46 protein-coding genes and 1 pseudogene (2 of these 47 only partly in view) are annotated in these 57,152 nt (G+C 75.1%); 27 read left to right on the top strand and 20 right to left on the bottom strand.

Features of this window, described 5'->3' with window-relative positions:
* On the bottom strand, nt 1-519 hold the 5' portion of the coding sequence (locus HH311_RS12895) for a pyrimidine reductase family protein (protein ID WP_169184054.1). The gene continues 264 nt to the left of window position 1, outside the view; the window shows 519 of its 783 coding nt (coding positions 1-519); the start codon lies at nt 517-519; its stop codon lies beyond the left edge, outside the window.
* Entirely contained in the window at nt 516-1,016 is a 501-nt protein-coding gene (locus tag HH311_RS33705; protein WP_169184053.1) for a DUF3072 domain-containing protein, read from the bottom strand. The genes HH311_RS12895 and HH311_RS33705 overlap by 4 nt, the downstream gene beginning before the upstream one ends.
* Nucleotides 1,017-1,715: 699 nt before the next feature.
* On the opposite strand from HH311_RS33705, the gene gltB reads away from it, so the two are divergent.
* Both gltB and HH311_RS12880 read left to right on the top strand, forming a co-directional pair.
* Nucleotides 1,716-6,377: a glutamate synthase large subunit gene (gene gltB / locus HH311_RS12885; RefSeq protein ID WP_169184052.1), complete on the top strand. Its 4,662-nt coding sequence runs from the start codon at nt 1,716-1,718 to the stop codon at nt 6,375-6,377.
* Nucleotides 6,370-7,833, top strand: a complete 1,464-nt coding sequence (locus HH311_RS12880) for a glutamate synthase subunit beta (RefSeq protein WP_169184051.1) — start codon at nt 6,370-6,372, stop codon at nt 7,831-7,833. Before gltB ends, HH311_RS12880 begins: the two co-directional genes overlap by 8 nt.
* 130 nt (nt 7,834-7,963) lie before the next feature.
* Here HH311_RS12880 and HH311_RS12875 read toward each other — a convergent pair whose 3' ends face one another.
* A complete protein-coding gene (locus HH311_RS12875) occupies nt 7,964-8,305 on the bottom strand; it encodes a hypothetical protein (protein ID WP_169184050.1) in 342 nt (113 codons plus the stop codon).
* Nucleotides 8,306-8,638: 333 nt separating this feature from the next.
* Here HH311_RS12875 and HH311_RS12870 point away from each other — a divergent pair, with 333 nt between their 5' ends.
* The 4 genes and pseudogenes from HH311_RS12870 to HH311_RS12855 form a co-directional block, all read left to right on the top strand.
* Nucleotides 8,639-10,534: a glycosyltransferase gene (locus HH311_RS12870; RefSeq protein WP_169184049.1), complete on the top strand. Its 1,896-nt coding sequence runs from the start codon at nt 8,639-8,641 to the stop codon at nt 10,532-10,534.
* 3 nt (nt 10,535-10,537) lie between these two features.
* Nucleotides 10,538-12,049 (top strand): oligosaccharide flippase family protein, encoded by a 1,512-nt coding sequence (locus HH311_RS12865; RefSeq protein WP_169184048.1) that lies wholly within the window; start codon nt 10,538-10,540, stop codon nt 12,047-12,049.
* On the top strand, nt 12,046-13,137 hold the full coding sequence (locus HH311_RS12860) for a GNAT family N-acetyltransferase (protein ID WP_169184047.1): 1,092 nt from the start codon (nt 12,046-12,048) through the stop codon (nt 13,135-13,137). Before HH311_RS12865 ends, HH311_RS12860 begins: the two co-directional genes overlap by 4 nt.
* A pseudogene (locus tag HH311_RS12855) lies at nt 13,134-14,117 on the top strand (glycosyltransferase family 4 protein); the annotation flags it as partial. The gene HH311_RS12860 and the pseudogene HH311_RS12855, both read left to right, overlap by 4 nt.
* Before the next feature lie 50 nt (nt 14,118-14,167).
* On the opposite strand, the gene HH311_RS33290 reads toward HH311_RS12855, so the two are convergent.
* Nucleotides 14,168-15,301 carry a GNAT family N-acetyltransferase gene (locus HH311_RS33290; RefSeq protein ID WP_312030114.1) on the bottom strand — a complete coding sequence of 378 codons (1,134 nt, stop codon included), beginning with the start codon at nt 15,299-15,301 and terminating at the stop codon, nt 14,168-14,170.
* 203 nt (nt 15,302-15,504) lie between these two features.
* On the opposite strand from HH311_RS33290, the gene HH311_RS12850 reads away from it, so the two are divergent.
* From HH311_RS12850 to HH311_RS12835, 4 genes are all read left to right on the top strand, one after another.
* Nucleotides 15,505-15,870, top strand: coding sequence for a hypothetical protein (locus HH311_RS12850; protein WP_169184045.1), 366 nt, complete (start codon nt 15,505-15,507; stop codon nt 15,868-15,870).
* Nucleotides 15,867-17,687 carry a glycosyltransferase family 39 protein gene (locus tag HH311_RS12845; RefSeq protein WP_169184044.1) on the top strand — a complete coding sequence of 607 codons (1,821 nt, stop codon included), beginning with the start codon at nt 15,867-15,869 and terminating at the stop codon, nt 17,685-17,687. The genes HH311_RS12850 and HH311_RS12845 overlap by 4 nt, the downstream gene beginning before the upstream one ends.
* A gap of 5 nt (nt 17,688-17,692) precedes the next feature.
* The gene (locus HH311_RS12840; RefSeq protein ID WP_169184043.1) at nt 17,693-19,015 is read left to right on the top strand and encodes a hypothetical protein; all 1,323 of its coding nucleotides are present in this window, start codon (nt 17,693-17,695) and stop codon (nt 19,013-19,015) included.
* A gap of 170 nt (nt 19,016-19,185) precedes the next feature.
* Nucleotides 19,186-19,938: an alpha/beta hydrolase gene (locus HH311_RS12835; protein WP_169184042.1), complete on the top strand. Its 753-nt coding sequence runs from the start codon at nt 19,186-19,188 to the stop codon at nt 19,936-19,938.
* A gap of 17 nt (nt 19,939-19,955) precedes the next feature.
* On the opposite strand, the gene HH311_RS12830 is transcribed toward HH311_RS12835, so the two are convergent.
* The 4 genes from HH311_RS12830 to HH311_RS32635 all read right to left on the bottom strand — a co-directional run bounded on the left by HH311_RS12830 (nt 19,956) and on the right by HH311_RS32635 (nt 24,326).
* A complete protein-coding gene (locus HH311_RS12830; RefSeq protein ID WP_169184041.1) occupies nt 19,956-20,969 on the bottom strand; it encodes a helix-turn-helix domain-containing protein in 1,014 nt (337 codons plus the stop codon).
* Nucleotides 20,970-21,107: 138 nt separating this feature from the next.
* Entirely contained in the window at nt 21,108-21,899 is a 792-nt protein-coding gene (locus tag HH311_RS12825) for a PIG-L deacetylase family protein (protein ID WP_211190157.1), read from the bottom strand.
* A 26-nt stretch (nt 21,900-21,925) separates the two neighbouring features.
* Nucleotides 21,926-22,156, bottom strand: a complete 231-nt coding sequence (locus HH311_RS12820) for a hypothetical protein (protein ID WP_169184040.1) — start codon at nt 22,154-22,156, stop codon at nt 21,926-21,928.
* Between the two features lie 145 nt (nt 22,157-22,301).
* Nucleotides 22,302-24,326, bottom strand: coding sequence for an Hsp70 family protein (locus tag HH311_RS32635; protein ID WP_169184039.1), 2,025 nt, complete (start codon nt 24,324-24,326; stop codon nt 22,302-22,304).
* Nucleotides 24,327-24,515: 189 nt separating this feature from the next.
* On the opposite strand from HH311_RS32635, the gene HH311_RS12810 reads away from it, so the two are divergent.
* The 4 genes from HH311_RS12810 (at nt 24,516) to HH311_RS33285 (ending at nt 30,372) form a co-directional block, all read left to right on the top strand.
* Nucleotides 24,516-25,085 (top strand): histidine kinase, encoded by a 570-nt coding sequence (locus tag HH311_RS12810; RefSeq protein WP_169184038.1) that lies wholly within the window; start codon nt 24,516-24,518, stop codon nt 25,083-25,085.
* Nucleotides 25,076-25,741: a response regulator transcription factor gene (locus HH311_RS12805; RefSeq protein WP_169184037.1), complete on the top strand. Its 666-nt coding sequence runs from the start codon at nt 25,076-25,078 to the stop codon at nt 25,739-25,741. The genes HH311_RS12810 and HH311_RS12805 overlap by 10 nt, the downstream gene beginning before the upstream one ends.
* A gap of 72 nt (nt 25,742-25,813) precedes the next feature.
* Nucleotides 25,814-27,091: a hypothetical protein gene (locus HH311_RS12800; RefSeq protein ID WP_169184036.1), complete on the top strand. Its 1,278-nt coding sequence runs from the start codon at nt 25,814-25,816 to the stop codon at nt 27,089-27,091.
* On the top strand, nt 27,088-30,372 hold the full coding sequence (locus tag HH311_RS33285) for an ATP-binding protein (RefSeq protein WP_169184035.1): 3,285 nt from the start codon (nt 27,088-27,090) through the stop codon (nt 30,370-30,372). Before HH311_RS12800 ends, HH311_RS33285 begins: the two co-directional genes overlap by 4 nt.
* On the opposite strand, the gene HH311_RS12790 is transcribed toward HH311_RS33285, so the two are convergent.
* Nucleotides 30,341-31,168: a class I SAM-dependent methyltransferase gene (locus HH311_RS12790; protein ID WP_211190156.1), complete on the bottom strand. Its 828-nt coding sequence runs from the start codon at nt 31,166-31,168 to the stop codon at nt 30,341-30,343. The genes HH311_RS33285 and HH311_RS12790 overlap by 32 nt on opposite strands.
* Before the next feature lie 35 nt (nt 31,169-31,203).
* A complete protein-coding gene (locus HH311_RS12785; RefSeq protein ID WP_169184034.1) occupies nt 31,204-32,253 on the bottom strand; it encodes a methylenetetrahydrofolate reductase C-terminal domain-containing protein in 1,050 nt (349 codons plus the stop codon).
* 195 nt (nt 32,254-32,448) lie between these two features.
* Here HH311_RS12785 and pqqB point away from each other — a divergent pair, with 195 nt between their 5' ends.
* Genes pqqB through pqqE form a run of 4 tightly spaced genes read left to right on the top strand, consistent with a single transcriptional unit; the run spans nt 32,449 to nt 35,390 of the window.
* On the top strand, nt 32,449-33,339 hold the full coding sequence (gene pqqB / locus HH311_RS12780) for a pyrroloquinoline quinone biosynthesis protein PqqB (RefSeq protein WP_169184033.1): 891 nt from the start codon (nt 32,449-32,451) through the stop codon (nt 33,337-33,339).
* A gap of 14 nt (nt 33,340-33,353) precedes the next feature.
* Nucleotides 33,354-34,025 (top strand): pyrroloquinoline-quinone synthase PqqC, encoded by a 672-nt coding sequence (gene pqqC / locus HH311_RS12775; RefSeq protein WP_169184032.1) that lies wholly within the window; start codon nt 33,354-33,356, stop codon nt 34,023-34,025.
* Complete coding sequence (gene pqqD, locus HH311_RS12770) at nt 34,022-34,306, top strand: pyrroloquinoline quinone biosynthesis peptide chaperone PqqD (protein ID WP_169184031.1); 285 nt, start codon at nt 34,022-34,024, stop codon at nt 34,304-34,306. The genes pqqC and pqqD overlap by 4 nt, the downstream gene beginning before the upstream one ends.
* Nucleotides 34,296-35,390: a pyrroloquinoline quinone biosynthesis protein PqqE gene (gene pqqE, locus HH311_RS12765; RefSeq protein WP_169184030.1), complete on the top strand. Its 1,095-nt coding sequence runs from the start codon at nt 34,296-34,298 to the stop codon at nt 35,388-35,390. Before pqqD ends, pqqE begins: the two co-directional genes overlap by 11 nt.
* A 70-nt stretch (nt 35,391-35,460) precedes the next feature.
* On the opposite strand, the gene HH311_RS12760 is transcribed toward pqqE, so the two are convergent.
* From HH311_RS12760 to HH311_RS12745, 4 genes are all read right to left on the bottom strand, one after another.
* Nucleotides 35,461-36,591: a sodium:calcium antiporter gene (locus HH311_RS12760; protein WP_169184029.1), complete on the bottom strand. Its 1,131-nt coding sequence runs from the start codon at nt 36,589-36,591 to the stop codon at nt 35,461-35,463.
* A 99-nt stretch (nt 36,592-36,690) separates the two neighbouring features.
* Nucleotides 36,691-39,489: a phosphoenolpyruvate carboxylase gene (gene ppc, locus HH311_RS12755; RefSeq protein WP_169184028.1), complete on the bottom strand. Its 2,799-nt coding sequence runs from the start codon at nt 39,487-39,489 to the stop codon at nt 36,691-36,693.
* Between the two features lie 123 nt (nt 39,490-39,612).
* Nucleotides 39,613-40,839 carry an RNA polymerase sigma factor gene (locus HH311_RS12750; RefSeq protein WP_169184027.1) on the bottom strand — a complete coding sequence of 409 codons (1,227 nt, stop codon included), beginning with the start codon at nt 40,837-40,839 and terminating at the stop codon, nt 39,613-39,615.
* Between the two features lies 1 nt (nt 40,840).
* Entirely contained in the window at nt 40,841-41,209 is a 369-nt protein-coding gene (locus HH311_RS12745; protein WP_169184026.1) for a YciI family protein, read from the bottom strand.
* A 106-nt stretch (nt 41,210-41,315) separates the two neighbouring features.
* Between HH311_RS12745 and HH311_RS12740 the strand changes: the two genes are divergently transcribed.
* The 3 genes from HH311_RS12740 to HH311_RS12730 are packed head-to-tail and all read left to right on the top strand — an operon-like array spanning nt 41,316 to nt 44,623.
* Nucleotides 41,316-42,356, top strand: a complete 1,041-nt coding sequence (locus tag HH311_RS12740; RefSeq protein ID WP_396027437.1) for a glutathione S-transferase family protein — start codon at nt 41,316-41,318, stop codon at nt 42,354-42,356.
* Nucleotides 42,357-42,386: 30 nt separating this feature from the next.
* Complete coding sequence (locus HH311_RS12735; RefSeq protein ID WP_169184025.1) at nt 42,387-44,201, top strand: thiamine pyrophosphate-requiring protein; 1,815 nt, start codon at nt 42,387-42,389, stop codon at nt 44,199-44,201.
* 23 nt (nt 44,202-44,224) lie between these two features.
* Entirely contained in the window at nt 44,225-44,623 is a 399-nt protein-coding gene (locus tag HH311_RS12730) for an FKBP-type peptidyl-prolyl cis-trans isomerase (RefSeq protein ID WP_169184024.1), read from the top strand.
* A gap of 84 nt (nt 44,624-44,707) precedes the next feature.
* Here the strand turns inward: HH311_RS12730 and HH311_RS12725 are convergent, their stop codons facing one another.
* The gene (locus HH311_RS12725) at nt 44,708-46,033 is read right to left on the bottom strand and encodes an ATP-dependent 6-phosphofructokinase (RefSeq protein ID WP_169184023.1); all 1,326 of its coding nucleotides are present in this window, start codon (nt 46,031-46,033) and stop codon (nt 44,708-44,710) included.
* A gap of 188 nt (nt 46,034-46,221) precedes the next feature.
* Here HH311_RS12725 and HH311_RS12720 point away from each other — a divergent pair, with 188 nt between their 5' ends.
* The 3 genes from HH311_RS12720 to HH311_RS12710 all read left to right on the top strand — a co-directional run bounded on the left by HH311_RS12720 (nt 46,222) and on the right by HH311_RS12710 (nt 49,302).
* On the top strand, nt 46,222-46,683 hold the full coding sequence (locus HH311_RS12720) for an SRPBCC family protein (RefSeq protein WP_169184022.1): 462 nt from the start codon (nt 46,222-46,224) through the stop codon (nt 46,681-46,683).
* A 283-nt stretch (nt 46,684-46,966) separates the two neighbouring features.
* Nucleotides 46,967-48,385 carry a heme peroxidase family protein gene (locus HH311_RS12715; protein WP_211190155.1) on the top strand — a complete coding sequence of 473 codons (1,419 nt, stop codon included), beginning with the start codon at nt 46,967-46,969 and terminating at the stop codon, nt 48,383-48,385.
* A gap of 29 nt (nt 48,386-48,414) precedes the next feature.
* Complete coding sequence (locus HH311_RS12710) at nt 48,415-49,302, top strand: exodeoxyribonuclease III (protein ID WP_169184020.1); 888 nt, start codon at nt 48,415-48,417, stop codon at nt 49,300-49,302.
* Here HH311_RS12710 and HH311_RS12705 read toward each other — a convergent pair.
* From HH311_RS12705 to HH311_RS12690, 4 genes are all read right to left on the bottom strand, one after another.
* Nucleotides 49,285-50,085, bottom strand: a complete 801-nt coding sequence (locus HH311_RS12705) for a LuxR C-terminal-related transcriptional regulator (protein ID WP_211190154.1) — start codon at nt 50,083-50,085, stop codon at nt 49,285-49,287. The genes HH311_RS12710 and HH311_RS12705 overlap by 18 nt on opposite strands.
* 277 nt (nt 50,086-50,362) lie before the next feature.
* Nucleotides 50,363-52,888, bottom strand: coding sequence for an RNA helicase (locus HH311_RS12700; protein WP_169184019.1), 2,526 nt, complete (start codon nt 52,886-52,888; stop codon nt 50,363-50,365).
* 47 nt (nt 52,889-52,935) lie between these two features.
* Entirely contained in the window at nt 52,936-54,327 is a 1,392-nt protein-coding gene (locus HH311_RS12695; RefSeq protein WP_169184018.1) for an MFS transporter, read from the bottom strand.
* Nucleotides 54,324-55,247: an amidohydrolase family protein gene (locus HH311_RS12690; RefSeq protein WP_169184017.1), complete on the bottom strand. Its 924-nt coding sequence runs from the start codon at nt 55,245-55,247 to the stop codon at nt 54,324-54,326. The genes HH311_RS12695 and HH311_RS12690 overlap by 4 nt, the downstream gene beginning before the upstream one ends.
* Before the next feature lie 155 nt (nt 55,248-55,402).
* On the opposite strand from HH311_RS12690, the gene HH311_RS12685 reads away from it, so the two are divergent.
* Nucleotides 55,403-56,065, top strand: a complete 663-nt coding sequence (locus HH311_RS12685) for a GntR family transcriptional regulator (RefSeq protein ID WP_169184016.1) — start codon at nt 55,403-55,405, stop codon at nt 56,063-56,065.
* A gap of 63 nt (nt 56,066-56,128) precedes the next feature.
* A complete protein-coding gene (locus HH311_RS12680; RefSeq protein ID WP_169184015.1) occupies nt 56,129-56,506 on the top strand; it encodes a hypothetical protein in 378 nt (125 codons plus the stop codon).
* A gap of 5 nt (nt 56,507-56,511) precedes the next feature.
* Here the strand turns inward: HH311_RS12680 and HH311_RS12675 are convergent, their stop codons facing one another.
* On the bottom strand, nt 56,512-56,760 hold the full coding sequence (locus tag HH311_RS12675) for a hypothetical protein (protein ID WP_169184014.1): 249 nt from the start codon (nt 56,758-56,760) through the stop codon (nt 56,512-56,514).
* Between the two features lie 83 nt (nt 56,761-56,843).
* Between HH311_RS12675 and HH311_RS12670 the strand changes: the two genes are divergently transcribed.
* Nucleotides 56,844-57,152: the 5' end (the start) of a 50S ribosomal protein L11 methyltransferase gene (locus HH311_RS12670; RefSeq protein WP_312030112.1), read on the top strand. Its footprint extends 363 nt past the window's final position; the window shows 309 of its 672 coding nt (coding positions 1-309); it begins with the start codon at nt 56,844-56,846; its stop codon lies beyond the right edge, outside the window.

Here is a 57,152-nt window from a genome sequence, read left to right as displayed (position 1 = left end):
GCCCAGCGCCGCCGCCGGCGCCACGTCGTCCTCCCCGAGCGCCACCACCTCGGCGGCCCCGCCCAGCCGGCGACGCGCCTGCTCCGCCGCGGACGCGGTGGTGAGCAGCAGCGGGGGGACCGCGGTGTCGGTGAGCAGGGCGTCGTCGGGACCGATCGCCGACGCCGTCGTCGTCACCACGGCCACCGGCGGGACCTCCGCCTGCCCCCGCGCCCGGCGGCGGGCCCGGCGCCCGGGGGTGGTCCGGACGCCGCGGTAGCCCTCGGTCCGCACGGTGCCCGCGCCGGCGAGGACGACGTCGGCCAGCTCGCGCAGCAGCCCGAACACCTGGCGGTCCCCGGGGGCCGCCAGCCCGCCGGAGAGGCCGCTCGCCGCGTCCGCCACGGCGCCGTCGGCGCTCGCGACGAAGTTGACGCGGACGAACGGCCGCGCCGGATGGGCCGGGTACGCGTAGACCTCCGCGAGCGCGGCCCGGTCCAGCTCGCCGGGCGGGCCGCCCGGCGGCCAGACGTGTCTCACCCGCGGGCCTTGCCCTGCAGCTCGTCGATCGCCCGCGACGCCTGCGACTTCGTGAGGTCCTTCGGTGGCTCCTCGCCGGCCTGCTGGGCCAGGGTCTCCAGGTAGCTCGCCTGCGGCCCGGTCATCGGCTCCTCCCCGGTGACCCACTGGTCGGTGGGCCGCTCCTGCCGGTCGGGGTTCCCCGCCGGGTCCGATCCCGAGGCCTGCAGGCGCTCGATCTCGTCCGAGGCCTGCGCCTTGGTGAGCCCCTCGGGGACCTCCTCGCCCGCCTGGTGGGCGAGGGTCTCGAGGTAGCTGGCCTGCGGCCCGGTCATCGGTTCGTCCCCCGTGACCCAGTGCGCCGGGTCCTTCTCGGCGGCGGATCCGCCGTCCTGCGTCTTCACCGCGTGCGGATCCGGCGCGTCGTTCGACGGGCGCGTGTCGGCCGTGTGACCACGAGGGTCTTGGCCCGACGGCGTGTCGGACGGCAGACTGTCGCGCGTGTCGGTCTCGCTCATGATGGCTCCCGAGGTCGTGGCCGTCGTGGGTGGTACTGCTCGCACGGGTGAACGCCTCGCGTCGAGGCGCCACAGACGTCCCGCGGCGCCCAGGCGTCGGGAACGTCCCGTGCGGTCGAACAGGCGTTCGACACCATAAGGGCATACCCCGACACCAGGACCCCGATACCCGTCGGTCCCCGCAGATCGGGCTGCGGTGCGGACCGGCGGTGCGCGGGGAGCGGTCGCCGGGCGCGGAGAGCGCGCACCCGCGGCCGGAGACAGCGCCGGCGGGGTCCGCGGGCGCCGCACCACCCAGGGTGACGACGAGGTCACCCGTGGGTGTCGCGCGGGAGCCACGGGCGACGTCCGCGTTGCCGCGACGTGGCGATCAGCACGTTCCCGATCACGGCGGGGGTCGTGCGCAGGGGCTCCGGCACCGTTAACGTCAGGTTGCTTCGGACCACACCACGGAGAGTCCGCCCCGGGCCGGCGGACGAGCCTCCGGCCCGACCCCCGGGACGCCGTCCCCCGACTCCCGCTCCGGCCCACCCCCTCTTCCCAGCCCACACCGGGCGGCGGCCCGGGCCGCTGCCCGCCGAGCACCGGTCGCCCGCCGGAACCACACCGACCCACCGCCCTCCGCACACGCCGCTCGGCCACCCGGGTGCACGTCGCCGCGGAACGGCACACCACCTTCGTCGACGACGGGAGGGGCACGTGGCCACCACCGCCACCGGCACCAGCACGCACGGCCCGCGCGGTTCGCAGCGCCCGGGCCCGCAGGGGCTCTACGACCCCGCGTACGAGCACGACGCCTGCGGCGTCTCGTTCGTCGCCGACATCGCGGGCCGGCGCGAGCACGACATCGTCGCCAAGGGCCTGACCGCCCTGATCAACCTCGAGCACCGCGGCGCCCGCGGTGCCGAGCACGCGACCGGCGACGGCGCGGGGATCCTCATCCAGCTCCCGGACGGCCTCTTCCGCCCCGTGCTCGCCGAGCAGGGCGTCGAGCTGCCCCCGGTGGGGCGCTACGCGGCCGGCACCACCTTCCTCCCGACGGAGGAGTCCGCGGCCGCCGAGGCCCGCGGCATCGTCGAGCGCCTCGCCGGCGAGGAGGGCCTCCACGTCCTCGCGTGGCGCGAGCTGCCGACCGACCCCGACGCGGCGGGCATCGGCCCGGCCGCCCGCGCGGCGATGCCCCGCTTCGCCCAGCTGTTCGTGGGCCTGCCCGACGAGGTCACGACCGTCGTCGACACCCCCAACGCCGGCGACGACGAGGCGGGCATCGTCCTGACCCTCGAGCGCCGCGCCTTCGCGCTGCGCAAGCGCGTCGAGCACGAGACCCGCGCGGCCGGCTGCGACACGTACTTCCCGAGCCTGTCCGGCCGGACGATCGTCTACAAGGGCATGCTCGCCGAGGAGCAGCTCGCGCCGTTCTACTCCGATCTGCGCGACGAGCGCGCCACGAGCTCGATCGCCCTGGTCCACAGCCGGTTCTCGACGAACACGTTCCCGGCCTGGAGCCTCGCGCACCCGTACCGCTACCTGGCGCACAACGGCGAGATCAACACCCTGCGCGGCAACCGCAACTGGATGACCGCGCGCGAGTCGATGCTCGCCACCCGGGCCTTCACCCCGGCCGGCTTCACCGAGCAGGACCTCGACCGGATCTTCCCGGTCGTCACCCCGGACGCGAGCGACTCCGCGAGCTTCGACGAGGTGCTCGAGCTGCTGCACCTCGCGGGCCGCTCGCTGCCGCACGCGGTGCTGATGATGATCCCGGAGGCGTGGGAGAACCACACCGAGATGGACCCGGCGCGGCGGGCGTTCTACCGCTACCACTCGACGATCATGGAGGCCTGGGACGGCCCGGCGCTCGCCGCGTTCACCGACGGCTCCGTGATCGGCGCGGTCCTCGACCGCAACGGGCTGCGCCCGGCGCGGTACTGGGTCACCGAGGACGGCCTCGTCGTCCTCGGGTCGGAGGTCGGCGTCCTCGACCTCGACCCGGCCACGATCGTCCGCAAGGGCCGCCTCGAGCCGGGCCGCATGTTCCTCGTCGACACCGTCGGGCGCCGCATCGTCGACGACGACGAGATCAAGGGCGAGCTCGCCGCCGAGCACCCCTACGACGAGTGGCTGCACGCCGGGATGCTCGACCTGGCCGACCTCCCCGCGCGGGAGCGCGTGCCGTTCGACCACGACGTGCTCGTCCGCCGCCAGCAGACCTTCGGCTACACCGGCGAGGAGCTGACGCTGCTGCTGCGCCCGATGGCCGTCGGCCAGGGCGAGGCCACCGGGTCGATGGGCAACGACGCGCCGCTCGCGGCGTTCTCGTCCCGCAGCCGGTCGCTGTTCGACTACTTCACCCAGCTCTTCGCGCAGGTCACCAACCCACCGCTGGACGCCTATCGCGAGGAGCTCGTCACCTCGCTGCAGGTCTCGCTGGGCTCGGAGACCAACCTGCTCGAGGTCTCCCCGGCCTCCTGCCGCCGCGTGGTGCTGCCGCTGCCGGTCATCGACGACGACGAGCTGGCCCAGCTCGTCGGCATCAACGACGACGGCAACCTGCCCGGGTTCGCCCCGCACGTGGTGTCCGGGCTCTACCGCGTCGCCGGCGGGGGCGAGGCACTCGCCGGGCGCCTCGCCGAGATCCGCGAGGAGGTCTCGGCGGCGGTCGCCGACGGGGCCCGCGTCATCGTGCTCTCGGACCGCAACTCCGACGCCGAGCGCGCCCCGATCCCGTCGCTGCTGCTGACCGGCGCGGTGCACCAGCACCTGGTGCGGGAGAAGACGCGCACCCAGGTCGACCTCGTCGTCGAGGCCGGCGACGTGCGCGAGACCCACCACGTGTCGCTGCTGCTGGGCTACGGCGCCTCCGCCGTGAACCCCTACCTGGCGCTCGACTCCGTCGCCGACCTCATCGACCGCGGCGTCATCACCGGCGTCGGCGTGCCCACCGCCACCCGCAACGTCGTCGAGGCGCTGGCCAAGGGCGTGCGCAAGGTGATGAGCAAGATGGGCGTCTCGACGGTCGCGTCCTACATCGGCGCGCAGATCTTCGAGGCCGTCGGGCTCGGGGAGCAGGTCATCGCCGACTGCTTCGCCGGCACCACCTCGCGGCTGGGCGGCATCGGCTACGACGTCCTCGCCGAGGAGGTCGCGGTCCGCCACCGGCTGGCGTGGCCGGCCGACGGGGTGCGCGCCGCCCACCGCGAGCTCGCGGTGGGCGGGGAGTACCAGTGGCGCCGCGAGGGCGAGCTGCACGTCTTCAACCCGCACACCGTGTTCAAGCTGCAGCACTCCACCCGGACGCAGAGCTACGACGTCTTCAAGGAGTACACGGCGGCGGTCGACGAGCAGAGCTCGTCGCTGCTGACGCTGCGCGGGCTGTTCGGCTTCAAGGAGCGGACCCCGGTGCCGATCGAGGAGGTCGAGCCGGTCTCCGAGATCGTGAAGCGGTTCGGCACCGGCGCCATCTCCTACGGGTCGATCTCCCAGGAGATGCACGAGGTCCTCGCGATCGCGATGAACCGGCTCGGCGGGCGCTCCAACACCGGCGAGGGCGGCGAGGACCCCGACCGCTTCACCCGCGACGCGAACGGCGACTCGCGGCGCTCCGCGGTCAAGCAGGTCGCGTCCGGACGGTTCGGCGTCACCAGCGAGTACCTGGTCAACGCCGACGACATCCAGATCAAGATCGCGCAGGGCGCGAAGCCCGGCGAGGGCGGGCAGCTGCCCGGCCACAAGGTCTACCCGTGGATCGCGAAGACCCGGTTCTCGACGCCGGGCGTGGGCCTGATCAGCCCGCCGCCGCACCACGACATCTACTCGATCGAGGACATCGCCCAGCTCATCCACGACCTCAAGAACGCCAACCCGGCGGCGCGGGTCCACGTCAAGCTGGTGTCCCAGGTCGGGGTCGGCACCGTCGCCGCCGGCGTCTCGAAGGCCAAGGCCGACGTCGTGCTCATCTCCGGCCACGACGGCGGGACCGGCGCGTCGCCGCTCTCGTCGATCAAGCACGCGGGCGGGCCCTGGGAGCTGGGCCTGGCCGAGACCCAGCAGACGCTGCTGCTCAACGGGCTGCGCGACCGCATCGTCGTGCAGACCGACGGGCAGCTGAAGACCGGCCGCGACGTCATGATCGCCGCGCTGCTCGGCGCCGAGGAGTTCGGCTTCGCCACCGCCCCCCTGGTGGTGAGCGGCTGCATCATGATGCGGGTCTGCCACCTCGACACCTGCCCGGTCGGCGTCGCGACCCAGAACCCGGCGCTGCGCGCCAAGTTCACCGGCAAGGCCGACTACGTCGTGGCGTTCATGGAGTTCATCGCCCAGGAGGTGCGCGAGCACCTGGCGGCGCTGGGCTTCCGGACGCTGGCGGAGGCGATCGGGCACACCGAGGTGCTCGACACCCGGGCCGCCGAGTCGCACTGGAAGGCCGAGGGCCTCGACCTGGGGCCGATCCTGCACCGCCCCGAGATCCCGGAGAACTTCGCCGGGCAGACGCTGCACCAGTCGAAGACCCAGGACCACGGGCTGGAGAAGGCGCTGGACCACACGCTGATCCAGCTGGCCGAGGGCGCGCTCGCCGACGGCTCGCCGGTGCGCCTCGAGCTGCCGGTGCGCAACGTGAACCGCACCGTCGGGACGATGCTCGGCTCCGAGGTGACCAAGCGGTGGGGCGGCAAGGGCCTCCCCGACGACACCATCGACGTCACCTTCACCGGCTCCGGCGGGCAGTCGTTCGGCGCGTTCCTGCCGCGGGGCGTGACCCTGCGCCTGGTCGGCGACACCAACGACTACTGCGGCAAGGGCCTCTCCGGAGGGCGGATCACCGTGCGCCCGCACCCGGAGGCGCAGCTGACCGCGGAGGACAACATCGTCGCGGGCAACGTCATCGCCTACGGCGCCACCGCCGGCGAGCTCTTCCTGCGCGGGAAGGTCGGCGAGCGGTTCTGCGTGCGCAACTCCGGGGCGCACGCGGTGGTCGAGGGCGTCGGCGACCACGGCTGCGAGTACATGACCGGCGGCCGCGCGGTGATCCTCGGCCCGACCGGCCGGAACTTCGCCGCCGGCATGTCGGGCGGCGTGGCCTACGTGCTCGATCTCTGCGAGGCCCGCGTGAACCACCAGATGGTGGAGCTCGAGGTGCCCGACGCCGCCTCCCTGGACGAGCTGCGGGTGCTCGTCGAGAAGCACTACGACGCCACCGGGTCCGCCGTGGCCCACCAGCTCCTCACCGACTGGGAGGCCGCCGCGCTGCGGTTCACCAAGGTGATGCCGGTGGACTTCAAGCGGGTCCTCGAAGCCACCGCCGACGCCGAGCGCGACGGGCGGGACGTGAACGACGCGATCATGGAGGCCGCTCGTGGCTGACCCCCGCGGATTCCTCACCACCGGCCGCGAGCTGCCGCGTCGCCGGCCCGTCGACCTGCGCCTGCGCGACTGGCACGAGGTCTACGAGGAGTTCAACGAGACCACGCTCCGCAAGCAGGCCGGGCGCTGCATGGACTGCGGCATCCCGTTCTGCCACCAGGGCTGCCCGCTCGGGAACATGATCCCGGAGTGGAACGACCTGGTGTGGCGCGACGACTGGTCCGAGGCGATCGAGCGCCTGCACGCCACCAACAACTTCCCGGAGTTCACCGGGACGCTGTGCCCGGCGCCCTGCGAGGCGGCGTGCGTGCTCGGGATCAACTCCGACCCGGTGACGATCAAGCAGGTCGAGATCGAGATCATCGACCGCGCCTGGGAGGAGGGCTGGGTCCGCCCCGAGCCGCCGGAGACGAGGACCGGGTTCTCGGTCGCCGTCATCGGGTCCGGCCCGAGCGGGCTCGCCGCCGCCCAGCAGCTCACCCGCGCCGGCCACGACGTCACGGTGTACGAGCGGGCCGACCGCATCGGCGGGCTGCTGCGCTACGGCATCCCCGAGTTCAAGATGGAGAAGCGCCGGCTCGACCGCCGCCTCGAGCAGATGGCGGCCGAGGGCACGCACTTCGTCGCCGGTGTGGAGGTCGGCGGCTCGGGCGAGCACGACCTCTCGGTGGAGGAGCTGCGGGCGCGCTTCGACGCCGTCGTCCTCGCCGTCGGGGCCACCGCGTGGCGCGACCTGCCCATCCCCGGGCGGGAGCTCGCCGGCATCCACCAGGCGATGGAGTACCTGCCACCGTCGAACCGGGTGCAGCAGGGCGACTACGCGCGCTCGGACATCGACGCCGAGGGCAAGCACGTCGTCGTCATCGGCGGCGGCGACACCGGCGCGGACTGCGTCGGCACCGCCCACCGCCAGGGGGCCGCGTCGGTCACCCAGCTCGAGATCATGCCGATCCCGCCGTCGGAGCGGCCCGCGTCGAACCCGTGGCCGACCTACCCGGCGATCTTCCGGGTGTCCTCGGCCCACGAGGAGGGCGGCGAGCGGCTGTTCTCGGTGAACACCGAGGAGTTCCGGGGCGACGAGCACGGCAACCTGCGGGCGCTGCAGCTGGTGGACGTGCAGCGGGTCGGCGGGAAGTTCGAGCCGGTGGAGGACTCCGCCCGGGAGCTCCCGGCCGACCTGGTGTTCCTCGCGATGGGCTTCCTCGGGCCGCAGAAGGAGGGCCTGCTCGACGCGCTGGGCGTGGAGTACGACGACCGCGGCAACGTGCACCGGGACGCCTCGTACCAGACCACGGTGCCGGGCGTGTTCGTCGCCGGCGACGCGGGCCGCGGGCAGTCGCTCATCGTGTGGGCGATCGCCGAGGGCCGCTCGGCCGCGGCGGGCGTGGACACCACGCTGACCGGCCGCGACGTCCTCCCGCGGCCGATCAACCCGGGGGACCGGGCCTTCGCCTGACTCGGCCCCAGGCGCTTGATCAGGAGCACGTGGGGCAGGTCCGCCGGCCGTCGGGGCTGCGTGGTGTGCCCCTCGGGTCGACCCGCCCGGCGGGCACCCTCGCCCGGGAACCGGCAGGGCGAGCCGCCCGTCAGGCGGAGCGGCTCACGATCGGGCCGGTGTTGATCGCGGGCACCGTCACCTGCAGCCGGTGCGCGGTGACCTGCCAGAACCGCCGACCCGGATCCACCTGGCGCCACGACTCGGCCGCCTCGTGCACCTCGTCCTGGGACAGCCCGTCCCGCGGCACGACCGCGACGGGGGCGCCGCCGCGCGGGCCGGGCAGCCAGCGCCGCCGGGGGGCCGGCTGGGGTGCGAGCGCGGCGCCGAGCGCGGCCCAGGCGTCGACGGCGCTGCCGTGCACGCTGACCGTCGTCGGGCCGACACCGTCCCCGAGCAGCACGGTGTAGGCGCTGACCGCGTCGTACGTCACGGACCCTCCTCACGCCCCGACGATCGGGGCTCGTTGCGTCCTGACCCAGACAACGGGGCCCGGCGCGGTGCAGCCAGCGGGCACGCGGGGTGTCGCGCCGAGCTGAACCGATTCCGCGCCGGGTGGTGCGCCTGATCGAGGCCTCACTCGACAGGACGTACCGCCGGGCGCCCCGTTCCCGAGAGCCCGGTCACCGGGGGAGCACCCCACCCCGGGACGAGGGTCCTCCCCGGCCGGTCAGAGGGTCCGCTCCATCGTCCGCACAGGCCCCTGACCAGCAGCCTTTCCGGTGTCACCGACGAGCACGACGACACCGGGGGAGGCCCGACGACCATGCTCACCGCTACCGCCACCACGACGCCGACGCCCGTTCCCGCCGTGTCCGTGGTCATCCCGACGTTCGACGAGGCCGGCAACGTCGGCGAGCTCCTCCGGCGGCTCGCCGAGGCCCTCCCGGCGGGCGCCGAGGTCGTCGTCGTCGACGACTCGTCCGACGACACCGCCGCCCTCGCCCGCGCCGCCGCGCCCTTCCTGCCGTTCGCGCTCACCGTGATCCACCGCGACGAGCCCACCGGCGGGCTGGGCGGCGCGGTCGTCGAGGGGCTGCGGGTCGCGCGGGCCGAGTGGGCCGTCGTCATGGACGGCGACCTCCAGCACCCGCCCGCCGTCGTCGCCGACCTGCTCGCCGCGGCACCCGGGCACGACGTCGTCGTCGCCACCCGCTACGCCGCCGGCGGCGACGGGTCCGGTCTCGGGTCCCCGTACCGGCACGCGGTCTCCCGCGGGTCCAAGGTCCTGGCCGCGCGGCTGCTGGGCGGGGCGGTGGCACGGATGAGCGACCCGCTGTCCGGCTTCTTCGCGGTCCGGCGCGCCGCGCTCGACCTCGACGCCGTCGACCCCATCGGCTACAAGATCCTCCTCGAGCTCGTCGTCCGCTCGCGCCTCGAGCGCATCGCCGAGGTGCCGTTCACCTTCGGGACGCGCCACGCCGAGGAGTCGAAGTCGACCGCCCGCGAGGGGCTGCGCTTCCTGCGCCACCTGCGGGTCCTGCGCCGGGCCCAGCGGGTCGTGACGCCGGCCGCCGCACCGATCCGCCTCGACGACCACCGCCGCGACCGTCGGAACCCCCGCCTCGACGTGCTCATCGTGACCAGCGAGGCCCCGCCGATCGTCTCGGGCATCTCGCGGTGCGTCGACCGGCTGACGGTCGGGCTGCGCGAGCGCGGGCACCGCGTCGACGTCCTCTCCTCGGTGCAGATTCCGCGCCTGGTGCTCGGCGAGTACCGGTTCTCGACGCTGGCCGCCCACTGGCGCCGCGTCACCGCGCTGCTCGACGACTACGACGTGGTCAACCTCCACGGGCCGGTGCCCACGATGAGCGACGTCGTGCTCCTGCTCGCCGGTGCCCGCCGCGGCACCCCGATCCTCTACACCCACCACAGCGCGCTCGCGGTCCGCGGCGCCGAGACGGCGTCCCGGGTCTACAACCGCCTCCACCGCGTGCTGTCCGGCCGCGCCGACCGCATCCTCACCACGTCGGAGCACTACGCCGGCCTGGAGCGCCGGGCCGGGGGCCCGCCGGTGGAGGTCGTGCCGTGGGGCGTCGACGTCCGGCCACGCCCGCTGCGGCCCCACCGCGACGGCGCGCCGCTGAAGGTCCTCTTCGTCGGCCAGATGCGCCCCTACAAGGGCCTCGAGTGGCTGATCCCGGCGGTCGCCGGCCGTCCCGGGCTGGCGCTCACGCTCGTCGGCGACGGACCGCACCGCCGCGAGTACGAGCTCCTGGCCGGTTCGGCCCCGAACGTCCTGTTCACCGGCCGCATCTCCGACGACGATCTGCACCGTGCCTACGACACGCACGACGTGGTCGTCCTCCCGTCGGTCACCCAGGCGGAGGCCTTCGGCCTCGTCGTGCTCGAGGGGATGGCGGCCGGGTGCGTCCCGGTGGTCTCCGACCTGCCCGGGGTGCGCGACCTCGTCGCGGACACCGGCCTCGTCGTCCCGGCCCGCGACACCGACGCGCTCGCCGCGGCCCTCGACGGCCTCGCCGCCGACCGCCCGCGCCTCACGGCCCTGGGCCACCGCGCCCGCCGCCGCGCCGAGGGACTCGGCTGGGACACCTGCGTCGAGCGCTACGAGGCCGCCATGACCGCCACCGTCGCCGACCGCGGCCGGGTCCTCCCGACGACGCCGGCCGCGGCCCGGCCGTCGATCACCCGGGCGGGCTGACCCATGGTCCCGACGACGACGGCCCGCGTCCCCTCCCTGGCACGGCTCCGGGCCGAGCGCGGCGCGGGCGGCGGCAGCCTCGTCCTGCTCGCCGCGCTCGCCACCACCGCCGCGATGAACTACGGGCTCGGCCTCGCGCTGGCCTGGCTGCTCCCGACCGAGCAGTTCGGCGCGGTCGGCGTCCTGCTCAACCTCCTGCTGCTCGCCACCTCGGTGCTCGCCGCCGGCTTCCCGTGGGCGCTGGCCCGCGAGGTCGCGCGACGCACGGACCCCGCCGACACCGCCGGCGTCCTGCGGGCCGCGCTGCGGGGCAACCTCGCGCTCGGCCTCGTGCTGGGCGGCGGGTTCGCCGGGGTGCAGCTGACGACCGGGGCGATCCTGCCCGGCGTCGGGCCGCTCCCGACGCTGCTGGCCGCCGCGACGATCGTCGTGCTCGCCGTCGTCGCGGTCCTGCTCGGGGCGCTGCAGGGGGCCCGCCGGTTCGACGGGGTGGGCGCCGCCCGGGTCGGCGAGATCGTCACCAAGGTCGTGCTGGCCCTCGTCGTCGTGGGGCTGTTCGGCTCGCTGGTCGACGGGGTGGTCGGCGTGTCCGCCGCGCTGCTCGTCGCCGCCTGCGTCTCGGCGCTGGTCGCGCTGCTCGCGCTGGCCGACCGGCTGCCGCGCCGCGCCGACCGCGTCCGCACGACTGCGGGGGCGGGCTTCGCCGCGGCGGTCCCGATGGCGGTCAGCACCACCGGCTTCGGCCTCATGGGCACCCTCGACGTCCTCGCCCTCGGCGCCCTCGGGCGCGGGGCCGGGGTGACCCTCGCCGTCGTCGGGGTCTACCAGGCGGGCGCCGTGCTCGCCCGCGCCCCGTTCTTCGTCGGGTCGGCGCTCTCCGATGCGGCGTTCCCGTTCATCGCCGGCGCCCCGACCCTCGCCGCCGCCCACGCCCGCCTGCTCGCCGCGCTGCGCTGGGTGCCGCTGGTGCTGGTCCCGGTCCAGCTGGTGCTTGTCGTGGCGCCCGGCCCGGTGCTCGACGTGGTCCTGCCCGGCGCCTACGCCGGCGCCGCCACCGTGGTCCGTGTCCTCTCGCTCGGCACCACCGGCCTGCTGCTCGCCGACATGCTGCTCAAGGCGCTGTTCGCCCGCGGCATGGCGGCGGCCGTGGCGGCGCGGGTGCCGGTCGCGGTGGCGGCCCAGGTCGCGGCGCTCGTCGTCGGAGTCCCGCGGGTCGGGGCGCTCGGCGCGGCGTGGGCGTTCGCGGTCGGGACGTGGGCGGCGGTCGCGCTGCTCGGCGCGCTCTACGTGGCGCGCTTCCGGCCGCCGCGTCCCGCGCTCGCGCCCGCGCTGCGCTGGACCGGCGCCGTGGCGGTCCTCGTCGCCGCCCTGGCCGTGGCCGCGTCCCTGCCCACGCCGGCCGCCCTCGCCGTCGTCGTCGGCGCCCTCGCCGCCTACGCCCTGCTCCTGTTCTGCCTCGGTCTCGTCCCGGCCGAGGTCACCGCCCTGCTGCGCCGTCCCGAGGTGACCCGATGACCCCGACCCTCACCCGCAGGCCCGCCGTCGCGGGCCCCGTGTCCCGCGACGTGTGGGATGAGGTGTTCGCCGCCGACCCGGACGCCGTCGCGACCCAGTCCCCGGAGTGGATGGACGCCCTGCGCGGGCGCGGCTACCGCGACGCGAGCCGCCTCTACGCGCTCGCCGACGACCGCCGGCTGGTGCTCCCGCTGGCCGCACGGCGGCGGGCGGGGGTGACGGTGAGCGAGGAGTCCTGGCCCTACGGCTGGGGGTATGGCGGCGCGCTCGTCGAGGGCGGCGACCTCACCGTCGCCGACGCCCGGCTCGTGCTCGACGACCTGCGCGCCCGCCCCGCCGTCCTGCGCGGCCTCACCCCGATGCCGCTGCGCGGCGCGGTCTGGGAGCAGGCGGCGGCCGCGACCGGCGGAGTGCAGCGGGTCCCGTACACCTCCCAGGTCGTCGATCTCGGCGTCGGCTGGGACCGGCTCTGGGAGAGCGGGTTCAAGCGGCAGGCCCGCAACTCGGTGCGCAAGGCCGAGCGCTTCGACCTCGACGTCCGCCGGGAGGACGGCACGACCGCGGTCGGGCCCGACGGGCGCGGCCTCGCGGTGTTCCGCGACCTGTACGCCCAGTCGGTCGACCGGTGGGCCGCGCAGCGCGGCCAGCCGCTCGCCCTGGCCCGTCGTCTCGCGGCCCGCCGCGACCGGCCCGGCCAGGTGGCGGCCGCGGCCGCGGCGCTCGGGGAGCGGTGCGTGGTCTGGTCGGTGCTGCGCGACGGCGAGCCGGTGGCGGCCAACGTGGTGCTCGTCCACCGCCGGCATGCGCTCGGGTGGATGTGCGCGATGGACACCACGGGGATCGCCCGCGAGACCCTCGCGACCTACCTGCTGCACTCGCTGGCCATCCGCGACGCCTGCGAGCGCGGGGTGCGGTGGTTCCACATGGGGGAGTCCGACGCCGGGTCGGGCCCGGAGCACTTCAAGCGTTACTTCGGCGCGGTGCCCGTCGAGTACGCGGCGCTGCGGTTCGAGCGGCTCCCGCTGTCGCGGGCCGAGCAGGCCGCGCGGCGGGTCTACGCGGCGGTGTCGCGGCGGCGGTCGTCATGAGCCGTGTCGTCCTGTCGATCTACGACGACCTCGGCAACCCCCACTACGGCGGGGGCGGGGCCGCCGTGGTCGCGCGGGTGGCGCGGCGGCTCGCCGACGAGCACGACGTCACCGTCTACTGCGGTTCCTACCGCGGCGCGGTGTCGGGTCGGCGCGACGGCGTGCGCTACGTCCACCTGCCCGTCGGGTGGGCCGGGCCGCGGGGCGGGCAGATCCTGTTCTCGCTGCTCGTGCCACTGGTGGCGCTCGTGGTGCGGCCGGACGTGTGGATCGAGAGCCTCACCCCGCCGGTGTCGGCGAGCCTGCTGCCGCTGGTGGCCCGCTGCCCCGTCGTCGGCCTGGTCCAGATGCTGTGCGGGGCCGACATGCAGCGGCGCTACGGGCTGCCTTTCGAGGCGGTCGAACGGAAGGGGCTCGCGCTGTACCGGCACCTCGTCGTGCTGAACGACGTCGACGCACGCCTGGTCGGCGCGGCGAGCCCGCGGGCGCGGGTGACGGTGATCCCGAACGGCACCGACCTGCCCGCGACGGTCACCGACGGCGGCGAGCCGGTGCTCTTCCTCGGCCGCATCGACGTGCGGCAGAAGGGGCTCGACCTCCTCGTCGCGGCCGTCCGCGACGACCCGGCGATCCGGCTCGACATCGCCGGATCCGGCACCCCCGCCGAGGAGGCCCGGCTGCGGGAACTGGTGGCCGACCTGCCCGGGGTGCGGCTGCTCGGCCGCGTCGACGGCGAGGCGAAGGAGGCGCTCCTGCGCGGCTGTTCGGTGATGGTGGTGCCCTCGCGCTACGAGACCTTCTGCCTGACCGCGCTCGAGGCCATGGCCCACGGGCGGCCCGTGGTGACCTTCGACCTCGAGCGGCTGGCGTGGATCGGGCCGGGCGCCGGGCTCACCGTCCCGGCCTTCGACACCGGGGCCCTCGGCGCGGCGATCCGCCGGCTGCGCGACGACCCCGCCCTGCGCGCCGAGCTGGGTCGCGGCGCCCGGGCGCGGGCGCTCGCGTTCGACCGGGCGGCCGTCGAGACCCGCTACCTCGCGCTGGTCAGCGACCTGCTGCCTCCGGGGCGCCAGCGGTTGCGCAGCGCCGAGAGCCGGGCGCGGGCGTCGTCGGAGAGCCGGGCTACGGCCTGCTCGCGCAGCCGCGCCGCGCTCGCGAGGGCGGCGCGGTGGGCGGCGCCGGTCAGGCGGTGACCGAAGACCTGGAGCCGGACCTGCTCGCGGGTCCCGCTCGCGAGGTCGGCCTTGTAGGACTCGGCGTCCCCGAGGAGGTCCAGCCGCGCGAGCTGCGGGTCCTCGCAGCACAGGTCGACGAGGTGGTGGGTGAGGACGACGCCGGGTCCCAGCTTGGCGAGCTCGTCGTCCATGCCGAGCTTGAGGAAGTACAGGGTGTCGCCCTGGCGCAGGCAGTAGCCGAACGCCACCGACCGGCCGTCGACCCGCAGGTGCACCAGCCGCAGCAGCCCCGCGGCCGCGGCCCACCGGGCGCCCTCGGTGTAGAAGCGGACGTTCGCCGGCGCGGAGAGCACCGCGGACCCGGCGGCGAGCTTCCACGGCCGCGCCTCGAGCCGGAACCCCTCGTCGAGCAGCGCGCCGGCGTCGTCGCCGGTGCCGTCGCGGACGTCGAGCACCACCTCGCCCGCATCGGCCATCCGGTGCCGCAGCCGGCGCAGCCCGTGCCGGCGGTTCTTCGACAGGCGGCGCAGGAACGACGCCGGGTCGCCGGTGGTGTCGATCCACGGCGAGGCGCAGACGGGGCGCTCCAGCGACGGCGCCCCGGCGCGGTGGGCGGCGGCGCGGAGAGCCGCGGCGGCGGGGTCGTCGGTGGGCAGCGCAGCGAGGTCGACGGTGGTGCCGGCGTGCAGGAGCCGGTCGGCGAGCTCGCCGGCGGCCTCGTCGTCGGCGAGGACCGGGGCGAAGAGCGCCGTCTCGTGGTTGGTGGGGGAGCGCAGCCCGAGCGGACCGGGCAGCAGCGGCAGCACCCCGACCAGCTCGCCGCCGCGCTCCAGGGTGAGCACGCGGAGGTCGTCGGCGCGGCCGAACGCGTCCGCCCAGGCGCCGAGCCAGCCGGGGCGGACGAACGGGGGCGCTCCCGACGCGACCGCGAGCGCGTCCCAGCGCGCGCGCAGGTCGGGGTCGGGAGCGCGCAGGTCGCGCGGTCGCACGGGCGCGGACGCTAGTGCCCCGGCGGAGCCCTGACCAGGGACGTCGCGCTACGTCGCCGGGCCGTCGCGGGGTGTGGCGCGGCGGGATCCGGAGGGAGAACCCCACCCCGGTCGAGGGTCGACACCATCGGCCCGCGGCCCGCGCGTTGCGACGCTCGTGCGGTCGGTCCACCGGGGACCGCGCCGAGGCCGAGGAGACTCCCATGACCGCCACCGCGCACCGTCTGTCGGTCGCGCCGACCGTGAGGGTGCGCCGGCGGCCGACCGCTCCGGCCGGCCCGACCCCCGGGCAGCGCACGAACGGCCGGTTCGTGACCTTCGAAGGTCATCGACCGGCCGCTCGTGCGCTCCCGCGACGGTCGGTCCCGGCGCCGGTGCAGCCGGCCCGGCACCGCGCCGACGCCGGGTGGGGCTACCCGCCGCCCTCGGCGTACCCGCGGACCCCGGTGCCGTCCTGGGCCGTGCGCGCCCCGGCCGGACTGGCCGCGCCCGCCGGTCCGCCCGCCGACCCGATCTTCGTCACCGGCCCGACCGCCCTCGACGCCCTGCTGCGGCGGTGGCTGCCGTGAGCGCCGGCGAGTATCCCCGGCTGAGCCGCGAGTTCGGGTGGCCGGAGGACGAGCCGACCTGGCGCCACCGCGTCCCGAGCCGCCCCGCCGGGGCGACCGGCCCGCGCCCGGCCGGGACGACCGGCCTGCGACCCGCCGGGGTCACCGGCCCGCGGCCGGCCGGGGCGACCGGCCCGCGCCCCGTCCGCCCCCCGGTGCGGCCGCTGCCGCCCCCGCCCCCGCCCGCGCCGACCGTGCGGCACGTCCCTGCCGCCCCCGCCGTCACCTCCATCATCCGGCCCTCCCAGCGGGGCTGGACGGGCCGGCTCACCATCGGGCGGACCTGGCCGCTGACGGCGCTCATCGGCCTCGTCGCCCTCGCGATCCGCGCGATCGGGCTGGAGCGGGCCAACGACCTCTACGTCGACGAGCTCATCTACGCCCAGATCGGCAACACCGTCGCCCAGGGCCGGATCCCGAGCTTCCAGGGCACCCACTTCTACCTGCACCCGATCGGCTCGTTCCTCCTGGACGCCGTGTTCATCGACCTCCTCGGCGTCGGGTCGCTGCCGGTGATGGACCTGGTGTACGTGCTGCGCTGGCTCACCGCGCTGATCGGCGCGGTCACCGTCGTGCTCGGCTTCCGGCTGCTCCGCAAGGTCGTCCCGCTCCCGATCGCCCTCGGCGGCGCCGCGGTCCTCGCGTTCGACCCGTTCATCCTGCGCAACGACAGCCGCGTCATGCTCGAGACCCCGGCGACGATGTGGACCCTCGGTGCCTGGCTGTTGCTCCTCGGCGTCCTCACCAATCCTGCGACACCGTGGGTGCGGCGCTGGCGCGAGGTGGGGGTCGGCGTCGTCTTCGGGTTCGCGCTGACCACCAAGGACATGACGGCGATCCAGATCCTCGTCCCGCTGGTCGCGGCGGTCCTCTGGCGCCGCACGCTGGCGCCGGCGCAGGCGGGCCGGATCGTCCTGGGCTCCCTGCTGCCCTACACGGTGCTCGTGGCCGTCGTCGCGGCGACGGGCGACCTCGGGGAGTGGGCGTCGCAGAAGCTCGGCGGACTGCGCCGCCTCATCGGCCTCGACCAGATGACCGGCTTCCACGCCGGCAACGTCAGCCTGGTCGGCCGGCTGATCGCCGAGCTGTCCCGGTTCGGCACCAGCTACGTCCTCCTCGGGCTCTGCCTGTTCGCGGGACTGGGGACGGTCTTCGCGAAGTCGACGGCGCGGCGGCTCATGGGCCTGATCGGCGTCTCGACGGGCCTGTTCGGGGTGTACTCGGTGGTCGCCGGGGCGCTCGAGGAGCAGTTCGGCTACTACACCGTGGTGGTCGCGGTCGTGGTGGCGGCGACGTCGATCGCCGAGCTCCGCGACCGGCGCCCCGCGCTGCGGCGCCCCCTCGCGATCGCCGCGTCGGTGTTCGTCGCCGCCACGCTCGTCCTGGGCGTCTCGGCCCGCGTCACCGTCGACGACACCTTCCCGCAGGCGCGGGCCTGGATGGACACGCACCTGCCGCCGGGCGCCCGCGTCGGGCTGACCGGCCCGGTCGCGCAGCTCGCCTTCCTGCCGCGGGAGGGCTGGGGGGACTGGCCGAGCCTGTCGCAGCTGCGCGACCACGACGCGCAGTACGTCCTCACGTCCTCGTCGCCTCTCGAGCAGGGGTACGGCGACGCGGCCCCGCAGCTGCTGACCTGGCTGCAGCAGCACGCGCGCCCGGTGTTCACCGCCCACGGGCCCACCAACGGCGACACCACCGTCTGGCAGGTCGACCGTCCCGCGCTCGACGCGGGCGTCGCCGCCGGGCAGGACGTCCCGCCGGTCGCCGAGAGCGGGTGAGCGGGATGCGCGGGAAGGGGTGGCTGACGGCCGCCGGGGTGCTGGTGGTGGCGCTCGTCGTCGCCCTGCTGACGGGGACGGTGTCGGTGGGCGCGCCGGCGGTCGAGCGCCCGGCGTTCGGGGTGCTCGGGTCGTCCTGCGCGCCGGACCGCGTCGCGGCCCTGCGCGACGCGGGCGCGACGACGGCGGTGACCGAGCTGCAGTGGGCGCAGGCCGAGCCCGCGCCCGGCGTCGTCGACCGGGCCTACCTGGCGTCGGCGCGCTCGCGGGTGGAGGCGTGCGCGGCGGGTGGCCTGCGCGTCGTGCTGGGGCTCGGCCTCCACAACCCGCCGGCGTGGGTGCTGGGCCTGCCCTCGGCGGGCTACCGCGACCAGGACGGCCGGAGCTCCTCCTCGGGGGAGGCCGACCTCGTGTTCTCCGCGGCGGCCCGCGACGCGGCCCTCGGCTACCTCCGGGCGGTCGCCGCGGCGGGCGTCCCGGAGCGGGCCGACGCGGTGCGGCTCGTCGGGGAGCTCGGCTACCCGAGCGCGGAACCGGGCGCGACGGGGCCGGCGTTCTGGGCGTTCGACGACGCCGCCCAGGGCGGCCCGGGCCGCGCGGCGGGCGTGGACCCCTCACCCATGCCCGGCTGGGTCCCCGGATCGGCGACGTGGCAGGGCGAGGCGGTCGACGCCGACGCGGCCGCCCGGTGGTACGACTGGTACACCAGCTCGCTGGCCGACTCGGTCGTGTGGCTGGCCGACGCGCTGCGCGGGCTCGGCTTCGGCGGCGAGCTCCACGTCCCGCTGGCCGGGCGCGGGGTGCTCCCCCAGGACCGCGCGGCGGCCGTGGCGGGACTGCTCGACGGCCGCGCGGACCCGGACGGCGCGCTCGGCAAGGGGCTCGACTACCCCGCCCAGTTCCGGGTGTTCGCCGACCTCTCCGCCCGGTCGCCCGGCCGGCTGCTGGTCGACTTCACCGGCCTCGACGACGACAGCGCCGTCCGGGCCCGCGCCGCGAACCCGCCGCAGGATCTCTGCCGCCCGGACGACACCCCGGCGTCGCTCGCCGCCGCCGGGCTGGACCGGGGCGCCGCCCAGCGCTGGACGATCGCCCTCGCCCGGGCGGCGGGGCTGGGGGTGGTGGCGGAGAACCCGGGCCCGCCCGACCTCCCGAACACCGGCGGCACGGCGCAGTCCGACCGCGAGGCCGACCAGATGGTCCAGGCGGGGCGCTACGCCCGCGCGTGCGACGTCGAGGCCTGGTACCTCGCGTTCGAGGACCAGCTGTTCACGCCGGGCTCGGGGATCGACGTCGCGTCGTACGGGCGCGTCGTGCGCGGCGGCTGAAATCGGTGGAGGGCCCGACGCCGGGTCGCTACCGTCCTGCCCGACCGCGGCACGACCTTCAGGAGGTGGGACCCATGGACCGATCGACGTGGGTGCTCCCCGCGGTGGTCGCGGTCGGGTGACGGGTGTCGCCGGGAGCGCCGGACAAGGCACTCGGCGAAGGGCTCGTCATGGCACCTCTGCAGTTCACCACCGACACCACGTCCGACGGCGTCCGGGAGCGCGACTTCGTCGTCGACGACGTCCCCGGCCTCCTCTTCTCACCCGCGTCCGGCGCGGGCGGCCCCCTCGTCCTGACGGGGCACGGCGGCGGCACCCACAAGCGGTGGCCGCGGGTCGTCGGCCGGGCGCACCGCCTCGTCCTCGACGGCGGGTTCACCGTCGCCGCCCTCGACGCCCCCGGTCACGGCGACCGTCCCCGCACCCCGACCGACGAACGGGAGGTCGCCGCGCTGCGCCGGGCCCGGGGGGCCGGTGAGCCGATCGGCCCCGTCGTCGAGCGGTACACCCTCCACGTCGCGCGCCGCGCCGTCCCGGAGTGGCGGGCGGTCCTGGACGCGCTCCGGGCACTGCCCGAGATCGGGGAAGGCCCGGTCGGCTGGTTCGGCACGAACATGGCCACGGCGACCGGCATCCCGCTGGTCGCGGCCGACCCGCGGATCACCGCCGCCGTCCTGGGCCAGTTCTGGGACGCGCCGCTCCGGGACGCCGCCCGGCTCGTCACGGTCCCCGTCGAGTACGTGCTCCAGTGGGACGACGAGTACATCCCCCGGGAGTCGGGGCTCGCGCTGTTCGACGCGCTCGGCTCCTCGGAGAAGTCGTTGCACGCGAACGCCGGGCGGCACATGGAGCTGCCCCGCTTCGAGGCGGACAGCGCGGTCCGGTTCTTCTCCCGGCACCTCACCGCCCCAGCGAGAGCCTGAGGCGGGGGAACCCCCGGTCAGCGGCGCAGCGTGTGTTCCGGGGTCTCCCCACCGGTGAGCATGCGGTAGGCGACGCCGAAGGCCCGCGGCCGGTCGAAGCCCCAGCGGGCGGCGACGGCGGCGACGGCCCGGGCGGCGTCGCCCTCGGCCACGGTGGCGGGGTCGGCGTCGCGCAGGTCGCGGTGGGCGCCGAGGAGCCGGGCGTGCCAGAGCAGCTCGGCGGGGTGGGTGCCGCGGCGGCGCCGCAGGCTCGCGGTGACGTCGAGGTAGGGCGCGTCGGCGATCCCCGCGATCTCGGCCGGCCCCGTGGGGTCGCCGGCGTGGTGGTGCAGGTAGTCGACGACCTCGCGCAGCGTGGCCTCCCCGACGTCGCCGGCCGCCCCACCGTCGTGGGGATCCGTGACCGCCTCCAGGCCGGTGTTCGGGAACATCGCCAGCAGCGCGCAGGCCAGCAGCCGGAAGGCGTGGTCGCGGACGATCGGTTCGCCGGCGAGCAGCGGGTCGCCGAGGACGCCGCGACGTACGTGGGCGTTGGTCGCGCGCCAGTGCCGGGCCAGCCGCGGGGAGAGCGGGGACTGGCCGGTGAAGACGAGGTCCTCGGCGGGGATGCCGCAGGTGTGGGCGGCGTAGTCGGCCACCCGCACGGGGTCCAGGACGACCATGTCGACGTCCCCGGGTTCGACGGTCGTCCGGTAGCCGGTCGCCAGGGGGTTGAGGCCGATGTCCCCGGCCGCGACGGGCACCGCGCCGTGGCCGCGGGTCGTCCAGGTCACCGCGCCCGCGCGGACGTCGACGACCACGACGTGGTCCAGCGGGGCGGCGTGCGTCGTGAAGGCCACGCTGCTGCTCAGGCGGCTGATCGCGAGGTCGGTGGCGGCGGTGGTGTCGTGGCCGAACCGGAAGTCCTGCCGGTCGGCGACCTGCAGCGACAGGTCGGTGTAGTTCCGCCGCAGGAAGTGCTCGGCCTCGGCGAGGTCGGTGGTGACGAACCGGTCCCGGGACACACCAGGTGCCGGGGATGGCTCGCTCATGGCTGTGCCTCGCGTGGTCTGGCCGAGTCGGGGTGTGGCCGGGTCCGGCCGAACGCTACCCATACCGCCGACCTCGGCCTAGCCGTCGAACGAACCCTGTGGACACGGCGACGTACGGGTGGCCTCGCTCAGCGACCCTCAGCGCGTCCAGTAGGTCTCGGCGCACCGCGGGACGACCCCGGAGGGGAACAGCGCGTCGACCTGCGTGGCGTAGCCGCGCACGAGCGCCTCCTTGGCGTCGAGGCCGTCGTCGAACGACCACGGGCGCAGGCCCTCGCGGCGGAGGAAGGCCGGGTCGGGGGCGTGGTCGAGCGCGTAGGGGAAGTCCGAGAACCACACGACGGTGCCGGGCCAGGCGAGGCCGAGGTCGCGCGTGACGAGGTGGTCGACGTGGCGCCCGACGCCGAGCGGGCACAGCAGCAGGTCGGCCTCGCCGGCGCGGGCCGCGATCCGGGTGGCGAGCTCCGCGCGCAGGCGGCGGTCGCCGCGGGAGACGCGGCCGCGCGCGATGTCGAACCGGAACGTCGGGTAGCGGTGGGCGAGCTCGGGCACGAGCGCCCCGACCCGGTCCAGCGCGGCGGGGAGCTCCCGGCGCCGGAACAGCGCGTCGGTCAGCCCGAGGTGCTCGGCCCGTGCGCCGAGGGATGCGACGACGGCGTGGTCCTCGGCCCGGCGCGCCCGGAAGAGCGTGGCGGCGTCGGGGTGCGCGCACTGGCGCAGGAAGGAGCGGGCGGCGCGGCCGTGCGGGCCGTCGGTGGCCTCGGTGAACAGCGTCAGGACGGTGATCTCGCTGCGCGGCGCGAGCTCCGCGAGGAGCGCGCCGCAGGACAGGACGCCGTCGTCGAGGTGGGGGGACAGGACCAGGCAGCGTGCCCCGGCGTCGAGCGCGTCGCGCAGCGGCGCGGGCACGGTGGTCGTCGGCGCGGACACGGTGCTGCTCCGGTCGGGGCGGGTGCTCAGGCGGCGACGAGCTCGACGCCGGACCCGGTGAGCTGCGCGGTGCCGGCGACCTGCGTCGCGAGCAGACCCGCGGCGCGCAGCCGGGCGGCGACGAACTGGTCGGCGCAGGGCAGGCCGTCGATGAGCAGGCGGCCCGAGACGACGGTGCCGCGTCCGGCGGCGACGGCCACCAGGACGGCGCGGTCGCGGCGGGTGAGCTCGGCGGCGGAGGTGGTCGTGGTGGTCATGGCGGGCTCCGGAGGGCTGTGGGGTCGTCTCGGTGACGGCTCCCAGCCTGGTCGTCGGCCCTGGTCGGGCGCGGTGGAGCGCGCCCCACGACCTCGGGTGCCGACCCTGCGATCGCAGGTGGGGACAACCCCACCCGCGGGACGGTCAGAGGATCCCGGTGAGCAGCAGCACCGCGACGACGAGGACGAGCAGCACGACGACGCCCGCCCCCACGAGGAGCCCGGTGCGCGACGACGAGGTCTCCGACGACGGGGTCCCCGACGACGACGCGGGGTCGGCGGCGGGTGGGACGGGCCCGGTCCCCGGGTGCGGGCCCGGGTAGGGGCCGGGACGCCCCGGGGGCGCTCCGGCGGGCGTCCCGGGCGCACCTGCGGGCGGTGCCGGCCACCCCGGACGCGGGCCGGGCGGCGCCTGGCCGCCCGGTCCCGGGGCAGCCGGTCGCCCGCCGGTGGGGCCCGGCCCGCCCCGGCCGTCCTGCGCCGGGAAGCCCGACGTCGGACGGCCCTGTCCGGGGACGCTCCCGCTCGGGGTCCCGGGCCGCGGCGCGGGCCGCCGTGGGGGAGGAGGAGCCGGGGCGGGACCGCCGGCGCGGGGTGGCGGGGCTCCCGGGGGCTGCTGCCGGGACCGTCCGGGCGAGGCCCGCACGACGGTGGTGCGGGCGTCGTCGGTGGGGGCGGCGTCGCCGGTGCGCGGGGTGCGCGTGACGGTGGTCTTCGCGGCGTCGGCGTCCTCGGTGGGGTCGAAGCGCGTCACGGTGGTGGCCGAGGCGTCGGGGCCCGACCCGTCGTCCTCGGCGGCCTCCGTCGCGTCCGCCGCGCCCGCGGTGGTCGAGGGCTCGTCGGGGCGCGCGCCGACCCGGCCGTCGACCAGCGGTGGCCTCACCACGGCCGTGGCGCCCGGCTCCGCGTCCCCCGCCGGTGTCGCGGGCGCCGTCTGCGCCGCCGTCACGTGCGGCTCCGGGGCCGACGGCTCCGGGGGCTGCGACGGCTCCGTCGGCTGCGGGGGCTCCGGAGGCCTCGGAGGCGTGGCGGGGGTCTCGGCGGACCTCGTCGCGGGCCGGTCCCGGGACAGCAGGGCCATGCCGAGCCCGCTCGTCACGCGGGTGACCGACGGCGCCGCGGCCCGGGCCGCCCGCGCCGCGCCCATGGCCACGACGTGCTCCGGGCGGCGCTCGGCGATCACCCGCAGCCCGAGCTGCTCGGTGACGGTCCGCGCGACCAGCGGCACCCGGGACGAGCCCCCGATCAGCAGCACCCCCGTGGGCCGGACCGGCGAGGCCTCCACCGCGCGCCCCAGCGCCTCGACGCTGCGGGCCACGGCCGGCCGGATCCGCTCCTCGAAGGCCGCCCGGGTCACCGACACGTCGGTGTGGCGACCCGGCAGCAGGACCGACACCTCGGCCTCGTCGTCGGTGGAGAGCGCCTCCTTGGCCGCCACGGCGTCCTGCTGCAGGCGGGCCAGGGCGGTGGCGCTGGAGTCGTCGTCGGGGTCGAGGTCGGCGAGCAGCCCGCCGGTGGCCTCGTCGACCAGCGCGATCACGGCCTCGTCGAGGTCGGCCCCGCCGAGCCGCTCGATCCCGACGGGTGCCCCGAGCAGCTCGACGTCCTCGCCGCGCCGCGTGACCACGGCGGCCTCGAAGGAGCTGCCGCCGAGGTCGTACACGGCGAGCGCGGCCCCCTCGTCGAGCCCGTGGACCGCGCGGTGGTGGTGGCCCGCGGCCTCGGGGTCGGACATCGCGACGGCGTCCTCGAGGCCGGCCGCGACGGCGACGTCCTCGAACAGCCCGCGCCGGAACGGTCCCCAGCTCGCCGGGTGGGTCAGCACGACCCGGCGGGCCGACTCGCCGCGGACCGCGGCGCTGCGGGCCAGGACGTCGCGCAGGATCGCGGCGATCAGGTCCCCCGCGGGCTCGGAGTGCTCGCCGAGCAGCACCGGCGCCGGGTCCCCGAGGCGGCGGCGGACGCCGAAGGCGGCGTGGGTCGGGTCGCCGGTCGCGCGCCGCGCGGCGAGCTCGCCGGTGACCAGCGAGGCCTCGTCGCGACGGTGGACCATCGCCGGCACCGTCGTCGACCGGTCCCCGAGGGCGACCATCTCGACGCGGTCGTCCTCGGTGGCGACCGCCGCGGCGACGGCGGTGCCCCCGAGATCGACCCCGAGGACATGGGTCACGGTCTCTCCCTCCGGGCGCGGGAACACGCATCGTAGAGACATCGACGGCGACCACGGGAGGTCCCGGACCCCGTGATCACGGGCTGTCGCCGGACCGTGACGGCGACGGCTGTCAAGGGGGACAGCCCTACCCCGTCGGAGGGTGGGCCCCCTCCCCGCGGCCGCGCGGGCCCGGGACGCTGTGGCGCCATGAGCGACGCGAGCGACGGCCGCCGTCGTCACCGGGAGCGCTGGCGCCGCCGGGTCTGCCTCGAGCGCCAGCTGCACGACGGTGCCGCGCTGCGGATCTCCTCGATGGCGCTCCGGCTCGGCGCGCTCGACCGGGCCGCGCCCCAGCGCGACATCGACGCGCTCCAGGACGAGGTGGCGGCCGCGCTCGAGGAGCTGCGGGCGGTCGCCGGCCAGATCTACCCCTCGCTCTTGCTCGAGGCGGGCCTCGGCCCGGCCCTGCGGGAGCTGGTCACCGCCCGCGGGGCGGACGCCGCCGTGCACGTCACCGCCGACCGCGCCGAGCCCGCCGTCGAGGGTGCGGTGTACTTCGCGCTGGCCGACGTCCTCGAGGCGGCGGCCGGGCCGCTCACCATCTCGGTCCGTACGGAGCGCGGACCCGCACCCGAGGAGGACGTCGTGGTCGTGGTCATCGAGGGGGCGGACCCCGCCCTCGCCCCGCCCGTGCTCGACGAGGCGGAGCCGCTGGGCGGCACCGTCACCGTCGAGGATGGTGCCGAGACGATCACCGCGAGGTTCCCGTGCGCGTAGCGCTCGCCGAGGACGGCGCCCTCTTCCGCCAGGGCCTCGTCATGCTGCTCGAGGCGGCCGGCCACGAGGTGGTCGCCGTCGTGCCGGGCGGGGACGAGCTCGTCGCCGCCCTGGCGAACGACCCGGTCGACGTGGCGCTGCTCGACATCCGGATGCCCCCGGAGCCCGACGGCGGCCTCGTCACCGCCGAGCGCCTGCGCGCGGCCCACCCCGACATGGGGCTGCTGTTCCTGTCGCACTACGCGGAGTCGCACTACCTCGTGCGGATCCTCGAGATCGGGACCGAGAAGGTCGGCTACCGGCTCAAGGAGAAGGTCGGCAGCGTCGAGGTCCTCTCCGACACGCTGTCCCGCATCGCCGACGGCGAGATCGTCATCGAGCCGGTGCTCGCCAAGCGCCTCGTCGAGCGGCCGCGCAACGACCGCAAGGACGTGGTCGCCACGCTGTCCGATCGCGAGCGCGACGTCCTGCGGCTCATGGCCGAGGGCCGCTCCAACGGCGGGATCGCCTCCGAGCTCTACGTCAGCGGCAAGGCCGTGGAGAAGCACATCGCGAGCATCTTCGACAAGCTCGGGCTGCACGGCGACGCCTCGGTGCACCACCGCCGGGTGCTCGCGGTGCTGACCTACCTGCGTTCCCAACGCGGCGAGAACTGATCCTCCCCCTACCGCCCCGGCCGGAGTCCGCCTACTCTCCGTGCTCGACGCATCGGACGGAGCGGCGGAACGATGGACCGGGCGGGCGGGAACCGGGTGTGGCGGGCACTCTCCGTCGCAGCCGTGGTCGCGGTGTGCCTGGTCGTCGCGGTGGTCGTCGGCGAGGCGGTCCTCGGACCCGCCGTCGGGCCCCTGCTGGCGCCGTTCGCCGGCGCCGGGCTGGCCGCGGGGGTCGTCGCGCTGATGGCCCGCGGCCGCGGCGAGGACGACCCCGCCGACGCCACCGGCCGCTCCGCCCTCGTGGCCGCCACCGCGCCGCCCTCGCTCCCGGCGCTCGCCCGGGTGCTGCGCGAGGGCACCGGCGCGGCCCACGCCGAGGTCTGGCTCGCCGTCCCGGACGGGCTCGCCGCGCAGACCGCTCCCGACCGGGTCGCCTCGCTCACCGAGCTGCTGGTCCGCCCCGACGTCGACCACGCCCTCCCGCTGGTCGACGACGGCGAGCTGCGCGCGGTCCTCACCCTCGGCAAGCCCGGCCGGGCGGTCACCGCGGCCGACCGGGACCTCGTCGCCGAGGCCGGCGCGGGCGCCGGACTGCTGCTGCGGGTCGTCGCCCGGGGCGCCGAGCTCTCCGAGCGGGTCGCGCGGGCCGACGAGCTCGCCCGGGAGACCGAGGCGTCCCGGGCCCGCCTGGGCCGGGCCCGGGAGGTGGAGCGGCGCCGCTTGGTCGGCGAGCTCGGCGGGGCGACGACCGAGCGGCTCGCGGGGTTCCGGGCCGCCGTCGTCGCGGCCGGGGAGGCGGTGGACGAGGGTCTCGAGGAGCCCGAGGGCGACCCCGCCCGCGAGGAGGCCGCCGGGTTCGCGAGCCACCACCTCGAGACCGCCCGCGAGCGGCTGGAGGAGCTGCTCGACCGCTTCCGGGTGATCGCCCGCGGCGTGCACCCGGCGGTGCTGCGCGACCAGGGGCCGCGGGCCGCGCTGGAGGAGGTCGTCGCCGACCTGCCCCGGCGGGTGGGCCTGACCGGCCGGCTCGCCGCGCGGCTGCCGTGGGAGGTCGAGTCCGGCCTCTACTACGCGGCCGCCGCCGCGCTGCACCTGCTCGGCTCCCGGACGGGGGAGGCCGGCGAGGGTCCCCTGGAGCTGGTGCTCGAGCAGGACGACGACCACGCCGAGGTCCGCGTGATCGACGCGGGCGCCGATGCGGAGGCCACCCGCGCGGCCCTCGCCGACGACGCCGACCGGCTCGCCGCCCTCGGCGGCTCGCTCGAGGTGGGCACCGACGACGGCGGCCGGACCGTGCTGCGGGCCCGGTTGCCCACGCAGCTGCGCCCGCTGGTGGGGTCGTCGTGGTGACGGTGGGGGAGGCCCGCGCGGTCGCGGCGCCGGCGCGGCCCGCCCCCGGCGGGGACCGGTGGTGGCTCGTCGCGTTCTGGGTCGTGTTCGTCGCCGTCTCGGTGCTGGCCCTGGTCTGGCTGACGGTCGGCGCGCTGGTGACGACGCCGCTCAACGAGCCGCCCGGGCAGGCCGTCGTCGACTACGTCGCGAGCGGGGTGAACCTCGTCGTCGCGGTCGTGCTGCTGCGGTGGGGCGGCTCCTGGTCGACCCGGCTGCTCGCGCTCGCGATGGTGGGCTCGGCGGGGGCGTTCAACCTGCAGGCGCACTCGGCGACGATGGCCGTGCAGGAGGCGACCGGAATCGGCATCGGCGAGGCCCACCAGATCCTGCTGCACGGGGTGGCCGGCGCCTCCTTCGCGGGCGCGCTGCTGCTCCTCCCGGCCGAGATCGCGGGCACCCCGGTGCGACGGCGGGCGGTGCCGGTCGTTGCCGGGGTGGTCCTGTTCGCGGCCGGGCTGGGCACGGCGCTGCTGCCCCACACGGTGAGCTGCGTGGTGTTCTTCGGCTTCCTGGTGCCGGTGCTCGGCGTGGCCGCGATCGCGCCCGGGGTCCGGCGCGCGTCGACCCCGGAGGCCCGGGCCCGGGCACGGCTGCTGACGAGCGTGCTCGTCGCCGCGGTCGGGGCGGCCACCGTGCTCGCGGTGCTCACCGTCGTCCTCGTGCTGCTCGGCCGGCCCGGGCTCACCCTGGACGACCCGACGGCGCGTCACAGCGCGCTCGGCGGCGAACCCACCGCGCTGCTGTTCTGGTTCGCCCGCCTGACGGCCGCGGTGATCGCGCTGGCCGTGCTCGCCGCGCGGCGCGCCCGCCCCGCGGAGCGGTGGCTGCGCAGCGGGCTCGCGGCCCTCGTCGTCGTCGTGGCCCTCGGCGGCCTCGCGGTGCTGCTCGCGGCGGTGGTCGAGACGCTGTCCGGGTCCACCGTCGCCGGCTGGGTGACGGCCGCCGTCGTCGTCGCCGTGCTGTGGCAGCCGACGGCGGCCCGCACCGAGCGGCTCGCGGAGCGGCTGCTCTACGGCACCCGCGCGACCCCGGCCGGGGTGCTCGCCGAGGTCGCGGAGCTGACCCGCCGCACCGCGGGCGACCCGGGCGACCTCGACCGGCTCCCCGAGGCCGTCGCCGGGGCCCTCGGCGCCCGCGCCGTCCGGCTCACCACCCACCGCGAGGGGATGAGCGACCGGACGTCGCGCTGGCGCGCGCCCGGCAGCGGGGTGAGGGAGCCCGACGCGTCGTTCCCGGTCCGGCACGAGGGCGTCGAGGTGGGCACGCTCGCCGTCGACGCCGAGGCCCTCGCCGGCGGCGACGAGCGCCGCCGGCTGGTGGCCGACGTCGCCGACGGGCTCGGCGGGGTGCTCGCCGCGCACCGGCTGGAGATCGAGCTGGAGCGCCAGCTGCGGGCCGCGGTCGCGCACGCCGAGCAGATCGCGGTGTCCCGCCGCCGGCTGGTGTCGGAGATGGACAGCGAGCGGCGCGGCATCGAGCGCAACCTGCACGACGGCGCCCAGCACCACCTCGTCTCGCTGCGCCTGACGCTCGGCCTCGTCGAGCACCTGACCTCGGCCGGGCAGCTCGAGAAGGCCCACGAACGGCTCGAGCTGCTCCTCGGGCAGCTCGACACCGCCGAGTCGGTGCTCGCCGAGACCGCGACCGGGGTCTCGTCGCGGACGCTGCGCCGCCTCGGGCCGGTGGAGACGCTGCGGGCGGACCTCGCCGAGGCACAGCCCCCGGTCACCGTCGAGGGCGAGGGGGTGTCGCGGCACGACGAGGCGATCGAGACCGCGGTGTACTTCTCGACCCTCGAGGCGGTGAACAACGCGCGCAAGCACGCCGGCGGCGCCCCGATCTCGGTGCGGATCACCGAGGGCGGCGGTCTGCTGCGGGCCGTGGTCCGCGACGAGGGCCCGGGCTTCACCCCGGAGCCGGGCGGGCGCGGTCCGGGGCGGGGCATGCGCAACCTCGCGGCCCGGCTGGCGGCGGTGTCGGGCCGCGTCGACGTGCAGTCGGCGCCGGGGGCGGGGACGACGGTGCGGGTCGAGGTCCCGGTGCCCGACGCCGCGGGTGAGCGGCGCCGTCCTGGCATGGGACGCCAGGAACGCGCCATTGCTGTCACGGGGGAGGCCGAGCCCGCGACGGGTGAGCGGCGCCGTCCTGGCACCGGACGCGAGGATCGTGCCATTGCTGCCACGGCGGCCCCCGAGCCCGCGGCCCCCGAGCCCGCCCCGGCCCCTGCACCCGCCCCGGCGCCGCCGCCGCCGGTCGTCGCGGTGCGGCGCATCCCGGCGGTCGTGCCCGAGCTGGGCCCGCCCCGCCGGCCCGACGGCGCCGTCGCCGCGGCCGCGCCGCCGGTGCTGCCGCCGTCCGGCTCGGCCCTCTACGACGCGTCGGTCGACCTGCTGCGCCAGGTCGTCGTCCGGACGCCCTCCGGCCACCCCGCGGGCGGCCCGCTCGCCGCGCTGCTCGCCCGCCACGCCGCGCCGTGGCGCCTCGGCGTCGCCGGGCCCGACCCGGCCGCGGCGGCCGCGACCGCGCGCGTCCTCGCCGCGGCCGACCCGCCCGGCGTCGTCGTCGACCTCTCCGCCCGCGCCGCCGAGGGGCCCCTGCCCGCCGACGAGGCGGTCGACGCGCTCGTCCTGCTCGCCGCCGACGACGCCGGCAGCCGGGTGCCGCCCTGGCTGGCGCCGGTGCCGACCGTCGACGTCCACCGCGGCCCGGACACGCCCGAGGGGGCGCTGCGGGTCGTCGTCGCCGACCCGACCGACGCGCCCGGTGTCGAGCGCCTCGTCGAGGTCCTCGCGGCCGACTGCCGCCCCCGCGCCGCCCGCGTCCGGGCCCGCGCCGTCCTCGACGGGATCGAGGCGCTCGCCCGAGGGGCGGGCGGCGACCCGTGGGGGCGGCGGGTGCTCTTCGAGGTCGAGCGGGTGCGCACCGCCGGGGCGCAGGAGCTGGCCGAGTCCGAGCTGGCCGAGGCGCTGCGCGCGGGCCGGACGGTGCTGCCCGCGGCGCACCGCGAGCCCGCGGTCCGCCTGCTCGGCCGCGACGGCACCGCGCCGCCGGCCCGGCTCGGGCTGGCGGCGGACGCGGGTCCGGACGAGGTCGACGCCGCGGCCCGGGAGCAGCGGGCCCGCTGGCAGCGCCTCGCCGCGCACGTCGCCGCGGACCGGTCCGTCCGCGAGGCCGCCGAGGTGCTGGCCGCGTCCTGCGAGGCCCTGATCAGCTCGCCCGGACGCGCAGCAGCACGCTGACGACCTCCCCGGCCTCCATCAGGCGCCCGAGGACCTCGTGCTGGTGCCGGGCCTCGCGGTGCTCGGGGTGGTCGCCGTGGTCGCGGGCGATGACCTCGCCGACGGCGTCCGCGCGGCGCGTCCACTCCGGCGGCGGGCCGGGCAGCGACGCGGAGTCGCGCCGGTCCAGCACCCGGAACCCGGTCTCCGCGAGGTCGCGGTGCAGCGACACGTCGCTCGGGAAGTCGTTGCTCGGGAACGGCTCGGACAGTTCGCGGCGCTGGACCAGGACGAGGAGCCCGAGCCGGCCGCCGGGCCGCAGCACGCGGTGCAGCTCGGAGAGCAGGCCGCGCTTGTCGTGCGTCGTGTCGAGGACCCCGAGGCACCAGCCGGCGTCGACGGCGTCGTCGCGCAGCGGGAGGTGCTCGCTCCACGCGGCGACGGCCGGTCGGCCGAAGAGGCGGTGCGACGCGGCCGCGGCGTGCGGCATCGGCTCGGCCAGGACGACGGGGCCGTCCCAGCGGTCGGCGTACTCGCGCAGCAGCCACGCCGTCGGGCCGCCGAGCCCGGACCCGGCGTCGAGGAAGCGGTCACCGCGGCGGAGCTCGAGGCCCTCGGCGAGCCACCCGAGGTCGGCGGGGCTGCCCGAGCCCCGGCACGCGGCCGGGATCGCGTGGTCGTCGCCGAGCTCGGCGACCGCCGCCTCGGTCCAGGCGGCGACCGTGTCGAACTCGGCCTCCAGGGCGGGGTCCACGCCGGTCGGGCCCAGGTCGTCGACCGAGCCGCCGGACCCCTCCGCGCCGTCGGACAGGAGCACCGGCCACCTCCACCCGGCCCCGCGGGACCGCGCTCTTAGGGGGCGCCGGCCCGCTCCTGCGCGAGCCGCCGCCCCACCTCCGCCTTGATCTCGGCCGCTGGTACCCACCCCGCCCGCGAGGCGACACCGGAGAGATTGATCCCGACGACGCCGGGCAGCGCCAGCAGCGCCCGCGCCTCGGCGAGGGCCACCTCGATACCCGCCTCGACCGGGTCCGGCGCGGTGAGCACGGCCGCGACCGCCTCCTCGTCGAGCTCGAGGCCGGGGAGCGCGGCCAGCCCGCGGGCGGTGGCCTCGTCGGTGTAGACCGCGACGCCCGCGATCACCGGCAGGTCGACGCCGGCCGCCCGGGCCCGCGCCAGGAAGTCCGCCAGCTCCCCGGCGCGGCCGACGTGGTTGGTGACCACCAGCGAGGTCCCGGCGCGCTGCTTCTCGGCGAGCGCCGCGGCCCGCACGTCGGTGGGCGGGGCCGCCGGGGCGACGGCGGAGGTCGCGACGAGGCCGGCGGTCGCGGCGAGGTTCGCCAGGCGGGTCGAGTCGAGGTCGAACACCCGGCCGACGTCGGGACGGACCCCGGGGCCGCGGCCGTCGCCGGTCACGCACAGGACGCCCTCGACCCCGAGGGCGGCGAGCCCGGCGAGCTCCTGCTCGAGCACGACGCGGTTGCGGTCGCGGCAGGTCAGGGTGATCCACGGGCGGGCGCCGACGCGCTGCAGCTCGGCGGCCATCATCGTCGGGGGGAAGTCCGGCACGTCGTGGTGCTCGCCGACCAGCAGCGCGTCGGAGTGCCGGCCCAGCCGGCTCGCGACGTCGCGCAGCGTGGCGACGTCGTAGGGCGGGACGGACAGGTCGGTGAGCACCACGGGCCGCCGGGCCGCGGTGTCGAGGAGCCCGTCGGGGGCCGCCGGGGTCGGCGCGGGGGTGGGTCCCTCCCAGCGGCGGACCGGGGCGGGGTCGGCGGGGTCGGCCCACGGGCAGGGGAGGGCGGCGTCCAGCTCGCAGGCCCCGGCGGGCCGGACACCGCCGCAGGGGCCGAACACCATGCGCTTCGGGCAGCGGTCCGCGGTCGTCGTGGCAGCGCTCATGGGGCGGGGGTTCCCCGGAAGATCGCCGAGGACGACGCCCACCGCACCACCGGCACACCGGCCGCCGTCCGTCCGGGGGAGGGCGGCCCGTCCGTCCGGAGGGGATGCCGCCGCGCGGGTGGGACGTGATCGCGAACACTCCTACGGTCGGGGTCTGGCCCGTCGGGGGTCGTCGTCGTCCGCGAGGGAGGCCGTGTGCGCGTCCGGGTGCTGGGGTCGGCCGCCGGCGGCGGCTTCCCGCAGTGGAACTGCTCGTGCACGGGGTGCCGGGCGGCCCGCGCCGGCGCCGCGACGGCCCGCACGCAGTCCTCGATCGCCGTCGAGGCCGGGGGCCGCTGGTTCCTCGTCAACGCCTCGCCCGACGTGCGCCAGCAGATGACCGCCTGCCCCGGCCTGCACCCGCGGGACGGCCGGGCGACCCCGCTCGAGGCGGTGCTGCTCACCGACGCCGAGATCGACCACACGCTGGGGCTGCTGCTGCTGCGCGAGGGTCGGGGGGTGACCGTCCACGCCACCCCGGCCACCGAGGCCACGCTGCGCCGCGGCACCGGGTTCCTGACGACGCTGGAGCGCTACTGCCCGGTGCGGGTGGTCCCGGTCGAGCCCGGCGTCGAGGTCGCGCTGTCCGACGAGCTCACCTACACCGCGGTCGACCTCCCGACCGGCAAGGAGCCGCGCTTCGCCGAGGTCGGGTCGGCCGACGACCCGGGCCGCGTCGTCGGCTACCGCTTCACCGACCGCAGCACCGGCGGCTCCGTCGTCTACGCGCCCGGCGTCGCCGACGTCGTCCCGGCGCTGCTCGACGCCTGCGAGGGCGCCTCGGCGCTGCTGGTCGACGGCACCGCCTACGCCGACGACGAGCTCGTCACCCAGGGCCTGGGCACCAAGACCGCGGGCGACATGGGCCACCTGGCCCTGGCGGGGCCGGGCGGCCTGCTGGAACGGGTGGCGGGACGTGCGGCGCGCACCGTGCTCGTCCACCTCAACAACTCGAACCCGGTCCTGCTGGAGGACTCGCCCGAGCGGGCCGCCGTCGAGCGGGCCGGGGTCGAGATCGGCACCGATCTGTTGGAGATCCTGGCGTAGATGGAGATTCTCACGTGAGTGACCTGGTGGACCGGCTCCGCTCGCAGGCCGAGCGCTACCACGCAGCGCACCCGTTCCACGTGCGCATGAACGCGGGGGAGCTCTCGCCCGACCAGCTCCGCGGGTGGGTGGCGAACCGGTTCCACTACCAGGAGTCCATCCCGATCAAGGACGCGGCGATCCTGTCGAACTGCCCCGACGTGACGGTGCGCCGGCGGTGGATCCGCCGGATCACCGACCACGACGGCGTCGGGGACGACCCCGGCGGCATCGAGGCCTGGCTGCAGCTCGGCGAGGCGTGCGGGGTGCCGCGCGAGGAGATGACCGACCACCGCCACCTCCAGCCGGGCGTCCGGTTCGCCGTGGGCGCGTACGTGACCTTCGCCCGCACCCAGCCGTGGGTGATCGCCGTGGCGTCGTCGCTGACGGAGCTGTTCGCGCCCGATCTCATGGCCGAGCGGCTCGCGGCGTTCGAGAAGTACTACACGTGGATCGACCCGGAGGGTCTGCAGTACTTCCGCAACCGGCTGTTCCAGGCCCCGCGGGACTCCGAGCACGCGCTCGAGGTCGTCCTCGAGCACTGCCGCACCCCGGAGGCCGAGCAGCAGGCCTACGAGGCGCTCGCGTTCAAGAACGACGTGCTCTGGAGCATGATGGACGCGATCGACCAGGCCTATCCGGGATGAGCGTGACCGTCAGCGCCGACGCCGTCCCCCGCCTCGGCCGCGGGGTGCGGATGCGCTACGACAAGGCCCGCGACCGGTACGTCCTGCTGCTGCCCGAGACCGTCGTCGTCCTCAACGCGACCGGCGCCGCCATCCTCGAGCTGTGCGACGGGGCCCGGACGGTCGACGGGATCGTCGCCGCCCTGCGGGAGCGCTACGGCGAGGTCCCGCCCGAGCAGGTGCACGCCTACCTGGCCAAGCTGGTGGAGCGGCGGCACGTGGAGATGACCCATGAGCACTGAGATTCCCGAGGGCCCGCTGGGCCTGCTGGCGGAGCTGACCTACCGGTGCCCGCTGGCCTGCGCCTACTGCTCCAACCCCATCGAGATCGCCGCCTACCGTGACGAGCTCTCCACCGCCGACTGGCAGCGGGTGGTCAGCGAGGCCGCCGAGCTCGGCGCGCTGCAGTGCCACCTCTCCGGCGGGGAACCGCTGCTGCGCCGCGACCTCGCCCAGATCGTGGCCACCGCCCGCGACCAGGGGCTCTACACCAACCTCGTCACCAGTGCCCTGGGATTCACCGAGGCCCGGGCCGCGGAGCTGCACGACGCCGGGCTCGACCACGTCCAGGTGTCGCTGCAGGCCGACGAGCCGACGCTGTCCGACCGGATCGCCGGCACCCCGTCGTTCGACCGGAAGCTCGAGGCCGCACGACGGGTCCGGGAGCTGGGCTGGCCGCTGACGCTGAACGTGGTGCTGCACCGCCAGAACATCGACCGGGTCGACCGGGTGCTCGCCGCCGCGGAGGACCTGGGCGCGGACCGCATCGAGCTGGCCAACACCCAGTACTACGGCTGGGCGTGGCGCAACCGTGCCGCGCTCCTGCCCAGCCGCGAGCAGCTCGCCGCCGCCGAGGTGACCGTCCGTGCCGCGAAGGAACGGCTGCGCGGCCGGATGGAGATCATCTACGTCGTCCCGGACTACTACGCGACCTACCCCAAGCCGTGCATGGGCGGCTGGGGGGCGCGCCAGCTCGTCGTCGTGCCCACCGGCGACGCGATGCCGTGCCTGGCCGCCCACGAGCTGCCGCTGCCGCGGGCCAACGTCCGCGAGGCGTCGCTGGAGTGGATCTGGCGGGACTCGCCGATGTTCACCGCGTTCCGCGGCACCGACTGGATGCCCGACCCCTGCGCGAGCTGCTCGCGGCGCGAGGTCGACCTCGGCGGCTGCCGCTGCCAGGCGTTCGCGCTCACCGGCGACGCCACCCGCACCGACCCGGTGTGCCACCTCTCGCCGGACCACCACCTCGTCGAGGCCGCCGTCGAGGAGGCCAACGAGGCCTCGACGCGCACGGACCTGCCGCTGGTGGCGCGCCCGCACGCCTAGGTGCGCGTCGCGCTCGTGAGCACAAAGTGTCGCTATACCGACATTTAGTGCTCACGAGGCCGCAGGCCACCTATGAGTCCACCGGTACCCCGTTGAACGCGACCAGGCTGACGACGAAGTACACGACGTAGAGCCCGAGCAGGACCGCGCCGTGCCAGCGCCGCAGCCGGCCGGTGGCCAGGAAGATCGCCGAGAGTGCGGTCATGACGACGAGCACGGGCAGGTGCCAGTCGAGCACGTCGGCGTCGACGGTGATGGCGCCGCCGATGAGCAGGACGATGCCGAGCTTGCCGGTCACGGAGAACACGACGCTGCCGAGCACGTTGGCGATGCCGATCTCGGGCGCGCCGCGGCGGGAGGGCTCGACGGTGAGGAAGATGTCCTCGAGCGAGAGCGCGAGGGTCGCGATGGTGACCCCGAAGACGGTGCCGTCGATGTCGAAGGTGTCGAGGATGCCGTCGGTGCCCTGCCCGGCGATGATCGCGCCGATGACCAGGCCGGTCAGCGCGACGAGGGCGTAGCCGAGGGCGGCCCAGGGCGACTGCCGGCGGGCGTTGAGGAAGCCCTGGTCGATGCGCAGGTCGGGCGGCAGGTCGAAGCCGCCGGTGCCCCCGCCGGGCCCCGTGCCCCCCGTGCTGGTCGGGACGGCGTCGGCCGGGCCGCCCTCGCCGCCGGCCGCGACGAGCGTCGCGGTCCCGCCGCCCGCGCCGACGCCGACCTCCTCGAGCTGCTCGTAGTACTCGGCGTTGCGCCAGACCGGGCGCTGGCCGGCCTTCTCCCGGTAGGCGATCCAGCCGACGAAGGCCACGAACAGCAGGCACAGCACCACGCCGGTGACCAGGGTGAGCGCCCCGGTCGCGGCGAACGCGTACAGGACGACGGGGGCCGCGACGAACAGCGCCAGGTAGGACTTCGGGACGTCGAACTCGCACGGGGCGATGAGCGCGGCGAGCGCGAGCACGATGCCCGTCATCGCCACCGTGGTCCCGATGACGGTGCCGAGCGCGGCCTGCTTGAGGTCGTCGACGTTGAGCACGATCCCGTAGGCGAGGTCGTCGAACTCGATCCCGGTGAACACGACGGCGATCAGGAAGAGCGAGATCGCCCACCGGCTCGCCACCCCCACCAGGTGGGCGATCAGCTTCTCGGCGCAGTACACGAGCAGGGCGATGCCCAGCACGAATTCGACGATCGCGATCATGGGCATTGCTCCCCGCTGAGCCGGCGTCCGAGATCGAATTCGATGGTGATCGGGACCACGTCGATTTTCAACGGGTTGACAGGAGGACTCCTCTGGGGGTCACCCCGTGTTGCGCATCCCCGCGGAGATGCCGTTGACGGTCAGCAGCAGGGCCCGCTGCAGGTCGGGGTCGGGCTCCTCGACCCGCCGGCGCTCCGCGAGCGCGTGGACCTGCAGGTGGTGCAGCGGCTCGAGGTAGCTCTCGCGCACCTCGAGGGTCTGACGCAGCAGCGGGTTGTTCGCGAGCAGCGCGTCGCCGGGGGAGAGCGCGAGGACCTGGCGCAGCGTGAGGGCGTGCTCGGTCTTGATGATCTCGAAGACGTCCTGCAGCTCGGGGTCGACGAGCTCGGAGACGTAGAAGTCCGCGATGCGCATGTCGGTCTTCGCCAGCGTCATCTCGACGTTGGAGAGCAGGTTCGCGAAGAACGCCCAGTCGCGCATCTCGTCGATGACCTCGCCGTACCCGGCGTCGTGGGCCGCCTTGAGCCCCGACCCGAGCCCGAACCAGCCGGGCACGATCATCCGCGTCTGCGTCCACCCGAACACCCACGGGATCGCCCGCAGGTCGTCCAGCGAGGCCTGCCCACCGGCGCCGGGCCGCTTGCCGGGGCGGGAGCCGACGTTGAGCATCGACAGCTCATCGACCGGCGTGGCCTGGGTGAAGAAGTCCGGCAGACCGTCGTGGTCGATCAGCTCGGAGTACGCGGCCTGGGCGGCGTCGCTGATGACGTCCATGGCCTCGTCCCAGCGCTTGAGCTGGTCGGCCGGGACCCGGCTGGTCTGGTGGAGCAGCGTCGCCTCGAGCACCGCCGAGAGCATGATCTCGAGGTTGTCCTCGGCCAGCGTGGGCAGCGAGTACTTGTCGGAGATGACCTCGCCCTGCTCGGTCACCTTCATCACCGCGTCGACGACGCCGTGGGGCTGCGCCGCGATCGCCTCGCCGGCGGGCCCGCCGCCGCGCCCGACCGAGCCGCCGCGGCCGTGGAAGAGGCGCAGCCGGACGCCGTGCTTGGCGGCGACGTCGCGCAGCTGGCGCTGGGCCTGGTGGATCGACCACTGGCTCGTCGTGATCCCCGCGCCCTTGTTGGAGTCCGAGTAGCCCAGCATCATCTCCTGGACGTCGCCCCGGGCCGCGACGATCGCGCGGTAGGACGGGTCGGAGAGCATCCCGTCGAGCAGGTCGCCGGAGATCTTCAGCTCGGTCGCCGTCTCGAACAGCGGGACGATGTCGAGCGATGCGACCGCCTCGTGGCCCCCGTCCTCGCCCGCCGTGATCTCGATCAGCCCGGCCTCGCGCGCCAGCACGGCGACGGCGAGGACGTCGTCGACGTTCTGGGCCATCGACATGATGTAGGTGTGCAGGGCCTCCTCGCCGTAGGTCTCCTGCACCTCGCGGATGCAGTCGAACACCTCGAGGGTCTCCCGGAAGCTGTCGTCGCCGATCTGCTGCCAGTTGCGCCGCGGGGTCAGCGCCCGCCGGCCGGCCAGCTCCTTCGACAGCACCTCGATCCGCCCGGAGTGGTCGAGCTCGGAGTAGGGCGTCTCCAGCTCGCCGAGCCGGTCGAAGAGGGCCGCGAGCGCGGTGTGGTGGAAGTTGGTGTGCTCGCGGACGTCCACGCTCGCCAGGTGCAGCCCGACCGCGTTGGCGGTGCGCATGACGTCGCGCAGCATGCCGTCGGCGATGCGCTCGCCCGCGTGGGCGCGCAGCGAGTGGTCCATCACCTCGAGGTCGTGCAGGTACTCCTGCGAGCCCAGGTAGTCCCGGCCCGGGACGTGCGGGGTGCCGGCCGCGTACCGGTCGCGGGTGTTGGTCAGGCGCGCGTGCACGTAGGAGCACTTCAGCCGGTAGGGCTCCTCGGCGTTGAGGCGGACGAAGCGGTCGTAGACCTCGGGGAGGTGGCGCCGGTCGCGGGCCAGGCTGCGCCGCAGGTCCTCCGACACCCCGACCAGGCGCGTCGAGACGGACAGCTCCTGCACGAGCTCCTCGATGAGCCCGATCTGGATGCGGACCCCGCGCTCGGCGTAGACCTGCATGGCCTCCGTGGTGAGCTCGGCGGTGACGTTCGGGTTGCCGTCGCGGTCACCGCCGACCCAGCAGCCGAGCACGAGCGGCCGGGCGCCCTCGGGCAGCGAGAGCCCGACGCGCGCGAGCTCCTCGTCGAGCACCGTGAGCACCTCGGGCACGGCGTGCTGCCCGAGCTGCTCGAGGTAGTAGGCCGCCGAGCGGGCCTCGTCGAGCACCGTCGGGCGCTCGGGGCGGATCTCGTCGGTCTGCCAGATCAGGTCGACGAGCCGGTGGAGCCTGGTCTCCTCGACCTCGTCGGCCAGGTCCTGGGACAGGACGTTCGCGATCCCGCGCAGCTTGCCCAGCACCGACTGCCGCTGCGCCTCGGTGGGGTGCGCGGTGAACACCGGCTTGAGCTCGAGCCGGGACAGCGCCGTGGAGAGCTCGTCGGGGTCGGCCTCCGACGCGAGCCGGTCCACGAGCTGGTGGATCGGGCCCTCGCCGTCGTCGTGACGCGCCCCGCGCTCGGCCGCGCGGTGGGTCTGCTCGGCGACGTTGGCCAGGTGGAAGTACGTCGCGAAGGCACGGGCGAGCACGGCCGCCGTGCCCGGGTCGAGGTCGGCGAGCAGGTCGCGGATCTCCGTGTCGCCCTTCTCGGGCACCTCGCGCACGAGCCGGCGGACCTGCTCGACGAGCTCGAGCATCTCGTCGCCGTTCTGCCGGGCCAGGGTGCGGCCGAGCAGGGTCGAGAGCCGCCGGATGTCGGTGCGCAGCGCGGAGTGCTCGCTCTCGGAGGAGACACTGCCCTCGGTGGGCACGGAGTCGGCGCGGGCGGTGCGGCGGCCGGTGCTCATCAGACGTCTCCTTCGCGGTGCACGGGCTCGGGTCGTCCACGGCACCGGGGACGTGCTGGATCGTTCCCCGGTGAGGTGCCCTTGTACACCTCCCGACGACGTGGCCCGCGCCCCTCCGCGCGGTCAGCTCCCCCCGCGCTGCGCCAGGAAGGCCCGTTCGACGGCGTTGCCCGCGAGCAGCAGCGCCTCGGAGGCCGCGATCGCGGCCTCGTCATCGCGGCCGAGCAGGCGCAGGAACTTCGCCCGGGCGGCCGCGAGGTAGTGGTACGACGCGAGCCGCGGTTCCGCGGTCAGTGGCTCCAGGGCGTCGAGACCCGCGGCCGGGCCGTCCGCGAACCCCACCGCCACCGCCCGGTTGAGCGCGACGACCGGGCTCGGCCACCGCACCAGGAGCACGTCGTAGAGCCCGACGATCTCCGCCCAGTCCGTCGCGGCCGCCGACGGCGCCTCGGCGTGCACGGCCGCGATCGCGGCGAGCAGCGCGTACCGGGAGACGGTGTCGGGGCGGGACCGGGCCATCGCCTCGCGGGCCAGCAGCGTGCCCTCGGCGATCAGCGAGCCGTCCCACCGGGAGCGGTCCTGGTCGGCGAGCAGCACGAGGCCGCCGTCGGGCCCGGTCCGGGCCTCCCGGCGCGCGTCGGTGAGCAGCACCAGGGCCAGCAGCCCGGCCACCGCGGGGTCGGCCGGGAACCGGGCGCGCAGCAGCCGGGCCAGGTCGAGCGCGCGGTCGACGAGGTCCCGCCGCACCAGGGCCTCGCCGTCGGGCGCGGTGTGGCCGGTGGTGAGGACGAGGTGCACGACGGTGAGCACCGCGTCGAGCCGCTCGGGCAGCTCGGCGGGCCCGGGCACCCGGTACGGCACACGGGCCGTCGCGATCTTCTTCTTCGCCCGCGTGATCCGCGCGGCCATCGTCGCCTCGCCGACGAGGAACGCCTTCGCGATCTCCGCGGTGGTCAGCCCGCCCAGCAGGCGCAGCGTCAGCGCCACCCGCGCGGGCTCGGCGAGCGCGGGATGGCAGCAGGTGAACACCAGCGCGAGCAGGTCGGTGTCGCCGGTGTCCCCCGGGGTCGCGTCGACGGCCTCGTCGGTCACCAGCAGCGGCAGGGCCCGCGCCGCGACGTCGGCGTGGCGGAGCCGGTCGGTCGCCCGGCGCCGTGCGGCCGTGGTCAGCCACGCACCCGGCCGGGCGGGGACTCCCTCGGCCCGCCACGCCACGAGGGCCTGGGCGTAGGCCTCCTGGACGCACTCCTCGGCGAGGTCGAGGTCGCGCGTGACGCGCACCGTCGCGGCGAGGACCGGGCCCCACTCGTGACGGTGCGCGTCGGCGAGGGCCGCGTCGGCGGAGATCACCTCAGGGGTAGATGACGGGCCGGACCTCGACCCCACCGAACGGGGCCGGGACGTCGCGGGCGATGGCGAGCGCGGCGTCCAGGTCGGGAGCGTCGATGAGGTAGAAGCCGCCGAGGGCCTCCTTGGTCTCGAAGAACGGTCCGTCCGTCACGACGGCGTCGTCGGCGGCGGACCACGTCGGCGCGGAGCCCTGGCCGCGGACGGCGGTCGCGGTCGCGCTCGGGGCGAGCTGGGCCCCGCCCCGCAGCGCGTCGCCGTGCTCGGCGGCGAACTTCTGGTGGGCGGCGAAGAGCGCGCCGTCGCCCGTGCCGTCCGCTCCCGCGGCGTAGGCGGCCTCGTCGACGTAGAGCAGGATCAGGTAGCCGGCCATGGTGGTCTCCTTCGGCGCAGGAGCCCCGGCGACTCCGGGGCCCTCATCATGACGTCGCGCACGCCTCGGCGGAATCGACAGCCGCCGCGGTGGGAAACTCGGTGCGGTGACCACCACCGCCGGGAACACGAAGGCCTACGCCGACTCCAGCGGGTCGTTCAAGCGCCGCGGACCCCGCTTCACCGACCGCATCGTCGCCTCCCCGTCGGGGCCGGGGGAGTGGCCGGTCGAGCCCGGGCGCTACCGGCTCTGCGTCTCGCTGGCCTGCCCGTGGGCGCACCGCTCGGTCATCGTGCGCCGCCTCATGGGTCTCGAGGACGTGCTCTCGATGGGGATCACCGACCCGCTGCAGGACGACCGGTCGTGGCGGTTCACCCTCGACGAGGGCGGGGTCGACCCGGTGCTCGGCATCCGCTACCTCGAGGAGGCCTACCTCGCGCGCGACCCCGAGGACGGCACCGAGAACGGCGTGAGCGTGCCGGCCATCGTCGACATCCCCACCGGACAGCTGGTCACCAACGACTACCCCCAGATCACGATCGACCTGGGCAAGGAGTGGGCCGCCCACCAGCGGCCGGGCGCGCCGGTGCTCTACCCCGACGAGCTGCGCGACGAGATCGACGAGGTCAACGCCGGCGTCTTCCACGACGTCAACAACGGCGTCTACAAGGCCGGGTTCGCGACCTCCCAGGCGCGCTACGAGGAGGCCTACACCGCGCTCTTCGCCCGGCTCGACGAGCTGGACGAGCGGCTGGAGAACCGCCGCTACCTCGTCGGGGACCACATCACCGAGGCCGACGTCCGGCTGTTCACGACGCTGGCCCGGTTCGACGCCGTCTACCACGGCCACTTCAAGTGCAACCGGCAGAAGCTCTCGGAGTTCGGCGCCCTGTGGGCCTACGCCCGCGACCTGTACCAGACCCCCGGGTTCGGGGACACCGTCGACCCCGACCACTTCAAGCGGCACTACTACATGGTCCACACGACGATCAACCCGACGCAGATCGTCCCGCTCGGCCCCGAGCAGGCCGCGTGGCTGACCCCGCACCACCGCGAGGAGCTGGGCGGGTCGCCGTTCGGGCCGGAGGGGACGCCGCCGGAGCCCCTGGAGCACCCGCTGAAGCCGCTGGGCCCGATCGACATGTGAACGGTCGCGGCGCCGGGGTAGTCCCGGGGCGTGAGTGCACCGAAGAACGTCGCCGAGCACGTCCTGGACCGCCTCGCCGCCTGGGGTGTCCACCGCTTCTACGGCTACCCCGGCGACGGCATCGGCGGCATCTTCACCGCCCTGCCCGAGCGCGACGACGCCGAGTTCGTGCAGGTCCGCCACGAGGAGACCGCCGCGTTCGCCGCGTGCGCCGACGTCAAGTACGGCGGCTCGGCCATCGGCTGCTGCGCGGTCACGAGCGGGCCGGGCGCCATCCACGCGCTCAACGGGCTCTACGACGCCAAGCTCGACCACCAGCCCGTCGTCGCGCTGCTCGGGCACACCGCCCAGACCGCGCAGGCCGGCGGGTACTACCAGGAGGTCGACCTCCCCTCGCTGTGCTCCGACGTCGGCGCCTACGTCGCCGAGGTCAAGGACCCCTCGCAGGTGCGCCACATCGTCGATCGGGCGTGCCGCACCGCGCTCGCGGACCGCACCGTCTCCGTCGTCATCCTGCCCAGCGACGTGCTGGAGGAGTCCGCGGTGCCGGAGCCGCCGGACGCCCACGGCTACTACCAGACCTCCGCGGTGCCCTCGTCCGACCCCGGAGCACCGCCGCCCGACGCGCTGGTGCGCGCCGCGGAGGTGCTCAACGCGGGGGAGAAGGTCGCGATCCTCGCCGGCGCCGGTGCGCTCGGCGCCTCCACCGAGCTCACCGAGGTCGCGAACCGCCTCGGGGCCGGCCTGGCCACCGCGCTGCTGGGCAAGGGCGTGATCGACGACCGGTCGCCCTGGAACACCGGCGCCATCGGGCTGCTGGGGACGACGGCGTCGTGGCACCTGATGCGCGAGTGCGACACCCTGCTCATCGTCGGCTCGACGATGCCCTACACCGAGTACTACCCGGCGCCGGGCCAGGCGCGGGCGGTGCAGATCGACGTCGACGGCTCGCGCTGCGGGATCCGCTACGACACCGACGTCAACCTCACCGGGGACGCGGCCGCCACGCTGTCCGCGCTCCTGCCGCTGCTGCGCGAGCGGGAGAGCGCGCAGTGGCGCGCGCACGTCGAGCGCTGGACCGCGACGTGGGACGCCTACTCCGAGCAGCGCGCCCACGCCCACACCACGGCGCTCAACCCGGAGCTCGTCGTCCGGGAGCTCTCCGACCGCCTGCCCGACGACGTCCAGGTCGCCGTCGACTGCGGCACCGCCACGTCCTGGTACGCCCGGGACCTCGGGCTGCGGCCGGGCCAGCGTGGGTCGCTCTCCGGGACCCTGCTGTCGATGGGCGGGGCGATGCCCTATGCACTGGCGGCGAAGACCGCGCACCCCGACCGGCCCGTGGTGGCCCTCATCGGCGACGGCGCGATGCAGATGAACGGGGTCAACGAGCTGATCACGATCCAGCGCTACTGGCGGACCTGGGCGGACCCGCGGCTGGTGATCCTGGTGCTCTCCAACGACGACCTCTCCTACGTCTCCTGGGAGACCCGCGGCATGCTCGGCGAGGCCCCCGACCCGCAGTCGCAGTCGCTGCCGGACGTGCCCTACGCCGAGTGGGCCAAGCTCCTCGGACTGGACGGGGCGACGCTGTCGGACCGCGGGGAGATCGGGGCGGTGTGGGACCGGGCGTTCGCCGCGGACCGGCCGTTCGTCGTCGACGCCAAGGTCGACAAGGACATCCCGCTGGTCCCGCCGCACGTGACGCTGCAGCAGGCGCTGAACACCGCCCGCTCACAGGTGGTCTCCGGGGACTCCGACGCGCTCTCGATCATCGCCAACGGCGTGCGGGAGACCGTCGGGGCGAAGGCGCGGTCGCTGCTGGGGCTGGCGCCGAAGGAGTAGGCGGCGGCACCTACGGTGGGGGCATGGCAGTCACCGTCGAGAACGCCGAGGACCTCACCCGCGCGCCGGGTGCGTCGGTCACCCCCGACACCCTCCCGAACGATCTGGACATCACCGACCTCGTCGTCGGCGGCGGGACCGAGGCGTCCCACCGCGACACCGTGCAGGTGCAGTACGAGGGTCGGCTGGTGTCGAACTCGAGCGAGTTCGACTCGTCCTGGAGCCGCGGCGGGACGCCCGTCGAGTTCCCGCTGGGGCAGGTCATCGACGGCTTCAAGCTCGGAATCTCGGGCATGCGCGAGGGCGGGCGCCGCATCCTCGTCGTGCCCCCGCACCAGGGCTACGGCCCGCAGGGCGCCGGCGGCGTCATCCCGCCGAACGCGCACCTCGTGTTCGTCGTGGACCTCGTCAAGGTCAACTAGCGCGACGGCCCCCCATGTCTGGAAAGAGTCGTTGCAGACGTCCAGTGTCTGCAACGACCCTTTCCTGACGTCGAGGGGGCCGGGTCAGGCGCCGAAGGTGGCCGGCTGGCCCGTCGCCTCGAGCACGGACATCCACAGGTCGCCGTCCGGGTCGACCTGGTTGCGGTGCCCGCAGATGAGCGCCATCGGGACGTGCACGAACCGGCGCCGCCACCGCACCACCACGGTCTGGGTCCGCCCCGCCATGCCCGCGTGCACCGCGGCGTGGGCGAGGCGGACGCAGTAGACGCTGTCGTAGGCGTTGGCCGCGACGGAGCGGATCGCGTACGAGGGGTCGAGGTAGCGCACGGTCGGGGCGAGCCCGACCTCGGTGAGCTTCTCGGTGATCCGCTCCTTGAGGAAGAGCCCGATGTCGCCGAGCTTGTCGTTGCCCGAGGCGTCCGTGCTCCCGTCACCCTCCAGCAGGTGCTGGCCGGCGCCCTCGGCCACCACGATCACCACCTGCCCGTGCTCGCGCAGGTGGTTCTCGACCCGGCAGAGCAGCCCGTCGTCGCCGTCCAGGCCGAACGGGACCTCCGGGATCAGGACGAAGTCGGCGTCGTTGACCGACAGGGCCGCGTAGCAGGCGATGAAGCCGGAGTGGCGGCCCATGAGCTTGACGATCCCGACGCCGTTCTCCGCGGCCTGCGACTCGATGAACACCGACGCGATGAAGTCCGTCGCACGGGCGAAGGCGGTCTGGAACCCGAAGCTCTGGTCGGTGTAGGGCAGGTCGTTGTCGATCGTCTTCGGGATCCCGACGACGGCGATGTCCAGCCCGCGCTCCTCGATCCGCTCGACCAGCGCCATCGCGCCGCGCATCGACCCGTCGCCGCCGACGACGAACAGGACGTCGACGGCGTGGATCAGCAGCGAGTCGACCATCTCGTCGGGATCCTGCGCACCCCGCGAGCTGCCGAGGATCGTGCCGCCGTCGTTGTTGATGTCGCGGACGGCGTCGAGGGTGAGCTCCGTGATCGCGTTGCGGGAGTCCTTCGACAGGCCCTTGAAACCGTTGCGGAACCCGACGATGCGCTTGACGCGGTAGTGCTCGGTGAGCTCCTGGACGATGCCGCGGATGACGTCGTTGAGCCCGGGACACAGCCCGCCGCAGGTGACGACGCCGACCGTGGTGTCCGCCGGGTCGAAGTAGATCTTCTTGCGCGGGCCGGCGGCCTCGAAGCTCGGGACCTCGTCGATCGGCACGCCGTGGGAGAGCAGCACCGACACCGTGTCGTCGACGAGCACGCGGTCGTCCTCGGCGACGTAGTGGGGCGAGGTGCGCTTGGTGGAGAGCATCTCGGCGAAGGGCGAGTCGTGCTCGCACGGTCCGAGTGAGCGGACCCGGAGGTCGTCGAGGCGCAGCGACATGGGGAGGTCCGTCCGTATCGGCGGCAGCGGGCGGGAGCGCGTCTGTATCGATCCCGAACCCAGGGTAGCGGCACGACGGCGGGCCGTCTGCGCACGTTAGCCGAGCGCCCCGTCCCCCGATGCCCCTAGAGTGCGCGCTCACCCTGGTACCGACGGGTACCGCGAGCCCCGACGCAAGGAGGCAGGACGTGCCGGAGAAGGCGCCCGACGTGGTGGTCAGCGAGGTCGTCGAGGCCCCGCCGTCGAAGGTGTGGGAACTGGTCGGCGACCCCTCCCGCATCGGTGAGATCTCGCCCGAGACGTACTCGATCCGCTGGCTGGGCGGGGCGAGCGGGCCCAAGCCCGGGGCCCGGTTCGTCGGCTGGAACCGCAAGGGCCTGCTGCGCTGGCCGACGACCAGCACGATCGCCGAGTACGAGCCCCAGCGCATCATCAGCTGGGACGTCGACGTGGTGGGCCAGAGCGTCGCGCGCTGGAGCTTCACCCTCGAGCCGGAGGGGGAGAAGACGCGGATCGTCCAGCGCTGGCAGGACAAGCGGACCACGGTCGCCGCGCTGGTCGGCAAGGGGCGCACGAGCGACAGCCCGTCGCACAACAAGGCCGGCATGGAGCAGACGCTCGCGACGGTGAAGCGGCGCGTGGAGGGCTGAGGGCGCCGGTCCCGCAATACGTACATCTCCCCATGGAGGCGGTCGCCGTCGCCGAGCACGGTCGGCGATGGCGCCCGCTCCACGACTCGACCACGGGCGTCGAGGGGGCACCGTCATGGCACCGATCCGACCGCACGGCCAAGGGGTCCGCGGGCTCGGCCTCGCGCGCACCTCGAAAATCTTCGGGGGCCGGTTCGGCCGAATCTTCCGAGCCATCCCGCCTGCGGACTTCGGCCCGACGGACGACGCCTCGCAGGCCGCCCTGACGAAACTCGGCGCCGCGATGAGCGCAGCACCGGATCCGGTCAAGGACGGCCCGGACGCGGAGGAGAGCGGCGTCCCCGCCGTCTTCACCTACTTCGGCCAGTTCATCGACCACGACCTGACGTTCGACCCCGTCAGCAGCCTCCAGCGTCAGAACGACCCCGAAGCGCTCGTCGACTTCCGGACCCCGCGGTTCGACCTGGACAGCGTCTACGGCCGGGGGCCCGACGACCAGCCGTACCTCTACGACGGGTCGGGTCGCCGCTTCCTGCTCGGCGACAGGCTCACCGGTAAGGCCCTCTCGGTCGACCTGTCCGCCCGCGACCTCGTCCGCAGCGGCGGGAACCCGGCCCGCGCCGTCATCGGCGACCCCCGCAACGACGAGAACGTGATCGTCTCGCAGTTGCAGGGCCTGGTGCTCCGCCTGCACAACGCGATCGCCGACGACAACCCGGGGCTGTCGTTCGCGGAGGTCCAGCGGGAGACCCGGTTCCACTACCAGTGGGTCGTCCTCAACGACTTCCTGCCCACACTGATCTCGAAGGACGTCATCGCCGCGGTCCTGCCGCACATCGCCGCGGGTACCTCGATCGCCGACGACCGCCCGGTGCTGGGCTTCTACCACTCCCGGGACGACGCGTTCATGCCGCTGGAGTTCTCGGTCGCCGCGTACCGCTTCGGGCACTCGATGGTGCGGCCCGGATACCGCCTCAACGACGACATCGCGCCGATCCCGATCTTCCCGCCCGTGGGGGCGCCGTCCTTCGCCGGCCTGGGCGGGTTCGACCGCTTCCCCTCGACCTGGGCCATCGACTGGGCGCGTTTCGCGGACCTCGAGGAACGGCCCGTCGGGAAGGAACTGCAGCCCGGCCAGACACCCGGCACGGACGAGATCGAGCGGACACAGTTGGCCTACCGCATCGACACCGCCCTGGTCGACCCGCTCGCCCACCTCCCGGCCTCGGTCGCCGGGGACCCGCCGCCCAGCCTCGCGCAGCGCAACCTCTTGCGTGGCTGGCGCCTGCGCCTGCCGAGTGGCCAGGCCGTCGCGCGGGCCATGGGCGTCGTCCCGAAGCCCGACGGCGAGATCAAGATCGGCAAGTTCACGGGCGACCCGGCCGACATCGTCGGAGACGTCGTCACGGTGGGCGGCACCGAGTTCGCCGGGAACTGCCCGCTGTGGGCCTACGTGCTCGCCGAGACGGTCGAGGAGGACCGCAGCTATCGAGCACAGGGTGCGGGCGGGACGAACACGGTGACGAGCCGCGTGCTCGGGCCGGTCGGCGGGCGCATCGTGGCCGAGACCATGGCCGGCCTGCTCGAGGACGACAGCAGCTCGTTCCTCAACGTCGATCCGCGGTGGACGCCGTCCCTGGCGGTGAACGGCGTCTTCGGCCTCCGCGAGTTGGTGGCGGCCGCGATCAAGAAGCCGGTCTGACCCGCGGCCGGGGAGACCGACTCGCCTCGATGTCGGTCTCCCCGGCTAGCGTGGCGGGCGTGCGAGTGGCGACCTGGAACGTGAACTCCGCGAAGGCGCGCGAGCCGCGCCTGCTCGGCTGGCTCGACGAGCGCGCGCCCGACGTCGTGTGCCTGCAGGAGACCAAGCTCTCCGACGAGGCGTTCGAGGAGAGCTTCGGCGCGCCGCTGCGCGAGCGCGGGTACGCCGTGGCGCACCACGGCGAGGGGCGGTGGAACGGCGTCGCGCTGCTCTCGCGGGTCGGCCTGGACGACGTCGTCGAGGGCCTGCCCGGCGGCCCCGGCTACCCGCACCAGGAGGCCCGCGCCGTCACCGCCACCTGCGGTGGGATGCGCGTCACCTCGGTCTACGTGCCCAACGGACGCGACCCGCAGGACCCGCACTACGCCTACAAGCTCGAGTGGCTGGCCGCGCTGCGCGACGCCGTCGAGGCGGGCGACCCGACGACGACGATCGTGGCCGGCGACTTCAACATCGCCCCCACCGACGCCGACGTCTACTCCGTCGAGGCGTTCGCCGAGTCCACCCACGTCACGCCGCCGGAGCGCGACGCGCTGGCCGCGATCGAGAAGACCGGCCTGCACGACGTCGTCCGCGAGCGCTGGCCCGCCGAGCGGGTCTTCAGCTACTGGGACTACCGCGGCGGGGCCTTCCACCAGGACCGCGGGATGCGGATCGACCTCATCCTGGCCGGCGCGCCCATCGCCGAGCGCCGGGCCGCCGTGTGGATCGACCGCCAGGCCCGCAAGGGCACCGGGCCGTCCGACCACGCCCCGGTGATGCTCGACCTGGACGAGGCTCCCGACGGCGACCTCGGTCCGGTCGTGCCCCCGCCCTCCCTGGGTGCGAAGAGGGGCGGGTCACGGAAGAAGGGCTGACCCGGTGTCGTCCGGCAGCAGCCCGAGCCGGCCGGCGCGCAGCACCGCCGACACCCGGTCCCGCACGCCGAGCTTGGCGTACGCCCGCTCCAGGTGCTTGTGGACGGTGCGCGGGCTGATCGCGAGCCGCCGGGCGACGGCGTCCGCGGTCAGGCCCTCGGCCACGGCCACCAGGGCCGCCGTCTCCCGGGGGGTCAGTCCGACCTCCGTCGCGCGGTCGGCCGGGACCTCGCGCGTGGCGGCCACCTGACGGGCGAGCCCCCGCAGCAGGCCCTGCAGGCGGCGGGCGAAGCGGAGGTCGTCGGCGGTGAACCGTTCGCCACGCCCGATGACGTAGCTGTGGTGGTGCGGCGGCGCGTGGACGAGCGGGATGGCGATCTGCCGGTCGGCGGCGTGCGCCCGGGCCAGCTCCCGCCACGCGCCGCACGCCCGCCGGCCGGGCAGCACCGGGACGTCGTCGAGGTCGTGGGCCCGGTCGTCCCCGGTCGCGAGGTAGTAGGCGAGCAGGGGGTGCTCGGTCGCCGCGCGGGTCCGCGCGAACCGGTTGGCCTCCTCCCAGCAGTCCGGCGGCTCGACCGGGCCGTGCACCGACTGCGTGACGCGGTCCCCGTGCCGGACGTGGACCGCCGTCGCGGTGGCCTCGAAGCTGGCGGTGAGGGCGTCGGCGATGACCGCGTGCGGGAGGTCCTCGAGCGGGCTCCTGCAGAGGGACGCGACGAGGTCGAGCCAGTACTCCGCGCGTTCCTCCCGGCCCACCGTCGGTGCGAGCATCGGGGCTGCCATAACGTCGAGTGTGACGCAGCGTAGTGCGTGTGACAGGTGGGACGACCCGTTCGCGACCCGGCGCCACACGAAGCGTCGAGCACTCCGGCCGCCCACCTTTTTCGACGCTGCCGAGCGGGTGATGCACGTTCAGCGGATCGGACCGCTCCCGGCCGAGTGGACCTGGAGGGCTCCCCTGCCGACCATGAGGGTCCACTCGGGCTGGGAGACCCCGGCGAGTGGACCTGGAGGGCTCCCGTGCCGACCATGAGGGTCCACTCGGCGAGGCGGTGAGGTCTCAGACGGCCGGGAAGGGCCCCACGTGGTCCACGTGCACCACGGCAGCGCCGACCTCGTCGGAGGCGTCGAGGTCGACGGTGGCGGTGATGCCCCAGTCGTGGTCGCCCTCAGGGTCGTCGAACACCTGGCGTACCTCCCAGGACCGTCCGTGCTCGGTCACCCGGAAGAGCGCCGGACCCCGGGCGTCGGGGCCGGCGCCGAGGGTGGCGTACTCGGCGAAGTAGCGCTCCATCGCCGAGGCCCACTCCTCCTCCGACGGCCCCTCGTCCGGGGCGAGCTCGGCGAGCTCGAGCGGGGACCGGCGGGCGAAGAGCACGACGCGACGGAAGAGCTCGTTGCGCACCAGCACCCGGAAGGCGCGCTCGTTGCGGGTGACCGGCGGCGGGCCCTGGTCGACGGGGGCCGCATCCGAGCCCGCGGCATCCAGTTCGGAGGGATTCGAGAGCGTCTCCCACTCGTCGAGCAGCGACGAGTCGGTCTGGCGGACGAGCTCGCCGAGCCAGGCGATGAGGTCGTCGAGGTCGTCGGTGCCCGCGCTCTCGGGGATCGTCTGGCGCAGGGCGCGGTAGGCGTCGGTGAGGTAGCGCAGGACGAGGCCCTCGGACCGCGCGATCTTGTAGTGCGAGACGAACTCGACGAAGGTCATCGCGCGCTCGTAGAGATCGCGGACGACCGCCTTCGGGGAGAGCTCGGCGTCGCCGACCCAGGGGTGGCCCTTGCGGTAGGTCTCGAACGCCGGTTCCAGGAGCTCGACCAGCGGCTTCGGCCAGGTGATCTCCTCGAGGCGCTCCATCCGCTCCTCGTACTCGATCCCCTCGGCCTTCATCGCACCCACGGCCTCGCCGCGGGCGGCGTTCTCCTGGGCGCGCAGCACCTGCTTGGGGTCGTCGAGCGTCGACTCGACGACCGAAACGAGGTCGAGTGCGTAGGTCGGCGACTCGTCGTCGAGCAGCTCGAACGCGGCCAGCGCGAACGGCGAGAGCGGCTGGTTGAGGGCGAAGTCGACCTGGAGGTCGTCGACGAGGCGCACGGTGCGCCCGGCGTCGTCGGGCTCGGGAAGGATCTCGACGACATCGGCCTCGAGCAGTCCCCGGAAGAGCTGGATCGCGCGGAGGATCAGCCGCCGCTGGGTGGGCCGGTCGGCGTGGTTGTCCTCGAGCAGGTGGCGCATCGCGGGCAGGAAGGGCCCGGGGCGCTGGGCGACCTGCAGCAGCATCGCCGTGGTGATCCGCATCTGGCTGGTGAGCTGCTCGGGCTGGGCCTCGACGAGCTTCTCCATGGTGCGCTCCGACCACGAGACGAACCCGTCCGGCGGCTTCACCCGCACGACGCGCCGCTGCTTCTTGACGTCGTCGCCGGCCTTGGCGAGGCGCTTGGCGTTCTCCACCTCGTGCTCCGGGGCCTGCACGACGACGTAGCCGGCCACGTCGTACCCGGCGCGTCCCGCGCGCCCGGCGACCTGGTGGAACTCCCGTGCGCGCAGGTGGCGCACTCGCTGGCCGTCGAACTTGGTCAGCGCGGTGAACAGCACCGTGCGGATCGGGATGTTGATCCCGACGCCGAGGGTGTCGGTGCCGCAGATGAGCTTGAGCAGCCCGGCCTGGGCGAGGGTCTCCACGAGCCGGCGGTACTTGGGGAGCATGCCGGCGTGGTGCACGCCGATGCCGTGGCGCACCAGCCGGGACAATGTCTTCCCGAACCCGGCGGTGAACCGGAAGGCGCCGATGAGCTCGGTGATCTGCTCCTTCTCGGCCTTCGTCGTGACGTTGAGGCTCATCAGCGCCTGCGCCTGCTCGACGGCGGCCGCCTGCGTGGTGTGCACGATGTACACCGGCGCCTGCTGCCCCGAGATCAGCTCGGAGATCGTCTCGTGCAGCGGGGTGGTCGACCAGCGGAACGACAGCGGCACCGGGCGCTCGGTGTGCGCGACGACGGCGGTCTCGCGGCCGGTGCGCCGGGTCAGGTCCTCCTGGAAGAAGGAGACGTCGCCGAGGGTGGCCGACATCAGCAGGAACTGCGCCTGCGGCAGCTCGATCAGCGGCACCTGCCAGGCCCAGCCGCGGTCCGGGTCGGCGTAGAAGTGGAACTCGTCCATCACGACCTGGCCGATGTCGGCCCGATCGCCCTCGCGCAGCGCCCAGTTCGCGAGCACCTCGGCGGTGCAGCAGATGACGGGTGCCTCGGGGTTGACCGCGGCGTCGCCGGTGAGCATCCCGACGTTCGCATAGCCCAGCTGGGAGCCCAGCGCGAAGAACTTCTCGCTGACCAGCGCCTTGATCGGCGCGGTGTAGACGGTGCGCTCGCCGCGGGACATCGCGGCGACGTGGGCGCCGAGCGCGATGAGCGACTTCCCCGACCCGGTGGGGGTGGAGACGATGACGTTGGCGCCGGTCACCAGCTCGATGAGCGCCTCGGCCTGGGCCGGGTAGAGATCCAGACCCCGTTCGGCGGCCCAGGCGGAGAACCCCTCGAACAGCTCGTCGGGGTCGGCGCCGGGCGTGGGGAGGAGGGTCGGGGTGCTCATCACCTCCATTGTCCTCCGACGGCGGCCGCCCCGGACGACGACCGTGGTCAGGCCGACGCGGGGCTCACCGCCGGGGTGCGGTCGAGGGGACGTTGCCGGGTCCGCGGGCCGAAGACGGCGACGACGAGGGCGCCGACGATCCAGGTGGCCGCGATGAACACGAAGACGCTGCGGTAGCCCGAGCCGGTGTAGAGCGCCGCGATGATCAGCGGTCCGGCGGCGTTCGACAACCGTCCGACGCCGTAGGAGATCCCGGTGCCGAGCGAGCGGGTGCGGGTGTCGAACAGCTCGGGGGAGTACGCGTAGGCCAGCGCCGTGTAGCCGCGCTCGACGAGGTTGACCAGGAAGCCGAAGACCACGATCAGCACCGGGTCGAACGTCAGGCCGTAGAGCAGGCCGAACACCCCGATGGCCGCGCCGAACACCGCGAGGCACCACTTCCGCTCGACGCGGTCGACGACGGCGGCCGCGAGGAGGCAGCCCAGCGGCGCGCCCACCGTGGTGAGCGCGACGTAGAAGATCGAGCTCTCCACGCTGAAGCCCTGCTTGGCCAGCAGCGTCGGCGCCCAGCTCGAGTAGCCGAAGAAGCCGATGGTCTGGGTGACCCACAGGACGCAGAGCAGCAGCGTGGGCAGCAGCACCCGCCGTCGCAGGAGCAGGCGCCAGCGGGGCTCGTCGGGAGCGGCACCGTCGACGGCCGGTGCGGCCGCCGTCGTCGTCGGGACCTCCGGCGCGGGCAGCGGCCCGTGCTCGGCCTCGACGCGGGCCTCGATCGAGCGCAGGACCTCGTCGGCGCGCTCGGTCTCGCCGCGGCTCTCCAGCCAGCGGGGCGACTCGGCGAGGTGGCGCAGGAAGAACACGAACGCCAGCCCCAGGGCGCCCCAGAGGAAGACCAGCCGCCAGGTCCAGGGCGCGACGGGCACCAGCGCGCTGGCCAGGAGGCTCGTCGCCGGGGTCCCGCAGATGCCGATCGCGATGGCGTAGGCCTGGTAGCGGCCGCGCACGGCGGCGGGGAAGAGCTCGGAGAGGTAGATGACCGCGACCACCGTCATCGCGGCGAGCCCGGCCGAGGTGAGGAACCGGAACACCCCGAGCGAGACGACGTCCCAGGCGAACACCGAGGCGAGGGAGAACAGCCCGAAGAACACCGTCGTCGCGGTGAGGGCGCGCTTGCGGCCGATCCGGTCGGCGAGGGCGGCGGCGACGATCGAGCCGAGGAACATCCCGACGAACGACGTCGAGGTCACGTAGGCGACCTGGTTCACCGTCACGCCCCAGAGCTTGAGCAGCCGCGGCGCGGTGACGGCGAAGGTGTTGATGTCGGCGAACTCGAAGAAGTAGGCGAACGACACCGCGACCAGCGTGATCTTGTGGAAGCGGCTGATCGGGAGCCGGTCGAGCCGCTCCTGCGCGGTCGGGGCGGTGAGGGGTGCGCTCACGAGCCGGCCTCCTCGGGCCAGTACAGCCGCATCGGGTTGTCGACGAGGAGGCGCTGTCGCGCCTGCTCGGTCGGCGCGACGTGGACGATGTGGTCGACGAGCAGGCCGTCGTCGGGCATGTGGTCGGTGAGGTTGGGGTGGGGCCAGTCGGTGCCCCAGAGCACGCGGTCGCCGAACTCGGAGACGGTGCGCCGGGCGAACGGCACGACGTCGCGGTAGGCGTCGCGCTCCCCGTCGAGGGCGGGCGGGCCGGTGACCGAGAGCCGCTCGGGGCAGCTCACCTTGACCCACACGTCGTGGCGGTCGACGAACCGCAGGAAGTGGGTGTAGTCGCCGTCCACGTCGCGGGTGACGTCGGGCCGGCCCATGTGGTCGACCACGAGCGGGACCGGGAGCCCGCCGAGGACGCCCTCGAGCTCGTCGAGCGAGTCGGCCTCGAAGTAGACGACGGCGTGCCAGCCCAGCGGGGCGATCTTCGCGGCGATCGTCGCCAGGTCGTCCGCGGGCGCGGCGTCGACGAGCCGCTTGAGGAAGTTGAAGCGCACGCCGCGCACGCCGGCGTCGTGCAGCCGGGCGAGCTCGGCGGCGCTGACGTCCGGCCGCACGGTGGCCACCCCGCGGGCACGGGTCCCGGCGGCGCGCACGGCGTCGACCATCGCGCTGTTGTCGGCCCCGTGGCAGGTCGCCTGCACGACGACGTTGCGGGTCACGCCGAGGTGGTCGCGGAGGGCGAAGAGCTCGTCGCGGCCGGCGTCGGTGGGCGTGTACCTGCGCTCCGGCGCGTAGGGGAAGACCACGCCGGGCCCGAAGACGTGGCAGTGCGCGTCGACCGTGCCCGGGGGCAGCGCGAGCGTCGGGACCGACGGGTGGCGGTGGTGGTCCAGCCAGCCCGGGGTCGGGCTGAAGGTCGGTGAACCCACGGTGGTCCTCCCGGTGTCGCTGGGGCGTGCTCACTGTCCATGCACGCCACGATCGACGCAAGGATTGGCGACAATGTTGGCGAAATTACTGGCGCCTGGCAGGCTGGCCTCGGCGGACGCGTACTGTCCGCTCCGGCCGGACGTCGGAGGTGGGGATGAGTGCGGTGACCTCGACCGCGGGCACGGCGGAGGACGTCGTCGACCTCGTGCGCACGGCGATCCACCAGGGCGAGTTCGCCCCCAACCAGCGTCTCGTCGAGGCCGACCTCTCGGTCTGGTTCGGCGCCAGCCGCGCCGCGGTGCGCACCGCCCTGCTCCAGCTCACCGCCGAGGGCCTCGTCGAGCGGGTGCAGAACCGCGGGGCGCGGGTGCGCGCGGTGTCGCTGGAGGAGGCCATCGAGATCTGCGAGGTCCGCATGGTCGTCGAGGGGCTGTGTGCCGCGAAGGCCGCGCAGCGTGCCTCGGAGGACGACCTGGACGGGCTGCGCGAGATCGCGGCCGGTATGCGCCATGCCGTCGAGGCCGGCGACGTCTTCGCCTACTCCGAGCTCAACCGGCGGCTGCACGCCGCGGTCCGGACGGTCGCCGGCCAGCACGTGGCCGCGGGGGTCCTCGAGCGGCTGCGCGGCCAGAACGTCCGCCACCAGTTCCGGCTGGCCCTGCTGCCCGGCCGGGCGTCGGTCTCGCTGCCGCAGCACCTCGAGATCGTCGACGCGATCTGCGCCCGCGACCCCGAGCGCGCCGAGGCCGCGATGCGGGCCCACCTGGCGAGCGTGATCGACACGCTCCCGCAGGTGGGCTCGTCGCCCGTGCACTGAGGGTGCGCCGGTCGGGTCGCCGGCCTCACGGGTAGCGATCCGGCGACCGGGTACCTCGGGCGCATGTCGCGTCGTTCGTCCACGTCCTGGATCCCCCGCGTGCTCGGGGCGGCCACCGCCGCCTACAGCGTCGCGATCATCGCCAAGCCCGAGCTCTTCGCCCGTCCCACGAAGCTGGCGTCCGACCGGGAGGAGATCCCGCGCGGCACCGCCATCGGCATCCGCGCCCTCGGTGGGCGCGACCTCGCGTCCGGGCTGGCCATGGCGTTCGCGCCCGAGGGGACGCCGTTGCGGACGGCGGTCGCGGTCCGCGTCGGGTCCGACGTCGTCGACCTCGTCCTGCTCGGCACGACGCTGCCCGACCGGCAGGCCCGGGCGAAGGCGGCCGTGGTCGCCGCGGGGTGGGGCGCGCTGTGCGCCGTGGGTCTCTGGGCCGCCTGAGCGGCTCAGGCGGTGTTCTGGTCCGCCGGCGCCGGGTCCGGGGCGGGTTCGACCCGCAGGTGGTAGACACCGGCTCCGGCCGCCAGCGGGTGCAGGTCGTAGTGGTGCACGACCTTCGGGCCGTCGTGGAGGTGGGTGTGGGTCACCGTCGGCAGCGGGGCGCCGTGACGCGCCTCCCGGACCTCGACACGGCCGTCGAGCGGGCCCCCGAGGTAGAGCAGCACGGCGTCCTCCGAGTCGTGGTCGTCGGACATGGGCTGCCTCCCCGAGGTCTCGCGGTTGCCGAACAGGGTAGGTCGGAGGCCGCGGGTGCGCTGCGTCCGTCCGGGGTCATCTCGTGACGTCGGGTGAGCAGGGGCCCACGGATGGTGGTGCGGGGGAGCTCGACGCGCAGGTGACGGGCTGGACCGCACCCGGCACGGCGCCGCTCGTCGGTGAGGTGACGCTGCTGCTCGCCGACGACATCCACCGCGCCTGGTCGCAGGCCGACGAGGAGGCGCCGCCGTTCTGGGCGTTCGCGTGGGCGGGCGGGCAGGCCCTCGCGCGGCACGTGCTGGACCATCCCGACGTCGTCCGTGGTCGCCGGGTCCTCGACCTCGCGACCGGCTCCGGCATCGTCGCCATCGCCGCCGCGCGGGCCGGGGCG

The sequence above is a fragment of the Actinomycetospora sp. TBRC 11914 genome (assembly GCF_012933465.1).
In the GTDB taxonomy this organism is placed as follows: Bacteria; Actinomycetota; Actinomycetes; order Mycobacteriales; family Pseudonocardiaceae; genus Actinomycetospora.
This window is presented reverse-complemented; position numbering and strand designations above follow the sequence as displayed.

What these genes read in the sequence shown, in the direction of transcription:
- HH311_RS33705 (WP_169184053.1), bottom strand. Translation starts at nt 1,016, where the DNA reads ATGAGCGAGACCGACACGCGCGACAGTCTGCCGTCCGACACGCCGTCG.
- HH311_RS12870 (WP_169184049.1), top strand. Translation starts at nt 8,639, where the DNA reads ATGCTCACCGCTACCGCCACCACGACGCCGACGCCCGTTCCCGCCGTG.
- HH311_RS12865 (WP_169184048.1), top strand. Translation starts at nt 10,538, where the DNA reads ATGGTCCCGACGACGACGGCCCGCGTCCCCTCCCTGGCACGGCTCCGG.
- HH311_RS12860 (WP_169184047.1), top strand. Translation starts at nt 12,046, where the DNA reads ATGACCCCGACCCTCACCCGCAGGCCCGCCGTCGCGGGCCCCGTGTCC.
- HH311_RS12850 (WP_169184045.1), top strand. Translation starts at nt 15,505, where the DNA reads ATGACCGCCACCGCGCACCGTCTGTCGGTCGCGCCGACCGTGAGGGTG.
- HH311_RS12840 (WP_169184043.1), top strand. Translation starts at nt 17,693, where the DNA reads ATGCGCGGGAAGGGGTGGCTGACGGCCGCCGGGGTGCTGGTGGTGGCG.
- HH311_RS12835 (WP_169184042.1), top strand. Translation starts at nt 19,186, where the DNA reads ATGGCACCTCTGCAGTTCACCACCGACACCACGTCCGACGGCGTCCGG.
- HH311_RS12830 (WP_169184041.1), bottom strand. Translation starts at nt 20,969, where the DNA reads ATGAGCGAGCCATCCCCGGCACCTGGTGTGTCCCGGGACCGGTTCGTC.
- HH311_RS12820 (WP_169184040.1), bottom strand. Translation starts at nt 22,156, where the DNA reads ATGACCACCACGACCACCTCCGCCGCCGAGCTCACCCGCCGCGACCGC.
- HH311_RS12810 (WP_169184038.1), top strand. Translation starts at nt 24,516, where the DNA reads ATGAGCGACGCGAGCGACGGCCGCCGTCGTCACCGGGAGCGCTGGCGC.
- HH311_RS12800 (WP_169184036.1), top strand. Translation starts at nt 25,814, where the DNA reads ATGGACCGGGCGGGCGGGAACCGGGTGTGGCGGGCACTCTCCGTCGCA.
- HH311_RS12785 (WP_169184034.1), bottom strand. Translation starts at nt 32,253, where the DNA reads ATGAGCGCTGCCACGACGACCGCGGACCGCTGCCCGAAGCGCATGGTG.
- pqqD (WP_169184031.1), top strand. Translation starts at nt 34,022, where the DNA reads ATGAGCGTGACCGTCAGCGCCGACGCCGTCCCCCGCCTCGGCCGCGGG.
- pqqE (WP_169184030.1), top strand. Translation starts at nt 34,296, where the DNA reads ATGAGCACTGAGATTCCCGAGGGCCCGCTGGGCCTGCTGGCGGAGCTG.
- HH311_RS12760 (WP_169184029.1), bottom strand. Translation starts at nt 36,591, where the DNA reads ATGATCGCGATCGTCGAATTCGTGCTGGGCATCGCCCTGCTCGTGTAC.
- ppc (WP_169184028.1), bottom strand. Translation starts at nt 39,489, where the DNA reads ATGAGCACCGGCCGCCGCACCGCCCGCGCCGACTCCGTGCCCACCGAG.
- HH311_RS12745 (WP_169184026.1), bottom strand. Translation starts at nt 41,209, where the DNA reads ATGGCCGGCTACCTGATCCTGCTCTACGTCGACGAGGCCGCCTACGCC.
- HH311_RS12730 (WP_169184024.1), top strand. Translation starts at nt 44,225, where the DNA reads ATGGCAGTCACCGTCGAGAACGCCGAGGACCTCACCCGCGCGCCGGGT.
- HH311_RS12725 (WP_169184023.1), bottom strand. Translation starts at nt 46,033, where the DNA reads ATGTCGCTGCGCCTCGACGACCTCCGGGTCCGCTCACTCGGACCGTGC.
- HH311_RS12715 (WP_211190155.1), top strand. Translation starts at nt 46,967, where the DNA reads ATGAGCGCAGCACCGGATCCGGTCAAGGACGGCCCGGACGCGGAGGAG.
- HH311_RS12710 (WP_169184020.1), top strand. Translation starts at nt 48,415, where the DNA reads ATGTCGGTCTCCCCGGCTAGCGTGGCGGGCGTGCGAGTGGCGACCTGG.
- HH311_RS12705 (WP_211190154.1), bottom strand. Translation starts at nt 50,085, where the DNA reads ATGGCAGCCCCGATGCTCGCACCGACGGTGGGCCGGGAGGAACGCGCG.
- HH311_RS12700 (WP_169184019.1), bottom strand. Translation starts at nt 52,888, where the DNA reads ATGAGCACCCCGACCCTCCTCCCCACGCCCGGCGCCGACCCCGACGAG.
- HH311_RS12685 (WP_169184016.1), top strand. Translation starts at nt 55,403, where the DNA reads ATGAGTGCGGTGACCTCGACCGCGGGCACGGCGGAGGACGTCGTCGAC.
- HH311_RS12680 (WP_169184015.1), top strand. Translation starts at nt 56,129, where the DNA reads ATGTCGCGTCGTTCGTCCACGTCCTGGATCCCCCGCGTGCTCGGGGCG.
- HH311_RS12675 (WP_169184014.1), bottom strand. Translation starts at nt 56,760, where the DNA reads ATGTCCGACGACCACGACTCGGAGGACGCCGTGCTGCTCTACCTCGGG.